Origin of the sequence: Methylocystis sp., assembly GCF_050246715.1 — a bacterium.
GTDB lineage: Bacteria > Pseudomonadota > Alphaproteobacteria > Rhizobiales > Beijerinckiaceae > Methylocystis.
This window is the reverse complement of the sequence record NZ_JBFWVN010000025.1, coordinates 1-42963: the sequence shown is the minus strand read 5'-3', so window position 1 is coordinate 42963 and position 42963 is coordinate 1. Positions and strand designations below refer to the sequence as shown.

Genomic DNA, 42963 nt, shown 5'->3' with positions numbered 1-42963 from the left:
CGGTGGTGACGCGTCCCGGTCCGCCGGCGCTATGGCCCGCCGGCCCTCGATGCACAGGGCCGCGCGCGCCGCCGACGTTGATGGTGGGAAGCGCCTGCTGCGCCTCGGCGGCCGAGGCGACGAACAGACTGAGCACAGCGAGAGAAGCTCCTTTGAGGAGGCGAGACCGACGGATCATGACGAGCGTTCCTTGGCGTCGAAGCTAATCGACGCAGCAGGAGAGGCGAGCGGCGGCGTTGAACGCGGCGTTCGTATAAAAAAGTGGTGAATCCGCTATGCGCAGCGGAGGAACGATCGAACCGACGCGCCTTGCGCGCGCCCGTCCGGCCGGCTCAGCCCCGCGAGAGGGGCGGCCCCCGAGCGCTTTGCGCGCGCGACGACCGTCCAAAGAGCGGCCGAGCGGCGTGGATGGGCGCGTCGATCAGCGCATATTCGCCGCGCGCGAAGACATATTCCGTTACCAGGGAAATCGAGGCCGCCGGCGGCGCGCCGCACAAGAGACAGGACTGGCAGTTGTGTCTGCGTCCCATTCTGTCGTCGGGCGCCGTCTGTTCGCCTGCCCGCACAAAATGACACTGAGCTGAAAGCGCTTCCTCGGGAGAGATCGAAGCGGCGCGCGCCAATCCGGCTCCGCCGGCGACGGTCTGCATGACCATCGCCAACACAAGCAGCAGCGCGCGAAGCGTCGTGAGCCGCATTTCAATCCCACTCAGCGTGACAGTGCATTATTTACAATCAACTGTCTTCGAGATAGTCGCGGAATGACGAAAAAAGCGAAAAAGGTGCCATTGTGTCTATTCCGTCACAGTGGGCGGCCGCGCCGCACATCCGCGCAATCAAATGCCTAATCAAAGGCATTTCCCTTTGCCGGCGCGCATTCTAATCTTGCGCCCATGTACATCGCCATCACCAGAGACATACAGATCACCGCGCTTCCCGACTTTCTGCCGGACCGCTCGGACCCCGACCAGGATCGCTATGTCTGGTCCTATACGATCGAAATCGCCAATCTCGGGCGCACTCGGGTGCAGCTCCTGTCGCGTCACTGGATCATCATCGACGCGAACGGGCGCCGCGAGGAGGTGCGCGGACCGGGCGTGGTCGGCGAACAGCCGGTGTTGGAGCCTGGCGAAACCTTTCGCTACGCCTCTGGCTGCCCGCTCACCACGCCTTCCGGCATGATGCAGGGCAGCTATCGCATGGTCACCGACGCCGGCGAAACCTTCGACGTCGAAGTCCCCGCCTTTTCGCTCGACAGTCCGCTGTCGCGCCCGACCCTGAATTAGGCGGGCGAGATGGACCGCATTGAGGACGCGATCGACCTGCTCTCCCGTTTGGTCGCTTTCGACACGGTCAGCTCCAAATCCAATTTGCCGCTGATTGATTTCGTCGAATCCTATTTGCGCGACCAGGACGTGCCTTTTGCCCGCGCGCCGAACGCCATGGGCGACAAAGCCGCGCTTTTCATCACGATCGGCCCGAGCGTCGATGGCGGCGTGCTGCTTTCGGGCCACACCGACGTCGTGCCGGTCGCGGGACAGGCCTGGAGCGCAGATCCTTTCACGTTGCGTCGGGACGCCACTCGCCTTTATGGGCGCGGCGCGGTGGACATGAAGGGCTTCGACGCCGCCTGTCTCGCGATGATTCCGGCGTTCAAGGCGGCGCGGCTTTCCCGCCCGATCCATATTCTGTTGAGCTATGACGAGGAGACCACTTGCCTGGGGCCGCAGGACGTGATCGCCCGCTTCGGTGCCGACCTGCCCCGCCCGTCAGCGGTCATCGTCGGCGAGCCGACCTCGATGGAGGTCGCCGACGCCCATAAAAGCGTGACCACTTTTACGACGCGGGTGCGCGGCTTCGAAATCCATTCGGCCAATCTCAATCACGGCGTCAGCGCCGTCCATGTCGCCTGCAAGCTCGTCTGCGAACTCGAACGAATCGGCGAGGCGCTGCGCGCGGCGGGCGACCCGAGCGGGCGCTTCGATCCGCCCTTCTCGACCATTCACGTCGGCGTCATTCATGGCGGAACGGCGCGCAACATCGTCGCCAAGGATTGCGAATTTCTTTGGGAGGTTCGAGGACTGCCCGGCGCGCCGGCAAGCATCGTTCGGGATCGGCTGGAGGCCTATTGCGACGAGCTGAGGCGATCCATTTTTGTCGGCTTTCCCGACGCAGGGATTGAGACCACGGTGGAAAACGAGGTTCCCGGCCTTGCGCCTCAGCCGGGCTCCGAGACCGAGACCCTGGCGCTGCGGCTCGCCAAGCGAAATGCGACGATCGCCGTGCCCTATGCGACCGAAGCGGGCCAGTTTCAGCGGGCGGGAATGGCGGCGGTCGTCTGCGGTCCCGGCCGCATCGACCAAGCGCACCAGCCCGACGAATATATCGACATCGCCGAGTTGGCCGCCTGTTTGGAGTTCCTGCGCGGGCTCGCGCGGGAGCTTCAATCATGAATTCGCGACAGCATCGCATTTGCTGAGCGCGGAAGCGGTCTCTCGGACGAGCGGCGCCTGAGAGACCGAGATAAATCGACGGGTCGCCGAGGCGATCAGCAGACCCAATGCCACCGGCCGTACCACCAGCGCCAGCAGGCGCCGCCGCCATTCCAGCCGCCCCAGCCCCACGGCCCATACCAGCCGCGGCCATACCAGCCGCCATGCCAACCATGGCCGCCATGCCAACCGTGGCCGCCGTGCCAGCCGTGGCCGCCGTGGCCGCCGTGCCAGCCGCCTGCGGCCACAGGGGAAGAGGCGAAGACCGCTCCCGCCAGCAGCGCGGCGCATGCAACTTTCTTCAACATGACTTTTCTCCTAAGACACTGACGCCGTGAGGCGCCGCAGATCGACTACGCTGCTGGGCGGCGATGGAGCGTGCGCGGCCACACGTTGGGCGCCCTGCGCGCACATTGCGCAACGTCGGCGGGACGGCATTGCTTTCGTGAAGTGAGCGGCTATAGTCCGCGCCCGTTCCGGCGCTTTAGGAATGAACACGCGCGCCGGGCTTCGAGCCTTCGAGCCTTTAAAGAGATGTCGCGATGAAGCTGATCCCTGACGCTTTGGCGCAAGCCCAGCCGTCACCGCCCGCCGCCGAAGCGCCTGCCTCGCCGCCGGTTGAGCCGAGCGCCCCCGCTGCGCCGACGCCGCCAGGCCTGCCGCATCCGCCCGCCTCGACTCAAACCGGGCAGTTGGCCGAATCCAAGCCAGAGGCGGCGCAGCCTCCGACCATGCCGGAAATGCTCGGGCAGCTCGTTCCCATCTTCGTGGTGATGGGCATCGTGTATATACTTGTCATACGCCCGCGCTCCCGCCGTGAGAAGGACGCGGTCGCGCAGCTTCGAAACGTGCGTCGCGGCGACACGCTCGTCACCACGAGCGGGTTCGTCGCCAAGGTGACGAAATCGATCGACGACGCCGAAGTCGAAGTCGAGCTCGCGCCCAATGTGCGGGTAAGAATGCTGCGCACCGCCATCGCCGAAGTGCGCGCCAAGGGCGAGCCGGTGAGGGACGAGCCGCCGCCAGCCAAGTCCGGCGGCGCAAAAGGCGGCGCAAGAGCGGCGAAGTCCGGCGAGACCAAGCCGACCGAAACCAAGTCGAGCGACGCAAAGACCAGCGACGCCAAGGCCAGCGACGCCAAATCCGGCTCGCAGAGCTGACGCCCTCCTTTCGACCCCCTAGCCGATAGCAGGACGATGCTGCGATTCTCGACCTGGAAATTCTTCGCCATTGTCGCGATGACTCTCGCCGCGGTGCTCATCGTCGCGCCGAGCATGTTGTCGGCGTCTCACTATGAGGAGCTGAAGTCGCGTCTGCCCTCCTGGCTGGTGCCGCCGACCATCGTGCTCGGCCTCGATTTGCAGGGCGGTTCGCATGTAATGCTCGAAGTCGATCAGGCGGACTTGATCGCCACGCAGATCAAGAACCTGCGCGACGACGTGCGCCGGATCCTGAGGGAGGAAAAGGTCGCCATCACCGGCGGAATCGGCACGACTGCGCGCGGGGTCCAGGTGCGTGTGGCTGACGAAGCCGACCGCGAGAAAATTCTCCCGAAGCTGCGCCAGCTGCGCAACGGCTTCAGCAACGCGCTCATGGGCGGCCCGTCGCCGCTCGACGTCGAGACGTCGCCAGACGGCATCATTCGCGTGACCCTCACCGACGCGGGCATCACTGACAAATCACGCAAGGCGGTCGAGCAGTCGATCGAGGTCATTCGCCGGCGCGTCGACGCGCTAGGCACGCGAGAGCCGAGCATCCAGCGGCAGGGCGACGACCGCGTGCTGGTGCAGGTGCCGGGTCTCCAGGACCCCGAGACTCTCAAGGAAATTCTTGGCAAGACCGCCAAGCTCGAATTCCGCCTCGTCGCCGAACCCGGCCAGAATCCGTCGGAAACCGAGGAGCTCGATCAGGTCGAGCAGGAAGGCAAGATCGCGGTTGAAAAGCAGGTGATGGTCAAGGGCGAGGATCTCACCGACGCGCAGCCCGGCTTCGACCAGCAGAGAAGCGGCGAGCCGGTCGTCAATTTCCGCTTCAATATTCGCGGCGCCCAGTCCTTCGGCGAAGTCACCTCGAAAAATGTCGGAAGGCTGTTTGCGATCGTGCTCGATAATAAGGTGATTTCCGCGCCGCGAATCCTGACCCCGATCACCGGCGGCTCAGGCCAGATTTCCGGGCGCTTCACCGTCGAACAGGCAAATAATCTCGCGATCCTGCTGCGCGCCGGCGCGCTGCCGGCGAAGCTCAACATCGTCGAGGAGCGCACCGTCGGGCCTGGCCTCGGTCAGGATTCGATCGACGCCGGCAAACGCGCCGCCTACGTCGGCGCAGGACTCGTCGTCGTCTATATGCTCGTCACCTACGGCGTCTTCGGCGTCTTCGCCAATCTCGCGCTTTTTGTGCATATCGCCTTCATTTTCGCCGGCCTTGTGCTGCTTGGCGCGACTCTGACGCTGCCGGGCATCGCCGGCATCGTGCTCACGATCGGGATGGCTGTCGATTCGAACGTGCTGATCTACGAGCGCATTCGCGAGGAGAATCACGCCGGGCGCTCGATCCTCGCTTCGCTTGACGCGGGCTTCACCCGCGCCTTCGCGACCATCGTCGATTCGAACGTCACCATGTTCGTCGCCGCTGCGATCCTTTATTTTCTTGGCTCGGGACCGGTGCGCGGCTTCGCCGTGTCGCTTGCGCTCGGCATTCTAACGACCATTGTCACCGCGGTGACCATGACGCGCATCATGATCGCCGTCTGGTATCATTACGCGCGGCCGACGAAACTGCCGATCTGAAGGGGCGACCTTTATGAAACTTCTGCGCCTCGCCCCGGAGAACACCAAATTTCCGTTCATGCGGTTTCGCCGCGTGAGCTATCCTTTCTCGGCTCTGCTGTCGCTGATCGCCGTCGCCCTCTTCGTCTTCAAGGGCATGAATTTCGGCATCGACTTCGCCGGCGGCACGGTGATCGAACTGCGGGCGAAGTCGGGCGCCGCGGAAGTCGGCACGCTCCGCACGATGGGCGAGAATCTCCATCTCGGCGACATCGAAGTGCAGGCCTTCGGCAATCCGGCCGACGCGACCCTGCGCTTCGGTCTGCAACCGGGCGGCGACGTCGCCCAGCAGGCGGCGGTCGAGCGGGTGCGCGACGCGGTCGGCGCCTATTACGATCTGCGGCGCGTTGAGGTCGTCGGCCCGCGCGTTTCTAATGAATTGGTGCAGTCGGGAACGCTCGGCGTCGTGCTCTCGATCATCGCGGTGCTGAGCTATCTGTGGTTTCGCTTCGAATGGCAATTCGCGATCGGCGCGGTGATCGCGACGATGCATGATCTGCTGCTCACCGTCGGCTTCTTTTCGATCACCCAACTCGAATTCAACACAACCTCGATCGCCGCGATTTTGACCATCGTCGGCTATTCGTTGAACGAGACGGTGGTGGTGCTCGACCGTATTCGCGAGAATATGCGGAAATACAAGAAAATGGCGACGGCCCAGATGGTCGACATGTCGATCAACGCCGTACTGCCGCGCACGATCATGACCGCGACGACGGTGATGCTTGCTTTGTTTGCGCTCGTCGCTTTCGGCGGCCAGGTGATCCGCTCGTTCTCGATTGCGATGATCTGGGGCATTTTCGTCGCCACCTATTCGTCGATCTTCATCTGCTCGCCGATGCTGATCTATCTCGGTCTGCGCAATGAGGACGCCGACAAGGCGGCGGCGCAAAGCCACGAGACTGAGCGCAAGGCCGCGACCGCCGCTTCTGCGAAGGACGAGGCGGCCGAGGCGCCTAGCGCCGCGCCGACGGCGCCGCCCGCAACGACGGAAAAGACTCCCGCGCCCGCTCGCAAGGCGGCCGGCAAGCGGGCGAAGACGAGGCCGGCTTGACCGCTAGCGACGGCGGCTATGTCCCCGGCCGCCATAAGATCGACGATTACGGCGGCGGCGGTTTTCGCTTCGCCGACATGTCCCACAAAGGCTCCATTCTCGCCCTGCCCTCCGGCGTGCGCGCCGTGCCTTTAGGCAGCGCCGCGGAGATCGACGAAGCGATGATCGATCGCGCGCTATCTGAAAGCGGCGGCCTCGACGTGTTCGTCGTTGGGACTGGACAGGATTTGCTGCCGCTTGCGAGCGTCCTGCGCGCCAAACTGCGCGCGGCGGGAGTCGGTTGCGAAACCATGGCGACGGGCGCCGCCGTGCGCACCTACAATATGCTCGTCGACGAGGATCGCCGGGTCGGCGCGCTGCTGATCGCCGTGTGACATGACCGCCGCCTCAGAGGAGAATTATGTGCAGTGCGAAGAACTTCTTCGGGCGCGCAATCGCGACCTGTGGCTCGCCTGTCTCTTCGCGCCGCCGGACGCGCGCAAGCACATTCACGCGCTCTATGCTTTCGCCCAGGAAGCAGCCGACGTCAGCGGCAAGGTCACGCAGCCGCTGCTGGGCGAGATGCGGCTGCAATGGTGGATCGACGCGCTGGAAGGCGCGGCCGCGCAAGGCGACGGCGCGCGCGCCAATCCGATCGCCGATGCGCTCATCGAAACGATCGAGCTTTTCGCCCTGCCCCGCGACGAATTTATCGCGCTGGCGGAAGCGCATGTCTTCGATCTCTACGACGATCGGATGCCGAGCTGGTCGGCGCTCGAAGACTATTGCCGCGCCACCGCGTCGGCCCCGATGCGCTGGGCGGCCCGCATTCTCGGCGCAAATCTTCAGGCGCCGTCGGCGCGCGCTTTCGATGAAGCGGGCGTCGCGCTCGGCTTGACGCGAATCGCGCGCGCCGTCGCCGAAAGTTCAGGCGGGCAGAAATTTCTGCCTGAGGAGGCATTCGCCAAAGACGGCGAGGCGGCGAGCGCGCGCGACGCGCTTCGTTCGGCCACAAAGCAAATGCGCGGCCTCGCACAGTTTCACTATGACGCGGCGCGCAGCCTGGCCCTCGATCTAGGCCCCGCCCACGCCGCCCTGCTTCCGGCGGCCACCACGCCTCTCTATCTGGAGCGGCTGGCGCGAAGCGATTACCATCCTGATCGCCCGACTGGCGAACCCTCGCCGTTGCGCCGACAATGGCGCATCTGGCGCGCGTCGCGCGGCGTCGGATTGTGATACGCGATGGAATACTGCGCTCAGGAATTATCGAAATGACAACCGTAGAATATGAATATGACGCCCGGCGCCTGCGCATGCAGACTCTGCTCGTGCTGCGCTGGGTGGCGATCGCCGGCCAGACGGCGGCCTGTCTCGGCGTCTATTTCATTCTCGGATTCGATTTTCCTGTCGGCCTCTGCTTCGTCTTCATCACCGCGTCGGCGACGCTCAACATCGGCATGCGCTATGGCACGCCGCGCAGTTTCCGCCTCGGCGACGTCGAAGCCGCCGTGCTCCTTGGTTACGACATCATCCAGCTTGGGTTTTTGCTCTACCTCACCGGCGGGCTAACCAACAGTTTCGCGATGCTGTTCCTCACGCCGGTGATCATCTCATCGGTGTCGCTGCCGAGCAAACTGACGCTTCTCCTTGGCATCGTCATGATTGCGGTCGCGACGGTGCTTGCGGGCGAATATTACCCCTTGCCCTGGTATCACGACGAAAAGCTGAGCTTCCCGCTTCTTTACCGGGCCGGTATCTGGGCGGCGCTGGCGCTCAGCGCGGCGTTCATCGGCATCTACGCCGCGCGAGTCTCCGACGAAGCGCGACTTCTCGCGGATGCGCTCGCCGCGACGGAATTGGTGCTTGAGCGCGAGCAACATCTTTCGCAGCTCGACGGCCTCGCCGCTGCGGCGGCACACGAACTCGGCACGCCGCTCGCGACCATCACGCTGATCATCAAAGAACTACTGAAGTCCGCGCCAGAGAATGCGCAGGCGCTACGCGACGATCTTGCGCTCCTCGCCCAGGAAGCGGCGCGCTGCAGGGAAATCCTCGGCAAGCTCGCCTCGCTTGGCGCGACGGATCAGAGCGCCGTCATGAATCTGCTCTCGATCGACACGCTGATCCAGGAAGTGGTCGAGCCGCAGCGCGAGAGCGGCGTCGAGATCGAAGTTTCCAAGAACGGTCCGCCCGACGCGCCAGTGCTGGCGCGCAATCCGGCCATCCTCTATGGCCTCGGCAATCTCGTCGAAAACGCCATGGACTTCGCCAATTCGCTGGTAAAAATCGACGCATGGTGGAGTCCAAGCTACGTCACGATATCGATCCAGGACGACGGGCCCGGCTTTTCGCCTGACATTCTCGACCGGCTCGGCGACCCCTATTTGAGAGGCCGGCCAACGGAACGGCGCACCAAAAGCGATCCAGACTCAGGACTGGGGCTCGGTCTTTTCATCGCCAAAACGCTCCTGGAACGGTCAGGCGCCATCGTCGAAACAACAAATGTTTCGCCGCCGAGAACTGGCGCGATCATCAAGATCACCTGGCCGCGGACCGCGCTCGAACCGGCCGCCGCCAGGACCAAGCTTGTAGATCAGGACAAATAGATCGACGCAACGCTGTCGATAAGCTAGATTTGACAAAAATCACGGGTGGAAACGCGATGTCGGCTGAAGAATTAAAGTCGGATCGGGAGGACGTTTCGGAGGCTGAGCAAATTGCCGCTCTGCCGCAGGATCGTTCATTACTCATACTGGATGACGACAAACCGTTTCTCGGAAGGCTGACTCGCGCGATGGAGGCGCGGGGCTTCGTCGTGACGCCATGCGAAACGGTCGCCGAGGGTCTCGCGGCGCTTGAATCGAGTCCGCCGGCTTTCGCCATCATCGACATGCGGCTCAACGACGGCAACGGGCTCGACGTCATATCGAAGCTGAAGGCGTCGCGACCCGACGCGCGCGGCATCATTCTCACCGGCTACGGCAACATCGCCACCGCCGTCACCGCAGTAAAGCTCGGCGCGTTCGATTATCTGGCGAAACCTGCCGACGCCGACGAAATCTATCACGCGCTGATGGCGACTCAGCTCGACAAGCCGGACGCGCAGGAAAATCCGATGTCGGCCGACCGGGTCCGCTGGGAGCATATTCAGCGCGTCTTCGAATCCTGCGACCGCAATGTTTCGGAGACGGCGCGGCGGCTCAACATGCATCGCCGCACCCTGCAACGCATTCTCGCCAAACGCGCGCCCCGTTGACTTAGATCACGCTCCGTTTAGGCGAACCCGCCTAAACGAAGATGACGTGCTCGATTCCAAAGTTTGGGGCGCGCTTTGCGCGAAAAACCGGCTCCCACTTTTTTCGCAGCGCGCTCAAAGCGTCAATCGGCCAACCTGTCGCCGAAGGCGAGCATGCAATAGCGGTTCGCCGCAATCGTCGCGAAGCGTAACAGCAGCGCGCGTCGCCGCGCCGGCGCGAGCGGCGACGTCGGCGATTCGCGCGCGAGCAGCGCCCCATGCGCGTCGGCCACAATCAGCCCGGCGTCCTGCGGAAAGGATTCGGGATCGAGCGATGCGGGGATCGCGAAATAGAATCGGTCGCAAAAGCCGCGATACTGCGGCCATTTGAGATCAGCGCGAAAATCCGCGTAACTCGACTTGACCTCGACGATTCGCAGGACGCCGTCGGGCGCGAGCGCGATGAGATCGGCGCGCCGACCGTTCGGCAAAGGCGCTTCGCAAACAACGGAAAAGCCGCAGGCCTGCAGATAGCGCCGCGCGCCGCGCGCCACGCGTTTCGTGGCGTCGGGCCGCCCTTCGAGCGCCGTTGCGCGGTCTGCGGAAAAAGCCGTCATGTTTATCCCAGCGGACCTGTTCCCCGCCCAGCTTGGCGCGTCGCCAAAGCCCGCGCAACCATGTTAGGTTCGCGCGAATGATCCACTAGACGGCTTGTCGCATGAAACGACTTCTCCTCGCATGCTTCCTCGCTCTTCTCGCCGCGACCACGACCGCCCAGGGCGGCGAGCGCGTCGTCAATGTTTTCAACTGGAGCGATTACGTCGATCCAAGCGTGCTCGAAGACTTTACCCGGGAGACAGGAGTCAAAGTCGTTTACGACACCTATGATTCGAACGAGATGCTTGAGGCGCGGCTTCTCGCCGGCGACACCGGCTATGATGTTGTCGTGCCTTCGGCGACCTTCCTGCAGCGGGAAATCGCGGCTGGCGTGCTGCAGCCGATCGACCGGCGCAAGCTCGTCAATGCGCGCAACATCTGGCCGGAGATCGACAGCAGGCTGGCGCGTTTCGATCCGGGCAACCGCCATGCCGTCAACTACATGTGGTACACGACAGGCGTCGCCTATGACGTCGCCAAGATTCAGGAGCGGCTGGGCAAGCCGATCACGAGCTGGGATCAGGTTCTGCGGCCGGAAGCCTTGAAAAAGCTGGCCGGCTGCGGCGTCTATATGCTCGACAGCCCGGAAGACATGTTTGCGATCGCGCTCAATTATTTGAAGCTCGATCCGAATTCGAAAAACCCCAGGGATCTCAAGCGCGCCGCCGACCTCCTGACGAGCCTGCGCCGCTATGTGAAGAAATTTCACTCGTCAGAATATATCAACGCATTGGCGAACGGCGACATCTGCCTCGCCATCGGCTGGTCAGGCGACAGTCTACAAGCCCGCAATCGCGCTCGAGAGGCCGGAACCGACGTCGACATCGCCTATGTGATACCGAGCGAAGGGTCGCTCCTCTCACTCGACAATCTGGCGATTCCGAAGGATGCACGGCATCTCGACGAAGCCTATCTCTTCATCGACTATCTGCTTCGTCCCGACATTGCGGCGCGCAATTCCGTCGCCACCAATTTCGCCAATGGCGTCGCGCCGTCGCGACCGCTGATCGACAAGGCGGTCGCGAACGATCCCTCGGTCTACCCGAGCGACCTCATGATGCGCCGCCTCTTTACCGTCGCGGCGCCCGATCAGGCGGTTCAGAAAATGATTACCCGAATGTGGACGACGGTGAAGACCGGACGCTGAGATGATTCCGTCGCGCCGATCACACCCGACCGGCGCGCCGAACGTCAGACGCACGTTCACCCGCCCTCCGGTTCACTGCTCGCTCAAAATCCGCTTCAGGAGCTCGATGACCTCGGCGAGCCCCTTGTCCTTGGCGGCAAGCTCTTCGATCTTGCGCACCGCATGCAGCACTGTCGTGTGATCGCGGCCGCCAAATCGGCGACCGATCTCCGGCAATGAGCGCAGCGTCAGCACTTTCGACAAATACATGGCGATCTGCCGAGGCCGCACGACGTTGGCGGTGCGCCGGGACGACAGAATGTCGGCGCGCGAAATATTGTAATGGCTCGCCACGAGCTTCTGGATATCGTCGATCTTGACGCGCTTTGGATCCTGCGTGCGCACGAGATCGCGAATGGCGGCCTCCGCGGTCTCGACGGTCAGCGGGGCCCCGGTCAGCGTCGAGTGGGCCAGCAGCCGGTTGACCGCGCCTTCAAGATCGCGGCCGTTGGTGGCGATCATGCGCGCGACACAGGAAATAACCTCAGGCGGCACGTTGAAATTGCATTGAGATTCCTTCGCGGCGGCGATCCGCGCGGCGAGAATCTTGATGCGCAAGGCTTCGTCGAGCGGCCCGATGTCGACGCACAGCCCGCCTTTGAACCGCGACAACACGCGCTCGTCGAGCGTGTCGAGCTCCGACGGCGGCCGGTCGGCGGCGACGACGACCTGGCGGCCGGCGTCAATTAGCGCATTCAGCGTGTGGCAAAATTCCTGTTGGATCGATTTACCCTGCAGGAACTGCACGTCGTCGATGATCAGCATGTCGATTCCGCGCAGCTTCTCCTTGAACGCCAACGACGTCTGGGCGGTCAGCGAAGAAACAAAGCCGCTCATGAAGCGTTCCGCCGTCAGATAGATCGTATGGCGGCGATTGTCGTTCGACGCATGCGCAAGCGCTTGGAGCAGGTGCGTCTTGCCCAGCCCGACCGCCGCATGGGCATAGAGCGGATTGAACATGGGAAGATCCCCGGCGCGCGCCTCCGCGACGCGACAGGCGGCCGCATAGGCGAGCTGGTTTGACGGTCCGACCAGAAATGTCGAGAAACACAGCCGGCGATCGAGCGGCGAGCCCATGAATGAATCGGACTCGTGACGCGACGCGGCCGAGCGGGCGGCGCGCCTTCCATTGGCTTCGTTCACCGCTTCGAGAGCTGGCGCGAATGACGCGGTCGCACGCTCGACAAATTGCGGCGCGCTGGGCGCGCCATTATCCGGGCCGTCCTCTCGTGCGCGCGGCTTGCGCATGGGCGAACGCACGTCGATGACCACGCGCTCCACCTTTGAAAATTCGCTCGCGACGCGCGCCTTTATCCGCGGCGCGTAGTGCGACTGAACCCAGCTCTTAAGAAATTTCGTGGGCACCGTCAGGTGCACCGCGCCGCCATCGATGCGCTCCAGTTCCAGGCGCGTGAACCAGGAATTGTAAACAGCGTCGCCAAGATCGGTTCTCAGCCTGTGTCGAACTCGGTCCCATTTCGAGCGATCCTCAGGGGATACTTCGCCGCTTGCCAATTGTTCTGTGTGATCGGACATATCAGACCTTTTTTCCGAAACGCGCGCCAAAAAACGGGACCCCCCGGCAAAAACTGCCGCAGGCGCTGATCGAAGGAACCTAGTTTGATCGAGTAGTCGCCGCCGCGTACGGCGCTAAATTGAAAACTTCAATGGCGGCCCTATCGCGAGCCGCGCGCATCTGCCAACGTTGGCCTCACACGTAAAACAAGAACAAGGCGCCGCGAACGATCGCGCAATCAAAGGATCGTTGACGCTGCGCACTCCCTGGACTGTCTCGGCCAACCGCCCCTTCGCCATGACAAAGTCTCCCTACTCCGGGATCGACGAATCCCGGATTGATGCGCGTCGCAGGAAACGGACTCTACGCTACGCCCTTGCGAACTGATCACTTTAGAGTTCAACCGAACGGCTGGAAGGCGGCAATGCGTCTCGCTCGACGGCCCATCCGCGCCGGGAAACAAAGATCGTTCCCCTCACTACCTGCGCGCCGCTGAAAAACCGACGCCGACCGCCTTTCGTTCGACCTTTCGAGGCTACACGTCAGCGCGATCACACGCAACGACGCTCGTGACGACATGTGTCATATTGTTTGCAGATTTCCGACGCAGCGTTACGAATTTCTTGTCGCATTTGGCCATAAGCCGATGATTCGCCGCCCATAAAATTTCGCTTGAGAAATGCGTGTTAAGCTCGCACGACACGCGCCGGCGCCTCGGCGAACAAGGCCCAAAAATTAGTGTCAAGTGGGGAAGTTTTTCTCGTTCGTGACAGCTTGATTGCAAGAGATTGAATCGCGAGAATTTTGAATGATCACAGGTTATGGGCGCAAAAAAAAATCTTTAAACGTGTCATCTGCGCTTCATGCGGCGGTTTGGCGGACCCTGAACAGTCAAAAAAAGAGCCCGGCGCTCGCCGGGCTCGAACCATCGTCGTCACATCGCGCGGCGATGCGTTTTACGCCTGCGCCGCCAACGCCTTCACCCGAGCGGTCAGCCGCGAAACCTTCCGCGAGGCCGTGTTCTTGTGAATGACTCCCCGCTGGGCGGCGCGCATCACAATCGTCACCGCGTTCTGGAGCGCGTCGGCCGCCACCGCCGGATCGCCCGAGGCGATCGCCTCCTCGACCTTACGCACAAAGGTGCGCATGCGGCTGCGGCGCGCCCGATTGACCGAGGTGCGGCGCGCGATCTTGCGAACGGCTTTTTTGGCCGAACTCGTATTGGCCATGTTTTGCGTGTCCTTGAAAGAGACGGCGTCGAGCCGCCCAAAAACCAAAGGGCCGCGAAGTCGCGGCCAAGTGGCGGGTTTATAGGCGCGACGCGGTCCGTCGTCAATGGCCGCCTATCGGTTCGCGAAAGCCGGCTTCCGCTTCTCCACGAAGGCATTCATGCCTTCCTTTTGATCATTGGTGGCGAAGAGGGAATAGAAGTGGCCCCGCTCGTAGCGGATTCCCTCTGCGAGCGTCGTCTCGAAAGCGCGATTGACCGCGTCCTTGGCGATAAGAACCGCGGGTAACGACATCGACGCGATGGTCGCGGCGGTCTTCATCGCCTCGGCGAGAAGATCCTGGGCCGGCACGATCCGCGCGACGAGGCCGGCGCGCTCCGCCTCCTCCGCGCTCATCATCCGACCGGTCAGAATAAGGTCCATCGCCTTGGCCTTCCCAACGGCGCGGGTCAGCCGCTGGGTGCCGCCGGCTCCCGGAATCACGCCAAGCTTGATTTCCGGCTGGCCGAAGACCGCCGTGTCGGCAGCTAGAATAAAGTCGCACATCATCGCGATTTCGCAGCCGCCGCCCAGCGCGAATCCGGCGACCGCGGCGATGATCGGCTTGCGCGCCCGCGCCACGACGTCCCATCGGCCAATGAAATCGTCGAGAAAGGCGTCGACGAAGACCTTGTCGCGCATTTCCTTGATGTCCGCGCCGGCTGCGAAGGCCTTTTCCGAGCCGGTCAGAACGACGCAGCCGACGCCGTCATTCGCTTCAAACGCCGAAAGAGCGTCGTCGAGTTCGGCGATGAGCCGCGCATTGAGCGCATTGAGCGCTTCAGGTCGATTGAGCCGGATCAGTCCGACTCTGCCCTGCGTCTCGGCTTCGATCGTCTCAAAAGTCATGCGCGCCTCCTGCCAATCCGGCTACTTGCCGGATCGCGCGCTTCATATCTCAAAATCGCCGCTCGCGTCCGGCCTTTCTCCAAATCCGTGCGCGAGCGCGCGGGCGTGCAGATCGTCGAGCGTCACGTCATCCAATCGGCGGAGCGCGCTTTCTTCGGCCTCCGCGATGACCGGCTCCAACACCGCCGAGAGCAGCGGCGGCGCGATGTCGGGCGCCTCCTCCTCCACGCCGAGCGCGACGCGGACGATTTCGCCGACCGAGAGACGGCGTCGCTCGCGCGCCAGCGCATATCCGCCCGCGGGTCCCCTGACGCTTTTGAGAATCCCCGCCCGCACCAAAGCCTGGAGGATCGTCTCCAACCGCCGCGGCGGCAGACCGTGACGCGCGGCGAGCTGTTTCGACGACACCGGCCGGCCGCGCGCGTGAAGCGCGACGTCGAGCGTCGCCATCAGCGCGAATCGGGCGGAGCGCGACAGGAGCTTCATCGCGCGCCGTCTCCGCCAAGTCCCGTCGACCCGAAGCCGCCTGGGCCGCGCGCCGTTGCATCGAGGTCTTCGACCTCGACAAGCGTCGCCTGCGGCGCCGGCGCGATGACGAGTTGAGCGATACGCATCCCGCGGACGATCTCGAAGGCCTGCGCCCCGAGATTGATCAGGATCGCTTTGATCTCGCCCCGATAATCGCTGTCGATGGTGCCCGGCGCGTTGAGCACGGTGACGCCATGCGCCGCAGCAAGGCCCGAGCGCGGCCGAACCTGTCCCTCATACCCTGGGGGCAAGGCGATCGAGAGACCTGTGGGGATGAGATCGCGCGCGCCGGGCTCCAACACCAGCTTTTGGCCCGGGGCCAACGCGGCGTAAAGATCGATGCCCGCCGCTCCTTCGCTCGCATAGGCCGGCGATGGCAGGCCGTCGGCGTTAGGCAATTGGCGGATCGCGACTTTCATGACGCCCTCTCGTCGCCGATCATCTGCGCAAGCTGCGCGATGAGACGCTCCGCGACATCCTCCTTGCGCAGCCGCGGCCAATCCTCGACGCCGGCGCGAGAGACGAGATGCGCCTCATTGGTTGCTCCGCCGATAACGCCCGATCCCTCGCTCACGTCATTGGCGACAATGAGATCGCATCCTTTCCGGGCGAGCTTCTCCTGCGCATGGCGAATGAGATCACTGGTTTCGGCGGCGAAACCGACGACCAGACGCGGACGCCTCGAACCGAGTGAGACGCTGGCGAGAATGTCAGGATTTTCAATAAACGACAGCGAGGGCGCGCCCTGCTCGCCTTTCTTGATCTTTTCGAGCGCCGGCTCCGCGCGCCAATCGGCCACGGCCGCCGCGGCGATGAATATGTCCGCCGGCAGCGCCGCCTCCACGGCGCACATCATGTCGCGCGCACTCTCTATATGTACGACCTCGCAGCCGGGAGGATCGGCGAGCGCGACGGGTCCCGATATCAGCGTCACCCGCGCGCCTGCGCGCGCCGCCGCCGCGGCTATGGCGTGGCCTTGCTGTCCGGACGAACGGTTGGCGATATAACGGACCGGATCGATCGGTTCATGAGTGGGGCCGGACGTCACGACCACGTGCAGCCCTTCGAGGGCGCCGCCGTGGGTCAAAAGCCCTTCCGGAGCGGGCAATCGAGTATCATGCTTTAGCGCGGTCTCGATCGCTTCGACGATTTCGAGCGGCTCGCACATGCGCCCCGGCCCATATTCGCCGCAGGCCATGTCGCCGACCGTGGGACCGACAAACCAGGCGCCGTCGCCGTGCAGGGTCGCGACATTTCGCTGCGTCGCGGGATGAAGCCACATGCGCACATTCATCGAAGGCGCATAGAGCACGCGCTTGTCGGTCGCGAGCAGCAGAGTGGTCGCGAGATCGTCGCAAAGGCCCCGCGCCGCGCGCGCGAGGAGATGCGCCGTCGCGGGAGCGACGACGATGAGATCCGCGTCCCGCGACAGCTGAATGTGGCCCATTTCCTGCTCTTCGGTGGCGGAGAACAGGTCGTCGTAGACTTTTTCGTTGGCGAGGCTGACGAAGGCCAGCGGCGTCACGAACTCCTTGGCCGCTGCGGTCATCACGACCCGCACGACGGTGCCGCGCTCGCGCAGGCGACGCACGAGTTCGAGCGATTTGTATGCGGCTATCCCCCCGCCAACGATCAGCAAGATGCGCTCAGCCGATAGGCTTAGCGCATGTCCTACGCCCGCCACTGAAAAAACTCCGGTCGCCGCAGGCGGGAGAATACAGATTTTATGCGCAAGGCCAAACGACTTCGCTTGCGCTTTCGTCGCTCGGCGACCAATCCGCCTGCAGCGGTCGCGATCGGCGCCAAATCAAGTCTCCCGGTTGAAGCGTTGCTTTACGTCTTTCCTGATCTCCAAACTTGCGAGGGCGACCCGCCATGCGACGCGTCGTCGCGTCGTCATTCGTCTGGCTCGGCGATGACATTCGATTACACCTTTGGCCAAGCGATGGTAGTGTGCGCCGTCGCCGGCCTATGTCACATCGAAAGGAAAAGATGCGCGCACCGCCGCTAAGCCCTGCCCTGCCGCTGCTTGCGCTTGTTCTGGCATGGAGCGTTTTCGCAACGGAGTGCGCGGCTCGGTCGCCGCTGCCCGCCGCTCAGCCCGTCGTCATCGGCCCCGACGCCACGACATCCGCCCCGCAGGAGAAGCTCGCCGTCCACGGACGCACCTTCATTCCGCTGCATTCGACGCTTCTCGGGCAAGGCGGCGTGACCCGGCTGAACTTCTCAGGCGCGCTGTCGATTCACAACGCCTCGGCGACCAATGTTCTCGCGATTGAAAAGGTCGAATACCGCAACGGCGCGGGTCAGCTGATCGAAAGCTACCTCAATAATCCCGTCTATTTGAAGCCCTACGCCTCACTGCAGGTCCTGATCGCGCAAGACGACGTTCGCGGCGGAACAGGCGCCAGTTTTACGGTCGATTGGTCGACTGTCGAAGGCGCGGACGAACCCTTGATCGAAGCGATCATGACAGCCTTCACCGGACCCCACAGCTACGCCATTCTCTCGCCGGGCCGCCGCGTTTCCCGACCGCAATGACCGCTCGCGCGATAGCGCCGCGCGTCCGCCGCCTGACGCTTGCCGATTTCCGCTCCTATGCGATGCTCGACTGCCGCATCGAGTCCGCGATGATCGCGCTCTTTGGCGAAAATGGCGCTGGCAAGACCAATCTATTGGAAGCGCTGTCGCTGTTCTCGCCCGGCCGCGGCCTGCGGCGCACGGAACTCGCCGAATGCGCGAGACGGGCCGGCGCCGGCGGTTTCGCCGCGTCGATCGAAGTCGAGACCGAAGGCGCGACGACGCAGCTCGGACACGGACTCACGGTTGAGGGCGAACGCGTTTTTCGAGTCGATCGCGCGCCGGCCAGTTCTGCGCGCGCTTTCGCCGACCATTTGCGGGTTCTGTGGCTCACGCCGGCGATGGACGGACTGTTCTCCGGTCCGGCGGGCGACCGTCGTCGGTTTCTGGATCGGCTGGCGCTCGGCGTCGACGCCGAACATGGCGCGCGCGCCAACCGGCTGGAGCGCGCGCTGCGCAATCGCAATCGGCTGCTCGAAGAATCAGTCGCCGATCGCCGCTGGCTCGACGCCGCGGAGCGCGAGATCGCCGCGCTCGGCGTCGCCGTGGCCGCCGCGCGACGCGAGACCGTATCAAGGCTCGCTGCGCTGATCGCGGCCGGACGCGACGACGAGTCGCCCTTCCCCTGGGCGGATGTGACGATCGAGGGAGAATTGGAGCGGCGTCTGGCGGAGGGGCCGGCGCTCGCCGTCGAGGAATGGTATCGCGACGAACTCGCGGCCTCGCGGCGCCGCGACGCCGCCGCCGGACGCACGCTGATCGGTCCGCAGGCGAGCGACCTCGCCGTTCGTCATGGCCCCAAGAACGAAGCGGCGCGCGCCTGCTCGACCGGCGAGCAGAAGGCCCTGCTAATGGGGCTCACGCTGGCGCACGCCCGCCTCGTCGCCGCGATGACCGGCCAGGCGCCGCTGGTGCTGCTCGACGAAGTCGCCGCCCATTTCGACGCCAAGCGCCGCGAGGCCCTGTTTCACGAGCTCGAAACGCTGGGCGGGCAAATATGGATGACCGGCGCTGACCCGCTGCTGTTTGCTTCCTTGCCGGGACGCGCGCAGATATTGCGAGTAACGCCGGGGAAAGTGGAAGAAGCCTCGCCCTCGCCCCGCTGAGCATGGAAGCTCTGGCGGCTCGGCTCGACCTCCGGTTCGCCTTTTGGATCGCCGCGCCGACCTCGCCCATGCTATCCCGCCGCCATGGCCATGCTTCCTCCGCAGGCGCGCGCGCTGCTCAAATCCGTTTTTGGCTATGACGACTTTCGCCCGGGTCAGGCGGAGATCGTCGCCGCCGTGCTCCAAGGCGGTCCGGTGCTCGCGGTCATGCCGACGGGCAGCGGCAAATCCATGTGCTATCAGCTCCCGGCGATCATCGACGACGCGCTCACGGTGGTCGTCTCGCCGCTCATCGCGCTGATGCGCGATCAGGTGCGGCAGATGCGGGCGCTCGGCATTGCGGCGGCGACGCTCAACTCCATGAATGACGCGCAGGAAAATGACGAAGCCCGCCGCGCCATGCGCGAAGGCGCGTTGCGACTGCTCTATGTCTCGCCAGAGCGGCTGATGATGGACGGGCTCATCGCCGATTTGCGCCGCGCGGGGTCGCGTCGCCTCGCCATCGACGAAGCCCATTGCGTTTCCGAATGGGGCCATGATTTCCGTCCCGAATATCGCGAGATCGGCCGCGCCGCCGAGGCGCTCGGCGACATCCAGGTCATCGGCCTCACCGCCACGGCCGACGCCGCGACGCGCGACGACATTGCGCGACGCCTTTTCGCGGTGCCGCCGCAAGTGTTTCTGCACAGTTTCGACAGGCCGAACATCGCGCTCAATTTCGAGCTCAAGGACCAGCCGAAACGCCAGCTCTCGCACTTTCTCGAAAAACACAAAGGCGAGAGCGGCATCGTCTACTGTTCCTCACGCAAGCGTACCGAAGACCTCGCTTCCTACTTTCAAGAGCATGGCTATGACGCGCTCGCCTATCATGCGGGGATGGATCAGACGGCGCGCAATCGCAATGGCGATCGCTTCCTGCGCGAGGACGGCGTCATCGCCGTCGCGACCATCGCCTTCGGGATGGGCGTCAACAAGCCGGACGTTCGCTTCGTCGCACACGCCGACATGCCGTCATCCGTCGAAAGCTATTATCAGGAGATCGGCCGCGCCGGCCGCGACGGTCTGCCCGCCGATACGCTCACTCTCTATTCGCTCGACGACATGGCGTTCCGCCGCCGCCAGATCGACGAAAAACAGGTCGGCGAAGAGCGCCGCCGGATCGAGCACGAGCGCTTCTCCGCGCTGGCCATGCTGTGCGAGACGCCGAACTGCCGACGCCAGACGCTGCTGGCGTATTTCGCCGAAGAGGCGGCGCCCTGCGGACGTTGCGACGTCTGCCAGGGCAAGGTCGCGGTTGTCGACGGCGTCATCGCCGCGCAGAAGGCGCTCTCCGCCGTCTATCGCACCGGCCAGCGTTTCGGCGCCGGGCATATCGCCGACGTGCTAAGGGGCGAAGCGAGCGACGCGGTGCGCCGGCATGGCCATGACGCGATCAAGACCTTCGGCGTCGGAAAGGAATTCTCCAAATCGCAATGGTCGTCGATCATGCGTCAGCTCTTCGCCACCGGCGCGCTGCGGACCGCGAGCGCGGAACATGGCGGTTTCGCTCTGACCCCAAAGGGCGAGAAAATTCTTATGGGCCGCGAGACGATCGTGCTGCGCGGCGATCCGTTGACGCGTCGCGAACGCCGCCAAAAAGCCGCCGCCAGTCTCGACGAGACGACGGATCGCATTCTTGCGGCCCTGAAGCGCAGGCGGCGCGAACTCGCTCAGGAGGAAGGCGTGCCGGCCTATGTCATCTTTGCCGACCGCACGCTGATCGACATGGCGGAGAAACGGCCGGCCACGCTCGACGACATGCTTGCGGTGCATGGCGTCGGAGAAAGGAAAATCGCGCGTTACGGCGACGCCTTTCTGGAGGCGCTGGCGGAGGCGCTGCGTTAGCTCACTTTCCCGCGCCGAGGCATAATCCTGGCCGGGAAGCCGGCGCTGGCCCGCCGCCCGACGGAAAGGCGGCGAAGCCGCCGGAAATCGCAGCAGCGGGTTCGGGTGAAGGATTGTTTTCCTCACCCTCAGCCTGAGGAGGCCTCGCAAGTCGCGTTTACCCGACTTGCGAATTTAATGTCAATCTCGGGCAGGCCCGAGATCGAAAAGGCCGTCTCGAAGGACGAGGGTGAGGAAAACATACGCGAACGCGGGCTTCCTCGTCCTTCGAGACGCGTGCCGCGCACGCTCCTCAGGATGAGGAAGCCCTTCACCCGATCTCCCTGGAAATCGCAGTTATTTCCGTGCATTTTGCACCCGTTCCGGGGTAAAATCGGCCTTCTCGAATCGAGGGTCGTCCGACCCCCTCACGAACAGGCCAAATGAGCGACGAAAACCAACGGAACGGCCCCGCGGAATATAGCGCGGAGTCCATCAGAGTGCTGCGCGGGCTCGACGCCGTCCGCAAGCGTCCCGGCATGTATATCGGCGACACCGATGACGGTACCGGCCTCCACCACATGGTCTATGAGGTCGTCGACAACGCCATCGACGAGGCGCTTGCCGGCCATGCGACCGACGTCGCCGTGACGCTCAACGCCGATGGCTCCTGCTCGGTCTATGATAATGGCCGCGGCATCCCGACCGACATTCACCACGAGGAAGGCGTGTCGGCGGCCGAAGTCATCATGACGCAGCTCCACGCCGGCGGAAAATTCGACCAGAACTCCTATAAGGTTTCCGGCGGCCTGCACGGCGTCGGCGTCTCCGTCGTCAATGCGCTGTCGGTATGGCTGAAATTGCGCATCTGGCGCGGCGGCGAGGAACATTTCATGGAGTTCGCCAATGGCGACGCGGTCGCGCCGCTCGCCGTCGTCGGCGACGCGCCCGTCGTCGATGGCGCCCCGAAGCGCGGCACCGAGGTGACCTTTCTGCCCTCGCCCGCGACATTTTCGATGACCGAGTTCGACTATGCGACGATCGAGCATCGCCTGCGCGAACTCGCCTTTTTGAATTCCGGCGTGCGCATCGTTCTCACCGACGCGCGCCACGCCGAAGTCAAACGCGAGGAGCTTTACTACGAGGGCGGGTTAGAGGCTTTCGTGCGCTGGCTGGACCGCGCCAAAACGCCGCTCGTCTCGGCGCCGATTCTCATCCACGGCCAGCGCGATCAGATCAGCGTCGAGGTCGCGCTGTGGTGGAACGACAGCTATCACGAGAATGTTCTGGCCTTCACCAACAATATTCCGCAGCGCGACGGCGGCACGCATCTCGCGGGCTTTCGCGCCGCGCTGACCCGTCAGATCACCGGCTACGCCGAATCCTCGGGCCTCGCCAAACGCGAGAAAGTCGATCTCACCGGCGACGACTGCCGCGAGGGCTTGACCTGCGTTCTGTCGATCAAGGCGCCGGACCCGAAATTCTCCTCGCAGACCAAGGATAAGCTCGTCTCCTCGGAGGTGCGTCCGGCGGTCGAGAATGTCGTCAACGAAATGCTCGGCCAATGGCTCGAGGAACATCCGGGCGAAGCCAAGAACGTCGTCTCCAAGGTCGTCGAAGCGGCGGCGGCGCGCGAAGCGGCGCGCAAGGCGCGCGAACTCACCCGCCGCAAGGGCGCGCTCGACGTCGCCAATCTTCCCGGCAAGCTCGCCGACTGCCAGGAGCGCGATCCGGCGAAATCCGAACTCTTCATCGTCGAGGGCGACTCGGCCGGCGGCACGGCGAAGCAGGGCCGCAATCGCGAATTCCAGGCCGTCTTGCCACTCCGCGGCAAGATCTTGAACGTCGAACGGGCGCGTTTCGACAAGATGCTGTCGTCGGAACAGATCGGCACGCTGATCACCGCGCTCGGCACTGGCGTCGGCCGCGACGAGTTCAACGCCGACAAGCTGCGCTATCACAAGATCATCATCATGACCGACGCCGACGTCGACGGCGCCCATATCCGCACGCTGATCCTGACCTTCTTCTATCGGCAGATGCCTGAATTGATCGATCGCGGACATGTTTTTATCGCCCAGGCGCCGCTCTACAAGGTGACGCGCGGCAAGTCGACGCAATATTTGAAAGACGAGCGCGCGCTTGAGGACTATCTCATCGAAAGCCTGCTCGACGGCGCAGTGCTGCGCGCGGGCTCGGAAGATCGCGCCGGCGCCGATCTGCGCACAGTTCTCGAAGAGGCGCGCGCCTTCCGCAATGTGATGCTGAGTCTCCATTCGCGCTACGACCGCGCCGTCGTCGAACAGGCGGCGATGGCCGGCGATCTGACGCCGCATGACGACGAAGCGGCGGCGAAGCGCTACGCCGACGAAATCGCCCGGCGCCTCGACGCCATTTCGGAAGAGACCGAGCGCGGCTGGTCAGGCGAGATTCGCGACGGCGGTTATGTCTTCAAGCGCACGCTTCGCGGCGTGACGCAGGTGGTGACGCTCGACGCTTCGCTCTTGAATTCGAGCGAGGCGCGCAAGCTGCATGAGCGCGCCGAAAGCCTGCGCGAGATTTTCGCCGGGCCGGCGACCCTGATCCGGCGCGGCGACGAGGCGCCGCTCTCCGGCCCACTCGCGCTTTACGAGGCGATGAACACGATCGGCCGCAAGGGCCTGACGATTCAGCGCTACAAGGGGCTCGGCGAAATGAACGCCGACCAGCTCTGGGAGACCACGCTCGACCGCGACGCGCGTTCGCTGTTGCAAGTGAAGGTGAAGGAAGCCGCCGAAGCCGACGACATTTTCGTGAAGCTGATGGGCGACGTGGTGGAGCCGCGACGGGAGTTCATCCAGGAGAATGCGCTGAGCGTCGCGAATTTGGATGTGTGACGGAACCGTGCCCCGAAACGTTGGCGATGCGCCGCGACATGCGGCTCGGAGCCAAACATTAGGCGGGAACAATTCGTGATTCGGCTGTCGTTCCCGACGCGTGAAGTGCAATCGGGAATCCAGAGCAAAACCAGCATTGTTGAATCGGCTCTGGATTCCGGGTCAGGCCTTCGGCCTGCCGGGAATGACACGGCCCAAGCGAACGGATCGGGCGCGAAAACCGCAGCCTGTTGCAACGAGCGGCGCGCCAACTATGATTTGCGCAAAGCTCTTGGAGCGCATCGCCATGGCCGCAAATATTTCCCTCGGCAACCTCGAAGAAGTCATCGACCGGCTCGTTGCTTCCGGCCGTTACGGCTCGAAAATCGAGGTTATCCGTGAAGGCGTTCGCCTCGTCGAAGAGCGCGAGCGCAAGCTCGCCGCACTCGACGCCGCCATTGAACGCGGGATCGCCGACGTCGCAGCGGGACGAGTAACGCCCGCCGACGTCGTATTCGACCGCCTCACTGCAAAATACCAGCACATGGCGGAATCGTATCGACGATGATTGTCGTTTTTCCGCGAGACTGATGACGCCAGCCCTTCACGCCGGCCATTTGAACCTCGGCCTCTCCTCCGATTCCGAGCTCGCCGAGGCGATCGTCGGCGAAGCCCGCCGTCAGCAGGATTGCATCGAGCTCATCGCGTCCGAAAACATCGTCTCGCGGCTGGTGCTCGAGGCGCAGGGGTCGATCCTCACCAATAAGACCGTCGAGGGCCTTCCTTATGCGCGCTATTACGGCGGCGCTGAGTTCGCCGATGCGATCGAGGCGCTCGCGGTCGAACGCGCGAAGAAGCTGTTCAACTGCCATTTTGCCAATGTACAGCCACATTCCGGCTCCAACGCCAACGCCGCGGTGTTTCTGGGCCTGTTAAAGCTCGGCGATACGATCCTGTCGATGAATGTCGCAGCGGGCGGCCATATCAGCCACGGCCATCCCGCGACGCTTACCGGACGCGATTACAGGATCGTCACCTATGGCGTCAGCCGCGAGACCGAATGCATCGATCTCGATGAAGTGCGCGATCTGACGCACGGCGTGCGCCCACGCATGATTATCGCCGGCGGCTCCGCCTATCCGCGCGCCATCGACTTCGCGAGCCTACGCGCCATCGCCGATGAGGTCGGCGCCTATCTTCTCGTCGACATGGCGCATGTCGCCGGCCTTGTCGCGACGGGACTCTATCCCGACCCCCTGCCCCATGCGCATGTCGTAACGACCACGACCTATAAATCGCTGCGCGGCGCGCGCGGCGGCATGGTGTTGTGGAACGACGAAAGTTTCAGCAACCGGATCAACGCCGGCGTTTTTCCTGGCGTGCAAGGCTCGGTGCTGCTGCATGGCGTCGCGGGGAAAGCGGCCTGCCTCGGCGAGGCGCTGCGGCCGGAGTTCGTCGCCTATAATCGCGCGGTGATCGACAACGCGCGGGCGTTGGCGCGCGCTTTAGCAGATGCGGGCCTGCGCATCGTCACAGGCGGCACGGATTCCGGCCTGATGCTTGTCGATCTCGCTGCACGCAACGTCACCGGCGATATCGCCGCCAAGGCGCTGGAACACGCCGGCCTCGCCGTCAACAAGAACATGATCCCCTTCGACACGCGTCCGCCCGAAGCGCCTTCGGGCTTGCGCCTTTCGAGCAACGCCGGTACGACGCGCGGCTTCGGCGTCGCGGAGTTCCAACGGATCGCGCAATGGATCGACAGCGTGCTGAAAAATCCCCACGATGACTCGACGATCGCGGCCATTCGCAAAGACGTCGCGGCGCTTTGCGCCAAACATCCGATCTATTGAGGCGGTCGTGAGTCCTTTGCCCGTGCGTCTCCTCGTCTGCGTCGGACCGCGCTGCGACGCCGAGGGAAAAGGCCGCGCGCTACTCGCGTCCGTCCAGCAATGTCTTTCGCAAGCCTATTCGCAGGAGCTTGCTTCCGGCCGTCTCGCGATTGCGACGCGCGACTGCCTGCGCCTCTGCACGCGCGATCCCGTCGTGCGCTTCGAACCGTCAGGCGACGCCCTGTCCGACCCCTCGCTCGACGAATTGTTGCGGCTCACGCGCGCTGCGCTTGCCGACCAAGACCTCGCGCTATCGCCAAGTTATGATTAACAAAAAAAGCGTCGCTCCCGAAGTTAAACACCCTTTGCTTTTCTTAAGGAACAGTTCTACGCTAAGTCTTGCGCATAATCAGATCGATAGGCGTGAAAGGAACAACATGCGTAAACTCATTTCGTTTTCGCTTCTCTTGACGCTCGCCGCATCGCCCGCCGCAGCTCAGGGCACCGCTCAGGAACGTTCGGACTGCATGGGCGACGCATTAAGATATTGCAGCGCCGACATTCCATTCGTCGAAGAGATCGAATCCTGTCTGGAGGAGAACATGGCGCGGCTCAGCCCCCCCTGCCGGCGTGAGTTCGCTTCCACGAACGGAACGAAGCTGCGCCCGGAACATTTCCAGTAATCCTATAGAGCGCGGCGCGCGCCGCGCTTCACTCACTGCAGTCTGCGCCGAAATGCGTCGAGCCATCTCCTTAGCTGGCCGAGGTCGATTTTCTTCGCCTCGTGAAGGCCGATGTCATGCGCGAAACTTTCGGCTGGTCCGGCTGACGGCGCAGCGCTTCGCATAAAACTCGCGGGCAAATGCCGCGCCAAAATGCGCACGACGACATAGAAGGTCGGCGTGAAGATCAGGCCGAACAGCGTAACGCCAAGCATGCCGAAGAATACGGCCGTGCCGATCGACTGACGCATTTCGGCGCCGGCGCCCGTGGCGACGGCGAGCGGCAGCACGCCGAGGATGAAGGCGAGCGAGGTCATCAGGATCGGCCGCAGGCGCGTGCGCGCGGCGGTGACGGCGGCCTCGAATCTGGATTGGCCAGCCTCTTCCGCCTGCTTGGCGAATTCGACAATGAGAATGGCGTTCTTCGCGGCGAGGCCGATCAGCACCACGAGCCCGATCTCGACCAATATGTTGCGATCGAGCCCCCGCGAGACCACGCCGAGCATCGCGGCGAGAATGCACATCGGCACGATGAGAATGACCGAAACCGGCAGCAGCAGGCTCTCATAGAGCGCGGCGAGCAGAAGAAACACAAAAACCACCGCGAGGCCGAACGCCAGAACCGCTGTGTGGCCGGCAAGCTTTTCCTGCAAGGCGATTTCGGTCCATTCGAAGCCGAATCCCTGCGGCAGCTTCTCCGCCGCGAGCTTCTCGACTGCTGCGATGCCCTGGCCTGACGAAACGCCATGGGCGAGATTGAGCTGCACCTCGGCTGCCGGATAGAGATTGTAACGCGGCACGCGGAATGCGCCCGTCGTGTCGCGGAAGGTGGCGACGGCGCCGATCGGCGCCATCTCGCCGGAGGCGCTGCGCGTCTTGAGATTGGCGATGTCGCGCAGCGTCATGCGATACGGGTCGTCGGCCTGCGCCATGACGCGGTAGGTGCGGCCGAGCATGTTGAAGTCGTTGACGAAGGTCGAGCCGAGATAGACCGAGAGCGTCTCGAAGACGCGGGAGATGGGCACGCCGATGAGTTCGGCCTTCGTGCGGTCGATGTCGGCGAAGATTTGCGGCGTGCGCGTGTTGAACAGCGTAAACGCCTGGGTAAAGTCTCCCGACTGTCCGGCCGCGCCGGCGAGCGTCCAAGTCGCGCCTTCGAGCGCCGGAAGGCCGCGCCCGGCGCGATCCTGCACATAGCCCTTCAGGCCGCCGCCGGTGCCGATTCCGGGAACCGACGCGGGCAGCAGCACAAAGGCGAAGGCGTCGGTCAGCTTCGACAGTTCGGCGTAGAGATCGCCTTGAATCTGCGCGGCCGACAAGCCCTTCCTTGCGCGCTCCTCGAAGGACTCCAGCGTGACGAAAATCACGCCGGTGTTTGGCGCATTGGTGAAGGTCGCGCCGTCGAAGCCGCTGAAAACGACGGCGTCCTTCACGCCCTCGCGCTTCAAAATGATGTCGGTCGCTGTGCGCATGACCTTGTCGGTGCGATCGAGAGTCGCGCCGGGCGGCAATTGGAAAGCGGCGATCACATAACCGCGGTCGAGTTGCGGAATGAGCCCTGTCGGAGTTCGACGCAACAGATCGAAGGCGAAAAAGATCAGGATCGCATAGATGGCGAGCATGACGACGCCGAGCCGGACGAGACGGCCCGTCGCCGCGCCATAGGTCGTCGACAGCCGATCGAATCCGGCGTTGAAGGCGTCAAAGAAGCGGCGTAGCGGCGCATGCGCCCAGGTAAGCCGATGGTGGACGCTCGCTTCCACGTCATGCGGCTTCAGCAAGATTGACGCGAGCGCCGGCGACAGGGTCAGCGACACGAAGGCCGAGATGATCGTCGCGCTCGCAATGGTGATCGCGAACTGTTTATAGAAGGCGCCCTGGAGCCCGCTGATGAAGGCGGTCGGGATGAAGACGCCGCAGAGCACCAGCGCGATAGCGATCAGCGCGCCGCCGACTTCGTCCATGGTTTTGTGGGCGGCTTCTTTCGGGGAAAGTCCCTGGGCGAGATAGCGCTCGACATTTTCCACGACGACAATCGCGTCGTCGACGACGATGCCGATGGCAAGCACCAGGCCGAAGAGCGACAGCGTGTTGAAGCTCAGACCCGCGGCCTTCATCACCGCAAAGCTGCCAATCAGCGAAACCGGGATCGCGGCGACCGGAATGATCGCCGCGCGCCAAGTCTGCAGGAAAAGGATGACGACCAAGACGACGAGGACGATCGCCTCGAGGAGCGTATGGACCACTTCATCCACCGACTGCTGAATGAATTCGGTCGGATTATAGATGACCGTATAGTCAACGCCGGCGGGAAAATTCTTTTTGAGCCGCTCCATTTCCTGCTTGATCGATTCAGCGGTCTGCAAGGCGTTCGAGCCGGGGCGCTGAAAAATGCCGAGCGCGGTGGCGACGTCGTGGTTCAAATAGGCGTTGAGGGTGTAGTCCTGGGCGCCGAATTCGATCCGCGCCACATCGCGCAGATGAATTTCGCCGTCGGCGTCGGCGCGGATGACGATGTCGCCGAATTGCTCCGGCGTGCTGAGCCGTCCGAGAGTCTGGACAGAAAGCTGAAAGGCGCCGGCCGAAGCGGCGGGCGGCTGATTGACCGCGCCGGCGGCGACCTGCAGATTGGCGGCGCGCAGAGCGGCGATCACGTCGCCCGCCGTCAGATCGCGCGCTTCGACTTTCGCCGGATCGAGCCAAACGCGCATCGAATAGTCTCTTGCGCCAAACAGGCGCGCGTCGCCGACGCCGTCTATTCGAGAGATGGCGTCCTTCACATAAAGCGTCGCATAGTTTGAAATATATTGCTGGTCGCGCGAGCCGTCGGGCGACAGCAGATGCACGACCATCATGAGGTCCGGCGAGGCCTTCTTCACCACGACGCCAAAGCGCGTCACCTCCTCCGGCAGGCGCGGATTGGCGATCGCGACGCGGTTCTGGACCAGCACTTGGGCAATGTCGATATTGACGCCGGGCTTGAACACGACGTCGATCGACAAGCGTCCGTCGCCCGTCGATTGCGACGTGATGTAGAGCATGTCGTCGACGCCATTGACCTCCTGCTCGATTGGCGAGGCCACCGTTTCGGCGATCACATCCGCCGAGGCGCCGGGATAGGTCGCGCTGATATTTACCGTCGGCGGCGCGATTTCCGGATATTCGGAAACGGGTAGCGCGCCCTGCGCGATCGCTCCCGCGAGCGTTAGAAGCACGGACAGCACCGCCGCGAAGATCGGCCGCTCGATGAAGAAATGCGAGATGCGCATAAGGTTCCTGGTCATAGATCACGCTGAATTTGGGCGGAATCGCCCAAATGCGGCGTGATCGATTCTAATGGTTTAGAGCGCGCTCAATGCGAAAAACCGGTTCCCACTTTTTCGCAACGCGCTCCAGTGACTAACGGTCGCCGACCGCGACGGGCGCTTCCTTGATCTCGCCTTCCTTGGGCTGCACAGTCGCCCCCGGCCGCACCATCGGATTCGCCAGCCCGCCGATCACGATCCGATCCTTGGCGTCGAGACCTGATTCGATGACGCGCAGGCCCATTTGAATGGGGCCGAGAGTCACCGACTTGGCGACGACCTTGTTGTCGTTAGAGATGACAAGCACGGTCTTGCTTGTCTGGTCGGAGACGACGGCGGCGTCCGGAATGAGCAACGCCGAGACGTCGCCGCCGAACAGCCGCAGGTGTCCAAATGTGCCGGGCGTGAGGAAGTAGTCCTTGTTATCGAAGATCGCTCGCCCGCGGATTGTGCCGGAGCGTCGGTTGATCTGATTGTCGACGAAGTCCATGACGCCGCTGCGCGTCCATTCCTTCTCGTCGGCAAGCCGCACGGAAACGCGGTTCTTCAACTCGCCCGATTTATCCTTGCGCCGCTCCGCCGCGCGCGCATAGCGAATGTAATCGGCCTCCGAAGCGTCGAAAATGAAGTGAATGGGATCAAGCGTCACGATCGTCGTCAGCAGGGTCGCTCCCGCCTGTCCGCCTTGAACGAGATTGCCCGGATCGACGCGACGATCGGACACGCGACCGGATATCGGCGCGCGAACTTGAGTCCACTCTAAATTGAGCTCGGCGTTGCGGAGCGCAGCTTCGGCGCTCAGGACTTGCGCCTTGGCGATCTCATTGCTCGCTCTGCGCTGATCGACATCGCGCGCGGTAATGGTGCGGCCTTGCGTCATTTCCTTCGCGCGCGCGAAATCACGAGAGGACATCGCGGCCTGCGCCTGCGCCCGCGCGAGATCCGCTTGAGCGCTGTCGACCGCGATCTGATACGGCCGCTGATCGATGACGAACAGAACGTCGCCAGCCTTGACGAACTGTCCGTCGGTGAAATTGATCTTCTCCAGCGCGCCGGAAACGCGCGCGCGGACTTCGACCTGCTTTAGCGCCTCGAAACGACCCGTATATTCGTCCCAGCGCGGAATCGTCCTGGCGAGAGGACGGGAAACGACGACTTCAGGGATCGGACCTGCCGCGCGCGCGCCTACTGGCGAAGCGAAAAGCAGCAACGCCACGAACATCTTAAGAAATGCGTCGGCAGCTCTCCAGTGACCGCCGCCGCCACAGCGCGCGGTCACAAAAGCCAGCACCGTCATCTCACCTCCCGCTTGAAACTGCGCATTGGACCGACCGTCCTTGACCGGCGCATTACATCAGACGACCTAAGGGCGGCGCCACTCGAATGCAATTCGCGTATCGCTGTTTTAATCGGCGCCTGCCTGATTGATGAATGACAAATTTTTAATGGCGGCGGTGCCGATCCCAGACATGTTCCCCCCATGGCGCGGAAGAGGCCGCATGTCTTGCGCCGTAACCTTATTCGCTGCGGCGACGAATAGCGTCGGCAGGTTCCCCATGGAGCCTGGAGCGCTCCTCCTGTGAGCGTGATTTGCAAGGAGATGGAAATGAACGCCAAAATCGTTTCGGGCGCCTCTATGGCCGCCGCCGCGGTCGCCCTGGTTCTGAGCGGCGCCGCGACGTCGCCGGCGCTCGCCAAAAAAATAAGCAAGTCTGTCCATTGCAGCGGAATCAATTCATGCAAGGGGACGAGCGCCTGTAAGACCGCGAATAATGCCTGCAAGGGCATGAATTCCTGCAAGGGACAGGGGTGGTTGCCGGAAAAATCGGCAAAGGCCTGCGAGGCGAAGGGCGGCACGGTCGCTGAAATGTGAGCCAAGCGGCGCGGACGGATGGGTTTCCTGCGCCGCTCCGCGCCGCCTTCCGATCTATGGACCGCGAGTCAGCGGCGATGCGCCTGAAAAGAAGCGATTAACGCATCGCGCATGGTCCAGTGCAGGAGAACCCGGCCGAAAAGCGATGCGATTCCCGTCAGCAGGACAACCGAGCCGAACTGCCAGATACAAACCGACACCGCAGCATCCTGGCGGAAAGACAGACGCAGCGCCGCCGCCGCCAAGGCCGTCGATGCGAGCGCGGCAAGACCGATCGTCACGAATGGCGCAATCGGCGCGCCGCGCCTGACCATCGAAAGAATGAGAAGCGCCGCCGGTATGCTGATGCCGAGAATGGTCGGCAGGCAGTAGATGTCCGAATGCGACAGGAGACCGGCCACGCCAAAGGCGTCGATATCCCTCCAGCAGCCGACGGCGAGAGCGCCCACCCAGACAAGTAGAAAAACGCCGGCGGCGAACCGCTCCCAGATCGGTCGCGCCGGACAGCCGGCGCTGAACGCGCCTGCCGCGGCCACGATGCTCGTCAGGAACGCGGCGGCCAATTCCGTCGCAAACTGCGGGTCGGCGATTTTCGCGAGAAAGTCAGGCCTGACGCCCATAACGGCCACCACGATGGCGACGTAACACAGCGAAACTGCGAACCAAACAAGCGCGCGACGCGCGGGATGCGCGAGCGGGCGCACCGGCGCGCAATTCTCCGCCAGGGTCTTGATCAACTCTTCATTCAACATTCGCCTAGCCATTTCGCTCCAGCGCCTGACGCATCGCTTTGATCGCCCTGTGGACCCCCACTTTCAGCGAGCCGACGCTCTTTCCGGTGACCTGAGCCGCTTCATCCAGCGAAAGACCCTGGAGCTTGATCAATTCGATCGCCTGCCGCTGGCCTGCCGGAAGGGTCGCCATGGCTCGGCTGAGAGCCTCCCGGTCGTCGCTGGCCTCCTGTTCGGATTTCGCGCTGTCATCATGAAAAGTTTCAGGCAAAACGTCGACCGTCGTTTCAGTGGCGCGGGCGTAACGACTTCGCGCGGCGTCGGCGACGCGGCGCGCGGCGATGGTCATGAGCCAGGGCGTAAAGGGACGCTGTCGGTCATAGGTCTGGCGCACGCTGTGAATCGAGACCAGGATTTCCTGAACGACATCTTCCGTATCATGCGCATTCGGCCATCGTCGCGTGACGAACCGGCGCAAAACAGGGAAGAGTTCAGAAAGGAGTTCCCCATAGGCGGCATGATCGCCGTCCTGCGACGACGCCATCAGCGCGCGCCAACGAATTTCCCGATCGTTCGACGTATCGCTCAATTCGCCCCTGTCGCTGCGAATCTGCTTGGCTCCGCTCTGACGCTCCGCAACCCGATCTCGGATCGAGCCGGCGCGCCAGTCGATGGCGCCAGTTCTAATCAATCAGGCGTCGGCGCGCCATCTTCCCTAACCTGCTTTTGGACTGTCCTGTCTCTAGCTTTTGGTTGTAACCTTTGGCGCCGTCGTGACGAATTGATCCTGAAGCGATGGCGGCGGTCTCGATAGACGCTCGAAAATCGTCCGATTTACAACCTATTGCCGGTTCTTGTGGCTAAACCTGACGGAAAGCTAAAGGGAGATCAGAATGTCAGACAAAAAGCTTCGCGCCGCCTTCGCGATCGCCGGCGCATTTGCCGCAGCCTGCTCTCTGGCCGAAACGGCAAAGGCCGCGAAATCCGAGGAAAAGTGCTTTGGCGTGTCCTTGAAGGGCAAGAATGACTGCGCCGCGGGACCGGGAACGAGCTGCGCCGGCACGTCGAAGACCGACTATCAGGGCAGCGCATGGAAATATGTTCCCAAGGGCACATGCACGTCCATCGTGACGCCCAAAGGCAAAGGAAGCCTCGAACCCATCGCGAATTAAGGCCGCATGGACACGCCTTACGCCCTCGAGCAAGGACGCACGCATGCGGCGTCCTTGCTGCCGGCTCGCGCGGGGGTGGGATTCAAGAACGTGCATTTCGCCGACATCGACGCTTCGGCCCCCGATATCGGCTTCTTCGAAATCCACGCCGAAAATTACATGGGCGCCGGAGGGCCGCCGCACGCGCAGCTCATGCGGTTGCGCCGGGACTTTCCTCTATCAATCCATGGCGTCGGCTTGTCGATCGGCGGCGCCGAGCGTCTCGACCGCGAGCACCTTCGCCGGGTGAAGTCTGTTGTCGATCGCTATGCGCCGGCCGCCTTCTCGGAACATCTCGCCTGGTCGACGCAGGGCGCGCGCTTTCTCAACGATCTGCTGCCTTTGCCCTATAGCGCGGCGACGTTGGCGCATGTCGACGCGCATGTCGACGAAATTCAGGAGACGCTCGGCAGGCCGATCTTGCTCGAAAATCCCGCCGCCTATCTGCGCTTCCAATCCTCGGACTATTCCGAGATCGACTTCCTGCGCGAGATTGTGCGCCGCACGGATTGCCGGCTGCTTCTCGACGTGACCAACGCCTATGTCAGCGCTACGAATCTCGCCTTTTCGGCTGACGATTACATCGACGCCTTTCCGATGAACTTTGTCGAGGAAATCCATCTCGCCGGCTATGCCGAGGACGCCGATGAGATCGGCGATCTTCTGCTGATCGACGCCCATTGCGCGCCGGTTCAGGAAGGGATTTGGCGTCTGTACGATCGCGCATTGGCTCGACGCGGGCCGGTCGCGACCCTGATCGAATGGGACAATGACATTCCGCCATGGCCGGTACTATCTGAACAAGCCACGCGCGCGGAGCGGTTCCTCCATAAAGACCGTTTGCCGTTGAACGCGACGCCAGATCGGATGCATTCATGACGGCGTCGGCTGACTTCGATCAACGCGCCTTTGTCCGTGCGTTGCTCGACCCCGAACTGCCAGCGCCGGACGGGCTCGAAGCACGCCACGGCCTTCCGCCGGAGCGACGCTTCGCCGTCTATCGCAACAATTTATGCGTTGGGCTGGTCGATGCGCTTGCGGAGCGCTTTCCGATTTGTCGGCAGTTGGTCGGAGAGGAGTTTTTTCGCGCCATGGCGCAGCGCTATCTGCGTGAATTCCTGCCGCGTACGCCGATGCTCTTCGAATATGGAGACGACTTTGCGACATTCGTCGCAAGCTTCGAGCCGGCGCGCGAAGTTCCTTATCTCTGCGATGTCGCGCGGCTCGAATATGCCGTCGGCCAAGCCTATCACGCCGAAAACGCCACGCCGTTGGCGATGGACGCGATCCGCGCCCTTCCGCTTGATCGGCTGGAGGACGCGACGGCGACCTTGCATCCCTCGACGCATGTCATCGCGTCGAAATATCCGATCGTTTCGATCTGGCGACGCCATATGTCTGATGAAGATCTGGGGCCGCTGGCGTTGGACCACGGCGAAGAGGCGCTCGTCGTCCGTCCCGAGCTGGCGATTAACGTAGCGGTTCTCCCGGCCGGCGGGGCGGCATTTGTGCATGCGCTCGAGGGCGGGAGAACATTCGATGAGGCCGTCGACGCCGCGACCGCCACAGCGGCGGATTTCGATCTGACGGCCTGCTTGCGGGAGCTTTTTGTGGCTGAAGCTTTCATAGCCATCAGCGTCCAGCGCTGAACGACAAATCGCGTCCTGGCGCGGCTCGATCATAGTGGAGCTTGAGGCGTTATGAATATCGTGACAACCGCTGCGCGCTGGGTGGATGCGATCCCCTATTCTCTGATCGCGCTATTTCTGCGGATCGTCGCCGCTCATCCTTTCTTCATTTCCGGCCAAACGAAGATCGAAGGACCGACGATCGGCGGCGAGATTTTCGGCCTCGATCTGTCGTTCCAAATCCCGACGTCGATCCGCGACTCGACCTTCGCCTTGTTTGCCGATGAATATAAGCTGCCGTTGATTTCGCCGACACTTGCTGCCTATGCGGCGAGCGCCATCGAATTCACCCTGCCGCTGTTGCTCTTTATCGGGCTCTTGACGCGCCTGTCGGCGTTCGGCCTTCTGATGATGACGATGGTCATCCAGATTTTCGTCTTTCCCGACGCATGGTGGACGGTCCATGCCTATTGGGCGGCGATTCTCATCGTGCTGATCGCGCGCGGTCCCGGCGCGATCTCCCTCGATTATCTACTGTTTCGGCGCCGGTCGGCCTGAAGGCCAATCTCCCTAAAACCGGCAGGCGCGCGGCGCACCGCCGGTGACCGTGGCCTCAGGGTTCGTCGACATAGACGACGGTGCCGGTCTGCTGGGGCGACGTATGCGCATGGGCGAGTCCGATGCCGACGCCGAAGAAGATGACCGATCCGATGATCGCTCCGACGATCGCGCTGCTGAACTTCGACATAATGTCCTCCTGTCGTTTGATGAAAGGACATTATCCGTCGCAAGCCTGAGCGGATGTGCGCCTCCGCACGCGTCGCAATTTTGCGTAAACGCGCCCTGCGCGAGCGCGTCGCCGGTCACTCTTCACGCGCGCGAAAATCTGTCTCAGCGACGCTCCAACCACACGCCAAGGATCGCCCCGCCGATGGCGCCAGCGACGGAGAACGTCGCTGCGGCAGGTAGTCCTGCAGCGGCGACGCCCAAACCTGCGGCAAGCGCCGCGCCGATTCCGGCGAAGGCGATGGGTGTCGTGCCCTCCACGTCAGAGGTCCTAGCGTGCGCTTTCGCGACCTTCCGAATCCTGGCCATCTTCCGATCCTCGCTTGCGCTCAGGCCTTTCGACTGACCGCTCGCAAGAGCAGATAGGACGCGACGCGCCAAAAAGGCGTGTCCGCCGACGCGGCACGCCTCATAATTTTTTAGCGATTTCGTGAGCTTAGCCGCGAGCCGCCGAGCGTATCGTCAAGCTGCCGGGCGCGATGGCGGCGCCTCTCTATGGGCCGACGGGGCACAATCTTTCCTGCCCGTCGCGATTTTTCTTCATCAGCTAAATGAGAAAGAGCGAAATCGCCCCCGACGGAAGGCCGCCAGGGGCGCAAAAATGGTCAGGCCGCGAGCTGCAACTGATCCGCCGACGATTTGCCGCTGCGCCTGTCGACGGCGATTTCGTAAGTAACTTTTTGGCCTTCGGCGAGGCCGGACAATCCGGCGCGTTCAACCGCGCTGATATGAACGAAAACGTCCGGGCCGCCGGACTCCGGCTGGATGAAGCCAAAGCCCTTTTGGGCGTTGAACCATTTTACGGTGCCTGTCTGCATGCCATGTCCTTTCAAGAACAAGTTTCTGCGCACGCACAAATTGCGCGGCGCTTGAGGATCGAAGTTCTGGAGAGGAAGTCAGGAGCCGACGCGCCAAGGGAGCGAAAGCAAGATCATTCGGCCGAAACTCGATAGGCGATACTTAGCCTGTATGGCCAAAAATACAAGCTGTGACGCGTGCACAGCAAAGGAACGCAGTTACGCCTGCCGACTGACGGGACATGACCACCGCGGCGTCGAAGCTGCGGCCGCTAAGCGATGGACTGCCTCATCTTCTGATGCGCTTGGAGATAGGCCGTCACAAGCACGACAAGTTCTCTTTGCAGCCGCGCTCTGAATTGCGCCGGTGCATCTTCTTTAAGCAAGGCTTGTACTGGTCCGACCATGGCGTTGAGCGCGATCGTGGCGACCATGGCGGGGTCGTCGAAACGCGCGTCTGGCGCGCTCGCCAGCATGACGGCGACCGCCGCCACGATGCGCGCGCGCATGCGCGCGGCGAGCGCGCCGCCGCCCCGCTCTTCCGCAACCGCATAGAGCGCCATCGCCTCCTTAGGGTTGCGAAGCTTGGCGTCAAGAAAAGAAAGGACGAAGGCTGAAGCCATCTGAGACAATGGCTTGCCCCGATGTTCCTGACAGACGCGCTCCACGGCGGCGGCGACGCCTTCCAAATGCTGCTCGAGGACGGCGGCGAGCAGCGCGTCGCGATTCGGAAAATATTGATAGAGGCTGCCGACCGATGCGCCCGCTCGCTCGGCGATACGAGTCGTCGTGCAGCGGCTCAGGCCCTCCCGGATCAAAACCTGAATCGCCGCGACGCGCAGCGTTTCGACGGTGACGACAGAGCGCGCCTGAACCGGTGATTTTCTGGGCTTTAGAGTTGCTGCGACGGCGCTCATGGAATGCGAATTCAGAAAGTGAAGGATGCTTCATATATTCGACTGGGCGACATGCAACAAGGACCCGCGCGATGACGACGACATTCACTCTCGGCGACCGCGCCGTGAATCGGCTCGGCTACGGCGCGATGCAGCTCGCTGGACCCGGCGTCTTTGGTCCGCCGAAGGATCATGATGCGGCGCTGGCTGTGCTGCGCGAAGCGGTCGCAGCCGGAGTGAACCATATCGACACCAGCGACTACTACGGCCCACATGTCACCAACCAGCTGATCCGCGAGGCGCTGCATCCCTATCCGGATGAGCTTGTCATCGTCACCAAGATCGGCGCGCGGCGCGGCCCGGACGGCTCATGGTTGCCAGCCTTCTCGCGTGAAGAACTCACGCAGGCCGTGCATGACAATCTGCGAAATCTTGGTCTCGATGCGCTCGATGTGGTCAATCTGCGAATCATGTTCAGCGTTCACGGCCCGGCGGAAGGCTCGATCGAAGCGCCGCTCGCCGCGCTCGCGGCGCTTCAGCGGCAAGGCTTGATCCGCCACATCGGGCTGAGCAATGTCACGCCCGCTCAGATCATAGAGGGACGCGATATCTGCGACATAGTCTGCGTGCAAAACCGCTACAATCTCGCGCACCGGACCGATGATTCCCTCATCGACGATCTCGCCCTCAACGGCATCGCCTATGTGCCCTTCTTTCCGCTTGGCGGATTCACGCCGTTGCAATCCTCGACCCTGTCCGATGTCGCGCGGCGCCTCGACGCGTCGCCGATGCAGGTCGCGCTCTCATGGCTGTTGCGTCGCGCGCCCAATATACTGGCGATCCCCGGCACGGCGTCGCTCGCGCATCTGCGAGAAAATCTCCTGGCGAGTGAACTCGATCTGCCGGACGAGGCGATGGCCACGCTCAACGGCGTTGAAGAAAACCTCGATTCGCCTGAATGAGCGATCGTTGATCTTGGTAGGATGCGACGGCGCTCCTCTTACCCTAGCCAGCCGCTAATGCTCTCAGCTTTCGCTGTTCGCTCGACGAAGGAAGAAATCTCTGTCGCCGACGATTAAGCCGATGGACAGGATCGACAGAAGGATGGTTTGAATTATTTTGCTGTCGGGATGAGTAGCGAACAATTCGTTGAAGCTCCCAGCGGTGACACGAAAAACGATCGCGATAAGAATATTTCTATGTGTCTTATAGTACAGCCAATTCATCAATATCACAAAGGGAACGAGGCTCAGCGAGAAGTTCAGGCTATATAGCAGTCCCGCCTCAGCCACGTTACTGTGGTAGTAGCCCTGAATAAATGACAGGGGCATGTACCAAAGCGCCTAATAGACCGCGAACAGCAAGGAGACGCTGAGGAGATTCATGCGATTGCGCAAACAATCGGCGCCATAGGAATGCCACGCCAACTCCTCGATCGTCGGCGCCAGAAAAAGCATGAACCAGCCGGGTAAGAGCCCTGCTGAAAAGGACGCTTTGCCAGCCAAATTGAATTGGTCTGCGCTGTAACCAAAAAGCAAAGAAATTGCCTGGGCGAGAACTATGCTCCCAAGCATGAGAAAGCACGTTAAGAACAGATAAACCGGCTGGACCGCTCTGAGAGTGAACACTCGGCGTTTGAGATCGTTGCGCAGATTCGGGTCCGGCCACATCATAGCGAATGCGATGAGCGCAGGAGCCGCCAGGCCGGCGACGAGCAGAAAGCTGACCGTCAAGCCAAGAAATTCATTGGTAGGCGTAATGTGACTAACGTAAGCGGCCGCAAACCAAAACGCCCACGGAATTGCCGTTGAAAGTCCATAGAAGATGACCGGATGGCGATAGTTTTCAATCTGGATTATCGGCGAGCCTTGCCGCTCGCGTTGCAGGGCGACCACGTCGTCTGTCATGCGGTAGTTCCCGAAAGATGTGATCGCAGACGTTTGCCGGCATCTTTTCCGGATAACTTCCGAATTCCCAACGCCTGACACAAAAGCTTAGCAAATTAGTGGTTCTTCCTCAATTCCTGTTGCGGCAGTCACTACGCAGGAAGCAGGCGCGCCCGGAGGAGTTCTGGTTCAGCTCGACCATACATCGTTCGTTTTAGCGCTTTCAAACGATTGATCTGTCCTTCCGTCTGGCCGTTGCTCCAAGGCTCAGTGATCGCATTTCTCACCGCGTCAATGTCTCTTTGCGCCGTGCGCGCGAAACGTTGCATCGCGTACAAGCCTGACTTCTGTGCGTCTTTCAGCCACGAGCCAAGTTTACCGACACTCTTGCTTTTGAGCATGCCCCTAAATCGCATGGCGAGTCGACGCATGGTGGCGAACTCTGGCCAATCCTTTTTCAGCGCATCGACTTTCGCAGCTTGATTGGCGGTCAGCATTCCCCGCGGCTTGATGCACAGCGCCGCAGCCACGATTGGCGATATCGAACGTCCCGTCGCGGGATCGACAGGTGGTGGATTCGGAATAGTCGTCGTAGCCTTCAAATTCATCGTCTTGCTTTTCGGATTGCGCCATTTCGCCAAAAGTCGCTCAAGGTTTGAAAAACTTCCTGTGTAACCGCGCGCTTTGATTTCCTGGAAAAGGCGACGGCCGCGCACGCAACCTTCTGACCTGCGACGTGATAGATAATCTTCGAAATGTCGCGGCGACGTCGTCTTAGGCGCCGAAGCGCTCCGTTCGAGAAGCGTATTTGCTCGAATCCATTTGGCGATCGTGCGGCGATCGAACTCCGTTTGTCCAAAAAGGGCAAGAAGCGCAGGCGCTCGGGCGTTCGCGCGGCGGCTTCACGACGAAAATCCACGCAAAATCGGATGCGTCGGGCGACATCATTGCTTCCGATCTGACCGGCAGCGAGGCTGCCGACGCGCCGCATTTCGAAATGCTGCTCGACATCGGCCCGGATATCCAGCCGCGCGCCGCTATCTGTGACAAGGGCTACGCCGGCAAAGCCAACCGCGCGGCGGCAAGAGCGCGCGGCATCGCTCCAGTCATCCCGCACAAGGCCAATGAGAAAGACAAACCAAAATTCTTCGCCAGGACGCTCTACAAATCCCGCGCCCGCATCGAACAGGGGATCGGGCGTATCAAACGCTTCAAGCGCGTCGCCCGACGGCTTGCTGTGCGAAGAGCGGCGCAAGACTGGTTGGATGCGGGCGGAGGCTGCGGGCGATCCGGGTCCGTGGCGACAACAGGCGATCCTCGGGCGTGCGCTGGGACGCGGACGCTTTGCGCGACATTGTCCGCGACTATGCGATGGAGACGCTCGCCGACAACGACGCGGTCCTCGTCGTCGATGAGACGGGCTTCCTGCAACAGGGCAAGGCGTCCTGCGGCGTCGCGCGTCAATATACGGGCTCTGCGGGCAAGATCACGAACTGCCAGATCGGCGTCTTCGCCTGCTATGTCGCAGAGCGCGGCCATGCCTTCATCGACCGCGAGCTTTATCTGCCGAAGAGCTGGACAGACGATAAAGCGCGCATGGCGAAAGCGCATGTGCCGCGAGAGCTGATCGACAGCGCCCATGGCGGCTTCGACCAAGCCGGCATTGGCTCTGGCCATGATCGAGCGCGCCATCGGCGCGAATGTTCCTTTCTCTTTCGTCGCCGCCGATACTGTCTACGGCGTCGGCGATTTCGAAATGGCGCTCCAGCGCGCCGGTAAAGGTTATGTGCTCGGCGTGAAGTCCAACGAGCCGTTTCATTCCTGGGACAAGCCGCAGCGCGTCGCCGGAACGGCGATGGCAATTGCCGACGGGCTGCCGGCTTCCGCATGGCGTCGACTGTCGGCAGGCGCTGGCGCGAAGGGCGAGCGCTTGCAGAGGCTGCCTCGTCAATGTGGGAAGAAAAGGCGCTTCGGTCTCGATCTTGTCGAGCTTGCAACATACTAAGACTGGAAGCACGCAAACCTCTTGCTCGAAGCGAAAAACCAAAGCAAACTGTCGTCAGACTAGAATTCAACTGGATGATATCGGCCACGGCGGAGCCCGCTCTATGGTTAGTCGTAATTTGGTCGTGATTAGGTGTGGTGAGCATTCGCTTCACTCGGAGTGGCTATCGGCTTCCCGGCATTGGGATCTGGCCGTCAGTTATTTCGGTGCCGACAACGAGCGTGAATTTCCAGAGGCTGTTCAGGTGCATAGGTACAAAGGCGGGAAATGGGACGGATTGCATGCGTATTTTCAAGATCATCCGGACACACTTAATCATTATGACTTTTTTTGGTTTCCCGACGACGACATAAGGGCCGATTCGGGCCAAATCGACACTCTATTTGAGTTAACAGCTAACCATGGTTTCGAACTAGCGCAGCCTAGTTTATCTGCAGATAGCTATCTGTCGCATTTGATCACTTTGAATAATCCATTATTTGAATATCGGCTGGTAAACTTCGTCGAACTGATGGTCCCCGTCTTTTCGCAATCTCTGTTGAAGAAGGTGCTACCGCTGTTCGAACACGCTCGAAGCGGTTTCGGTCTAGATTTTCTCTGGCACCGATTTACCAGTGAACCGAAGCATGTAGTCGCAATTGTCGATCTCGTAGAGGTCGTCCATACCCGTCCCGTGGGCGGGGCTCTCCACCGAATGATAGCGCTGGAAGGAATGGAAACGCCTCAACAGGAAAGGGATCGAATCCTGTCTGTTTGCGGCGATCTCACCAAAACACAGATGACTTTTGGAGGCAAACTACGTTGTGGATTGAAAGTACATGGCAGAATTTTCGCCAGCGCGATCGCTGCGGTTGGTTGGGCCCTCGATCCAACCAACCGGCGTCAGGTCGACACTGTTTTGGAAGCACGATACTTCCTGCATTGGATTCGTCGAGAGTTTTATTCGTCCTTATTCTGTCCGGCTCCGTTAGGGCGGATTGATCCGGCGGAGCACCTAGAAAATATGCTCGCTGACAGGCTTCCGGAAATGCAGGCCGCCCGAAGGTGACCTGACCTTTTTTGGCGATGTTATACTTGACATGCCCAGCCTCAAGATAAAGTGATAACCGTCTCCGCAACAGAGATGCGAACGATGGCGAGAAGCGTGCGCGAAACTACGCGGCTTATCCGTCATCCGTGAAGAACTCGCAAGGCGTTGACGTGACGAAGTTTTGAGACCTGCGGAAGTAATCGTTTCCGCAGGTTTTCGCTGCGCGGGATGCTGTTTGCTTGCAAATTGATCCGGCGCCGCTGTC

General features: G+C 62.4%; 44 protein-coding genes and 3 pseudogenes. 27 read left to right on the top strand and 20 right to left on the bottom strand.

From position 1 onward, the window contains the following. Window positions 1-332: 332 nt before the first annotated feature. On the bottom strand, window positions 333-698 hold the full coding sequence (locus AB7I51_RS09775) for a hypothetical protein (RefSeq protein ID WP_428404064.1): 366 nt from the start codon (window positions 696-698) through the stop codon (window positions 333-335). Window positions 699-893: 195 nt separating this feature from the next. On the opposite strand from AB7I51_RS09775, the gene apaG reads away from it, so the two are divergent. Together apaG and argE are read left to right on the top strand one after the other, a co-directional pair. Next, window positions 894-1286, top strand: a complete 393-nt coding sequence (gene apaG / locus AB7I51_RS09770; protein ID WP_409979154.1) for a Co2+/Mg2+ efflux protein ApaG — start codon at window positions 894-896, stop codon at window positions 1284-1286. Between the two features lie 9 nt (window positions 1287-1295). After that, window positions 1296-2453 carry an acetylornithine deacetylase gene (gene argE / locus AB7I51_RS09765; RefSeq protein ID WP_428404063.1) on the top strand — a complete coding sequence of 386 codons (1158 nt, stop codon included), beginning with the start codon at window positions 1296-1298 and terminating at the stop codon, window positions 2451-2453. Window positions 2454-2548: 95 nt separating this feature from the next. Here argE and AB7I51_RS09760 read toward each other — a convergent pair whose 3' ends face one another. Then, window positions 2549-2800, bottom strand: coding sequence for a hypothetical protein (locus AB7I51_RS09760; protein WP_428404062.1), 252 nt, complete (start codon window positions 2798-2800; stop codon window positions 2549-2551). Window positions 2801-3034: 234 nt separating this feature from the next. Between AB7I51_RS09760 and yajC the strand changes: the two genes are divergently transcribed. The 7 genes from yajC to AB7I51_RS09725 are packed head-to-tail and all read left to right on the top strand — an operon-like array spanning window position 3035 to window position 9609. Further along, the gene (gene yajC / locus AB7I51_RS09755; protein ID WP_428404061.1) at window positions 3035-3652 is read left to right on the top strand and encodes a preprotein translocase subunit YajC; all 618 of its coding nucleotides are present in this window, start codon (window positions 3035-3037) and stop codon (window positions 3650-3652) included. 36 nt (window positions 3653-3688) lie between these two features. Continuing rightward, window positions 3689-5281, top strand: coding sequence for a protein translocase subunit SecD (gene secD / locus AB7I51_RS09750; RefSeq protein WP_428404060.1), 1593 nt, complete (start codon window positions 3689-3691; stop codon window positions 5279-5281). A 13-nt stretch (window positions 5282-5294) separates the two neighbouring features. Continuing rightward, window positions 5295-6374 carry a protein translocase subunit SecF gene (gene secF / locus AB7I51_RS09745; RefSeq protein ID WP_428404059.1) on the top strand — a complete coding sequence of 360 codons (1080 nt, stop codon included), beginning with the start codon at window positions 5295-5297 and terminating at the stop codon, window positions 6372-6374. Beyond that, window positions 6371-6748 carry an Mth938-like domain-containing protein gene (locus AB7I51_RS09740; RefSeq protein ID WP_428404058.1) on the top strand — a complete coding sequence of 126 codons (378 nt, stop codon included), beginning with the start codon at window positions 6371-6373 and terminating at the stop codon, window positions 6746-6748. Before secF ends, AB7I51_RS09740 begins: the two co-directional genes overlap by 4 nt. A 1-nt stretch (window position 6749) precedes the next feature. Next, window positions 6750-7589, top strand: coding sequence for a phytoene/squalene synthase family protein (locus tag AB7I51_RS09735; RefSeq protein WP_428404057.1), 840 nt, complete (start codon window positions 6750-6752; stop codon window positions 7587-7589). 35 nt (window positions 7590-7624) lie between these two features. Beyond that, entirely contained in the window at window positions 7625-8959 is a 1335-nt protein-coding gene (locus tag AB7I51_RS09730) for an ActS/PrrB/RegB family redox-sensitive histidine kinase (protein WP_428404056.1), read from the top strand. 56 nt (window positions 8960-9015) lie between these two features. Beyond that, window positions 9016-9609, top strand: a complete 594-nt coding sequence (locus AB7I51_RS09725) for an ActR/PrrA/RegA family redox response regulator transcription factor (RefSeq protein ID WP_428404055.1) — start codon at window positions 9016-9018, stop codon at window positions 9607-9609. 122 nt (window positions 9610-9731) lie between these two features. On the opposite strand, the gene AB7I51_RS09720 is transcribed toward AB7I51_RS09725, so the two are convergent. Continuing rightward, entirely contained in the window at window positions 9732-10205 is a 474-nt protein-coding gene (locus tag AB7I51_RS09720) for an MmcB family DNA repair protein (protein WP_428404054.1), read from the bottom strand. 101 nt (window positions 10206-10306) lie between these two features. On the opposite strand from AB7I51_RS09720, the gene AB7I51_RS09715 reads away from it, so the two are divergent. After that, window positions 10307-11392 (top strand): polyamine ABC transporter substrate-binding protein, encoded by a 1086-nt coding sequence (locus AB7I51_RS09715; protein WP_428404053.1) that lies wholly within the window; start codon window positions 10307-10309, stop codon window positions 11390-11392. A gap of 72 nt (window positions 11393-11464) precedes the next feature. Here AB7I51_RS09715 and dnaA read toward each other — a convergent pair whose 3' ends face one another. From dnaA to coaBC, 6 genes are all read right to left on the bottom strand, one after another. Then, window positions 11465-12967 carry a chromosomal replication initiator protein DnaA gene (gene dnaA, locus AB7I51_RS09710; RefSeq protein WP_428404052.1) on the bottom strand — a complete coding sequence of 501 codons (1503 nt, stop codon included), beginning with the start codon at window positions 12965-12967 and terminating at the stop codon, window positions 11465-11467. A 936-nt stretch (window positions 12968-13903) separates the two neighbouring features. Further along, window positions 13904-14176 (bottom strand): 30S ribosomal protein S20, encoded by a 273-nt coding sequence (rpsT, locus tag AB7I51_RS09705; protein ID WP_428404051.1) that lies wholly within the window; start codon window positions 14174-14176, stop codon window positions 13904-13906. A gap of 114 nt (window positions 14177-14290) precedes the next feature. Continuing rightward, window positions 14291-15064, bottom strand: coding sequence for an enoyl-CoA hydratase (locus AB7I51_RS09700; protein ID WP_428404050.1), 774 nt, complete (start codon window positions 15062-15064; stop codon window positions 14291-14293). 42 nt (window positions 15065-15106) lie between these two features. Next, complete coding sequence (locus AB7I51_RS09695; RefSeq protein WP_428404049.1) at window positions 15107-15550, bottom strand: RrF2 family transcriptional regulator; 444 nt, start codon at window positions 15548-15550, stop codon at window positions 15107-15109. Next, the gene (gene dut / locus AB7I51_RS09690) at window positions 15547-16011 is read right to left on the bottom strand and encodes a dUTP diphosphatase (protein ID WP_428404048.1); all 465 of its coding nucleotides are present in this window, start codon (window positions 16009-16011) and stop codon (window positions 15547-15549) included. The genes AB7I51_RS09695 and dut overlap by 4 nt, the downstream gene beginning before the upstream one ends. Continuing rightward, a complete protein-coding gene (gene coaBC, locus AB7I51_RS09685; RefSeq protein ID WP_428404047.1) occupies window positions 16008-17276 on the bottom strand; it encodes a bifunctional phosphopantothenoylcysteine decarboxylase/phosphopantothenate--cysteine ligase CoaBC in 1269 nt (422 codons plus the stop codon). Before coaBC ends, dut begins: the two co-directional genes overlap by 4 nt. Window positions 17277-17584: 308 nt before the next feature. Here coaBC and AB7I51_RS09680 point away from each other — a divergent pair, with 308 nt between their 5' ends. The 8 genes from AB7I51_RS09680 (at window position 17585) to AB7I51_RS09645 (ending at window position 26511) form a co-directional block, all read left to right on the top strand. Beyond that, complete coding sequence (locus AB7I51_RS09680) at window positions 17585-18133, top strand: DUF3124 domain-containing protein (RefSeq protein ID WP_428404046.1); 549 nt, start codon at window positions 17585-17587, stop codon at window positions 18131-18133. Next, window positions 18130-19278: a DNA replication/repair protein RecF gene (gene recF, locus AB7I51_RS09675; RefSeq protein ID WP_428404045.1), complete on the top strand. Its 1149-nt coding sequence runs from the start codon at window positions 18130-18132 to the stop codon at window positions 19276-19278. Before AB7I51_RS09680 ends, recF begins: the two co-directional genes overlap by 4 nt. A gap of 84 nt (window positions 19279-19362) precedes the next feature. Next, window positions 19363-21162, top strand: coding sequence for a DNA helicase RecQ (gene recQ / locus AB7I51_RS09670; protein ID WP_428404044.1), 1800 nt, complete (start codon window positions 19363-19365; stop codon window positions 21160-21162). Between the two features lie 422 nt (window positions 21163-21584). Then, entirely contained in the window at window positions 21585-24017 is a 2433-nt protein-coding gene (gene gyrB / locus AB7I51_RS09665) for a DNA topoisomerase (ATP-hydrolyzing) subunit B (RefSeq protein WP_428404043.1), read from the top strand. A gap of 286 nt (window positions 24018-24303) precedes the next feature. Next, a complete protein-coding gene (locus AB7I51_RS09660) occupies window positions 24304-24564 on the top strand; it encodes a type II toxin-antitoxin system ParD family antitoxin (protein WP_428404042.1) in 261 nt (86 codons plus the stop codon). Window positions 24565-24586: 22 nt separating this feature from the next. After that, window positions 24587-25849, top strand: a complete 1263-nt coding sequence (gene glyA / locus AB7I51_RS09655; RefSeq protein ID WP_428404041.1) for a serine hydroxymethyltransferase — start codon at window positions 24587-24589, stop codon at window positions 25847-25849. A gap of 7 nt (window positions 25850-25856) precedes the next feature. Beyond that, entirely contained in the window at window positions 25857-26159 is a 303-nt protein-coding gene (locus tag AB7I51_RS09650; RefSeq protein WP_428404040.1) for a (2Fe-2S) ferredoxin domain-containing protein, read from the top strand. Window positions 26160-26265: 106 nt separating this feature from the next. Further along, window positions 26266-26511, top strand: coding sequence for a hypothetical protein (locus tag AB7I51_RS09645; protein ID WP_428404039.1), 246 nt, complete (start codon window positions 26266-26268; stop codon window positions 26509-26511). Between the two features lie 32 nt (window positions 26512-26543). Here the strand turns inward: AB7I51_RS09645 and AB7I51_RS09640 are convergent, their stop codons facing one another. Both AB7I51_RS09640 and AB7I51_RS09635 read right to left on the bottom strand, forming a co-directional pair. Next, complete coding sequence (locus AB7I51_RS09640) at window positions 26544-29819, bottom strand: efflux RND transporter permease subunit (protein ID WP_428404065.1); 3276 nt, start codon at window positions 29817-29819, stop codon at window positions 26544-26546. A 130-nt stretch (window positions 29820-29949) separates the two neighbouring features. Next, on the bottom strand, window positions 29950-31152 hold the full coding sequence (locus tag AB7I51_RS09635) for an efflux RND transporter periplasmic adaptor subunit (protein WP_428404038.1): 1203 nt from the start codon (window positions 31150-31152) through the stop codon (window positions 29950-29952). Window positions 31153-31461: 309 nt separating this feature from the next. Here AB7I51_RS09635 and AB7I51_RS09630 point away from each other — a divergent pair, with 309 nt between their 5' ends. Continuing rightward, window positions 31462-31728, top strand: coding sequence for a hypothetical protein (locus tag AB7I51_RS09630; protein WP_428404037.1), 267 nt, complete (start codon window positions 31462-31464; stop codon window positions 31726-31728). Window positions 31729-31796: 68 nt separating this feature from the next. On the opposite strand, the gene AB7I51_RS09625 is transcribed toward AB7I51_RS09630, so the two are convergent. Both AB7I51_RS09625 and AB7I51_RS09620 read right to left on the bottom strand, forming a co-directional pair. After that, a complete protein-coding gene (locus AB7I51_RS09625) occupies window positions 31797-32480 on the bottom strand; it encodes an NrsF family protein (protein ID WP_428404036.1) in 684 nt (227 codons plus the stop codon). A 4-nt stretch (window positions 32481-32484) separates the two neighbouring features. After that, the gene (locus AB7I51_RS09620; protein WP_428404035.1) at window positions 32485-33150 is read right to left on the bottom strand and encodes a sigma-70 family RNA polymerase sigma factor; all 666 of its coding nucleotides are present in this window, start codon (window positions 33148-33150) and stop codon (window positions 32485-32487) included. A 202-nt stretch (window positions 33151-33352) separates the two neighbouring features. On the opposite strand from AB7I51_RS09620, the gene AB7I51_RS09615 reads away from it, so the two are divergent. From AB7I51_RS09615 to AB7I51_RS09600, 4 genes are read left to right on the top strand one after another with little or no spacing between them, the layout of a single operon-like run. Beyond that, window positions 33353-33631 (top strand): DUF2282 domain-containing protein, encoded by a 279-nt coding sequence (locus AB7I51_RS09615; RefSeq protein WP_428404034.1) that lies wholly within the window; start codon window positions 33353-33355, stop codon window positions 33629-33631. A gap of 6 nt (window positions 33632-33637) precedes the next feature. After that, window positions 33638-34549, top strand: coding sequence for a DUF692 domain-containing protein (locus AB7I51_RS09610; protein ID WP_428404033.1), 912 nt, complete (start codon window positions 33638-33640; stop codon window positions 34547-34549). Continuing rightward, window positions 34546-35319: a DNA-binding domain-containing protein gene (locus tag AB7I51_RS09605; protein WP_428404032.1), complete on the top strand. Its 774-nt coding sequence runs from the start codon at window positions 34546-34548 to the stop codon at window positions 35317-35319. The genes AB7I51_RS09610 and AB7I51_RS09605 overlap by 4 nt, the downstream gene beginning before the upstream one ends. A 51-nt stretch (window positions 35320-35370) precedes the next feature. Next, window positions 35371-35856: a DoxX family protein gene (locus AB7I51_RS09600; RefSeq protein ID WP_428404031.1), complete on the top strand. Its 486-nt coding sequence runs from the start codon at window positions 35371-35373 to the stop codon at window positions 35854-35856. Between the two features lie 55 nt (window positions 35857-35911). On the opposite strand, the gene AB7I51_RS09595 is transcribed toward AB7I51_RS09600, so the two are convergent. The 4 genes from AB7I51_RS09595 to AB7I51_RS09580 form a co-directional block, all read right to left on the bottom strand. Next, window positions 35912-36046, bottom strand: a complete 135-nt coding sequence (locus tag AB7I51_RS09595) for a hypothetical protein (protein WP_428404030.1) — start codon at window positions 36044-36046, stop codon at window positions 35912-35914. Between the two features lie 143 nt (window positions 36047-36189). Beyond that, window positions 36190-36393, bottom strand: coding sequence for a hypothetical protein (locus AB7I51_RS09590; protein WP_428404029.1), 204 nt, complete (start codon window positions 36391-36393; stop codon window positions 36190-36192). A 296-nt stretch (window positions 36394-36689) separates the two neighbouring features. Next, window positions 36690-36902 (bottom strand): cold-shock protein, encoded by a 213-nt coding sequence (locus AB7I51_RS09585; RefSeq protein WP_428404028.1) that lies wholly within the window; start codon window positions 36900-36902, stop codon window positions 36690-36692. A 251-nt stretch (window positions 36903-37153) separates the two neighbouring features. Further along, window positions 37154-37798, bottom strand: a complete 645-nt coding sequence (locus AB7I51_RS09580; RefSeq protein ID WP_428404027.1) for a TetR/AcrR family transcriptional regulator — start codon at window positions 37796-37798, stop codon at window positions 37154-37156. A gap of 71 nt (window positions 37799-37869) precedes the next feature. Between AB7I51_RS09580 and AB7I51_RS09575 the strand changes: the two genes are divergently transcribed. After that, window positions 37870-38739 (top strand): aldo/keto reductase family oxidoreductase, encoded by an 870-nt coding sequence (locus tag AB7I51_RS09575; RefSeq protein ID WP_428404026.1) that lies wholly within the window; start codon window positions 37870-37872, stop codon window positions 38737-38739. A gap of 63 nt (window positions 38740-38802) precedes the next feature. Here AB7I51_RS09575 and AB7I51_RS09570 read toward each other — a convergent pair whose 3' ends face one another. The 3 genes and pseudogenes from AB7I51_RS09570 to AB7I51_RS09560 form a co-directional block, all read right to left on the bottom strand. Next, window positions 38803-39108, bottom strand: a complete 306-nt coding sequence (locus AB7I51_RS09570) for a hypothetical protein (RefSeq protein ID WP_428404025.1) — start codon at window positions 39106-39108, stop codon at window positions 38803-38805. A gap of 12 nt (window positions 39109-39120) precedes the next feature. After that, on the bottom strand, window positions 39121-39684 hold the full coding sequence (locus tag AB7I51_RS09565; protein WP_428404024.1) for a hypothetical protein: 564 nt from the start codon (window positions 39682-39684) through the stop codon (window positions 39121-39123). 131 nt (window positions 39685-39815) lie between these two features. After that, window positions 39816-40235: pseudogene (locus AB7I51_RS09560) on the bottom strand (ISL3 family transposase); the annotation flags it as partial. A 236-nt stretch (window positions 40236-40471) separates the two neighbouring features. Here AB7I51_RS09560 and AB7I51_RS09555 point away from each other — a divergent pair. From AB7I51_RS09555 to AB7I51_RS09545, 3 genes and pseudogenes are all read left to right on the top strand, one after another. After that, a pseudogene (locus tag AB7I51_RS09555) lies at window positions 40472-40852 on the top strand (transposase); the annotation flags it as partial. Window positions 40853-40889: 37 nt separating this feature from the next. Then, window positions 40890-41596: pseudogene (locus AB7I51_RS09550) on the top strand (IS701 family transposase); the annotation flags it as partial. Window positions 41597-41771: 175 nt separating this feature from the next. Further along, entirely contained in the window at window positions 41772-42716 is a 945-nt protein-coding gene (locus tag AB7I51_RS09545) for a DUF707 domain-containing protein (protein WP_428404023.1), read from the top strand. The last annotated feature ends 247 nt before the right edge of the window (window positions 42717-42963 follow it).

Bases quoted from the DNA above. Each gene is read 5' to 3' on its own strand.
- AB7I51_RS09585 (WP_428404028.1), bottom strand. From the start codon at position 36,902: ATGCAGACAGGCACCGTAAAATGGTTCAACGCCCAAAAGGGCTTTGGC.
- secF (WP_428404059.1), top strand. From the start codon at position 5,295: ATGAAACTTCTGCGCCTCGCCCCGGAGAACACCAAATTTCCGTTCATG.
- secD (WP_428404060.1), top strand. From the start codon at position 3,689: ATGCTGCGATTCTCGACCTGGAAATTCTTCGCCATTGTCGCGATGACT.
- glyA (WP_428404041.1), top strand. From the start codon at position 24,587: ATGACGCCAGCCCTTCACGCCGGCCATTTGAACCTCGGCCTCTCCTCC.
- recQ (WP_428404044.1), top strand. From the start codon at position 19,363: ATGGCCATGCTTCCTCCGCAGGCGCGCGCGCTGCTCAAATCCGTTTTT.
- AB7I51_RS09645 (WP_428404039.1), top strand. From the start codon at position 26,266: ATGCGTAAACTCATTTCGTTTTCGCTTCTCTTGACGCTCGCCGCATCG.
- AB7I51_RS09640 (WP_428404065.1), bottom strand. From the start codon at position 29,819: ATGCGCATCTCGCATTTCTTCATCGAGCGGCCGATCTTCGCGGCGGTG.
- AB7I51_RS09545 (WP_428404023.1), top strand. From the start codon at position 41,772: ATGGTTAGTCGTAATTTGGTCGTGATTAGGTGTGGTGAGCATTCGCTT.
- AB7I51_RS09730 (WP_428404056.1), top strand. From the start codon at position 7,625: ATGACAACCGTAGAATATGAATATGACGCCCGGCGCCTGCGCATGCAG.
- AB7I51_RS09610 (WP_428404033.1), top strand. From the start codon at position 33,638: ATGGACACGCCTTACGCCCTCGAGCAAGGACGCACGCATGCGGCGTCC.
- AB7I51_RS09660 (WP_428404042.1), top strand. From the start codon at position 24,304: ATGGCCGCAAATATTTCCCTCGGCAACCTCGAAGAAGTCATCGACCGG.
- AB7I51_RS09680 (WP_428404046.1), top strand. From the start codon at position 17,585: ATGCGCGCACCGCCGCTAAGCCCTGCCCTGCCGCTGCTTGCGCTTGTT.
- AB7I51_RS09580 (WP_428404027.1), bottom strand. From the start codon at position 37,798: ATGAGCGCCGTCGCAGCAACTCTAAAGCCCAGAAAATCACCGGTTCAG.
- dnaA (WP_428404052.1), bottom strand. From the start codon at position 12,967: ATGTCCGATCACACAGAACAATTGGCAAGCGGCGAAGTATCCCCTGAG.
- AB7I51_RS09725 (WP_428404055.1), top strand. From the start codon at position 9,016: ATGTCGGCTGAAGAATTAAAGTCGGATCGGGAGGACGTTTCGGAGGCT.
- AB7I51_RS09760 (WP_428404062.1), bottom strand. From the start codon at position 2,800: ATGTTGAAGAAAGTTGCATGCGCCGCGCTGCTGGCGGGAGCGGTCTTC.
- AB7I51_RS09720 (WP_428404054.1), bottom strand. From the start codon at position 10,205: ATGACGGCTTTTTCCGCAGACCGCGCAACGGCGCTCGAAGGGCGGCCC.
- dut (WP_428404048.1), bottom strand. From the start codon at position 16,011: ATGAAAGTCGCGATCCGCCAATTGCCTAACGCCGACGGCCTGCCATCG.
- AB7I51_RS09700 (WP_428404050.1), bottom strand. From the start codon at position 15,064: ATGACTTTTGAGACGATCGAAGCCGAGACGCAGGGCAGAGTCGGACTG.
- argE (WP_428404063.1), top strand. From the start codon at position 1,296: ATGGACCGCATTGAGGACGCGATCGACCTGCTCTCCCGTTTGGTCGCT.
- AB7I51_RS09605 (WP_428404032.1), top strand. From the start codon at position 34,546: ATGACGGCGTCGGCTGACTTCGATCAACGCGCCTTTGTCCGTGCGTTG.
- apaG (WP_409979154.1), top strand. From the start codon at position 894: ATGTACATCGCCATCACCAGAGACATACAGATCACCGCGCTTCCCGAC.
- yajC (WP_428404061.1), top strand. From the start codon at position 3,035: ATGAAGCTGATCCCTGACGCTTTGGCGCAAGCCCAGCCGTCACCGCCC.
- AB7I51_RS09635 (WP_428404038.1), bottom strand. From the start codon at position 31,152: ATGACGGTGCTGGCTTTTGTGACCGCGCGCTGTGGCGGCGGCGGTCAC.
- AB7I51_RS09575 (WP_428404026.1), top strand. From the start codon at position 37,870: ATGACGACGACATTCACTCTCGGCGACCGCGCCGTGAATCGGCTCGGC.
- AB7I51_RS09600 (WP_428404031.1), top strand. From the start codon at position 35,371: ATGAATATCGTGACAACCGCTGCGCGCTGGGTGGATGCGATCCCCTAT.
- AB7I51_RS09570 (WP_428404025.1), bottom strand. From the start codon at position 39,108: ATGCCCCTGTCATTTATTCAGGGCTACTACCACAGTAACGTGGCTGAG.
- AB7I51_RS09715 (WP_428404053.1), top strand. From the start codon at position 10,307: ATGAAACGACTTCTCCTCGCATGCTTCCTCGCTCTTCTCGCCGCGACC.
- rpsT (WP_428404051.1), bottom strand. From the start codon at position 14,176: ATGGCCAATACGAGTTCGGCCAAAAAAGCCGTTCGCAAGATCGCGCGC.
- AB7I51_RS09625 (WP_428404036.1), bottom strand. From the start codon at position 32,480: ATGTTGAATGAAGAGTTGATCAAGACCCTGGCGGAGAATTGCGCGCCG.
- AB7I51_RS09615 (WP_428404034.1), top strand. From the start codon at position 33,353: ATGTCAGACAAAAAGCTTCGCGCCGCCTTCGCGATCGCCGGCGCATTT.
- AB7I51_RS09735 (WP_428404057.1), top strand. From the start codon at position 6,750: ATGACCGCCGCCTCAGAGGAGAATTATGTGCAGTGCGAAGAACTTCTT.
- AB7I51_RS09590 (WP_428404029.1), bottom strand. From the start codon at position 36,393: ATGGCCAGGATTCGGAAGGTCGCGAAAGCGCACGCTAGGACCTCTGAC.
- AB7I51_RS09630 (WP_428404037.1), top strand. From the start codon at position 31,462: ATGAACGCCAAAATCGTTTCGGGCGCCTCTATGGCCGCCGCCGCGGTC.
- gyrB (WP_428404043.1), top strand. From the start codon at position 21,585: ATGAGCGACGAAAACCAACGGAACGGCCCCGCGGAATATAGCGCGGAG.
- AB7I51_RS09775 (WP_428404064.1), bottom strand. From the start codon at position 698: ATGCGGCTCACGACGCTTCGCGCGCTGCTGCTTGTGTTGGCGATGGTC.
- recF (WP_428404045.1), top strand. From the start codon at position 18,130: ATGACCGCTCGCGCGATAGCGCCGCGCGTCCGCCGCCTGACGCTTGCC.
- AB7I51_RS09595 (WP_428404030.1), bottom strand. From the start codon at position 36,046: ATGTCGAAGTTCAGCAGCGCGATCGTCGGAGCGATCATCGGATCGGTC.
- AB7I51_RS09695 (WP_428404049.1), bottom strand. From the start codon at position 15,550: ATGAAGCTCCTGTCGCGCTCCGCCCGATTCGCGCTGATGGCGACGCTC.
- AB7I51_RS09565 (WP_428404024.1), bottom strand. From the start codon at position 39,684: ATGACAGACGACGTGGTCGCCCTGCAACGCGAGCGGCAAGGCTCGCCG.